This is a genomic window from Undibacterium sp. SXout20W, from assembly GCF_049340285.1.
Classification (GTDB): Bacteria; Pseudomonadota; Gammaproteobacteria; order Burkholderiales; family Burkholderiaceae_D; genus Undibacterium.
On the sequence record NZ_JBMPPH010000019.1, the window covers coordinates 1 to 57,671 of the forward strand.

53 protein-coding genes (1 of these 53 running past the window's edge) are annotated in these 57,671 nt (G+C 45.9%); 18 read left to right on the forward strand and 35 right to left on the reverse strand.

The window, feature by feature from the left end; genetic code table 11:
- Window positions 1–14: 14 nt before the first annotated feature.
- From ACO0K1_RS11290 to ACO0K1_RS11385, 20 genes are all read right to left on the reverse strand, one after another.
- The gene (locus ACO0K1_RS11290) at window positions 15–614 is read right to left on the reverse strand and encodes a LysE family translocator (protein ID WP_423025714.1); all 600 of its coding nucleotides are present in this window, start codon (window positions 612–614) and stop codon (window positions 15–17) included.
- Window positions 615–736: 122 nt separating this feature from the next.
- Window positions 737–2,797: a primosomal protein N' gene (locus tag ACO0K1_RS11295; RefSeq protein ID WP_423025716.1), complete on the reverse strand. Its 2,061-nt coding sequence runs from the start codon at window positions 2,795–2,797 to the stop codon at window positions 737–739.
- Between the two features lie 529 nt (window positions 2,798–3,326).
- On the reverse strand, window positions 3,327–4,412 hold the full coding sequence (hemE, locus tag ACO0K1_RS11300; RefSeq protein WP_423025718.1) for a uroporphyrinogen decarboxylase: 1,086 nt from the start codon (window positions 4,410–4,412) through the stop codon (window positions 3,327–3,329).
- A gap of 451 nt (window positions 4,413–4,863) precedes the next feature.
- On the reverse strand, window positions 4,864–5,688 hold the full coding sequence (locus tag ACO0K1_RS11305) for a PPK2 family polyphosphate kinase (RefSeq protein ID WP_423025720.1): 825 nt from the start codon (window positions 5,686–5,688) through the stop codon (window positions 4,864–4,866).
- Between the two features lie 6 nt (window positions 5,689–5,694).
- Complete coding sequence (locus ACO0K1_RS11310; protein ID WP_423025722.1) at window positions 5,695–6,159, reverse strand: CoA-binding protein; 465 nt, start codon at window positions 6,157–6,159, stop codon at window positions 5,695–5,697.
- Between the two features lie 84 nt (window positions 6,160–6,243).
- Window positions 6,244–6,666 (reverse strand): F0F1 ATP synthase subunit epsilon, encoded by a 423-nt coding sequence (locus ACO0K1_RS11315; RefSeq protein WP_423025724.1) that lies wholly within the window; start codon window positions 6,664–6,666, stop codon window positions 6,244–6,246.
- Between the two features lie 71 nt (window positions 6,667–6,737).
- Window positions 6,738–8,141, reverse strand: coding sequence for a F0F1 ATP synthase subunit beta (atpD, locus tag ACO0K1_RS11320; RefSeq protein ID WP_186911977.1), 1,404 nt, complete (start codon window positions 8,139–8,141; stop codon window positions 6,738–6,740).
- 30 nt (window positions 8,142–8,171) lie between these two features.
- Entirely contained in the window at window positions 8,172–9,041 is an 870-nt protein-coding gene (atpG, locus tag ACO0K1_RS11325) for a F0F1 ATP synthase subunit gamma (protein WP_423025726.1), read from the reverse strand.
- Between the two features lie 29 nt (window positions 9,042–9,070).
- Window positions 9,071–10,612, reverse strand: coding sequence for a F0F1 ATP synthase subunit alpha (gene atpA / locus ACO0K1_RS11330; RefSeq protein WP_186911979.1), 1,542 nt, complete (start codon window positions 10,610–10,612; stop codon window positions 9,071–9,073).
- Between the two features lie 26 nt (window positions 10,613–10,638).
- Window positions 10,639–11,172 carry a F0F1 ATP synthase subunit delta gene (locus ACO0K1_RS11335; RefSeq protein ID WP_423025728.1) on the reverse strand — a complete coding sequence of 178 codons (534 nt, stop codon included), beginning with the start codon at window positions 11,170–11,172 and terminating at the stop codon, window positions 10,639–10,641.
- Window positions 11,173–11,174: 2 nt separating this feature from the next.
- Window positions 11,175–11,645, reverse strand: coding sequence for a F0F1 ATP synthase subunit B (locus ACO0K1_RS11340; protein ID WP_423025730.1), 471 nt, complete (start codon window positions 11,643–11,645; stop codon window positions 11,175–11,177).
- Window positions 11,646–11,711: 66 nt separating this feature from the next.
- Window positions 11,712–11,954 (reverse strand): F0F1 ATP synthase subunit C, encoded by a 243-nt coding sequence (gene atpE, locus ACO0K1_RS11345; protein WP_186911982.1) that lies wholly within the window; start codon window positions 11,952–11,954, stop codon window positions 11,712–11,714.
- 100 nt (window positions 11,955–12,054) lie between these two features.
- Window positions 12,055–12,894: a F0F1 ATP synthase subunit A gene (gene atpB / locus ACO0K1_RS11350; RefSeq protein WP_423025732.1), complete on the reverse strand. Its 840-nt coding sequence runs from the start codon at window positions 12,892–12,894 to the stop codon at window positions 12,055–12,057.
- Entirely contained in the window at window positions 12,891–13,235 is a 345-nt protein-coding gene (locus tag ACO0K1_RS11355; protein ID WP_423025734.1) for an ATP synthase subunit I, read from the reverse strand. The genes atpB and ACO0K1_RS11355 overlap by 4 nt, the downstream gene beginning before the upstream one ends.
- Window positions 13,236–13,421: 186 nt before the next feature.
- Window positions 13,422–13,967 carry an RBBP9/YdeN family alpha/beta hydrolase gene (locus tag ACO0K1_RS11360; protein ID WP_423025736.1) on the reverse strand — a complete coding sequence of 182 codons (546 nt, stop codon included), beginning with the start codon at window positions 13,965–13,967 and terminating at the stop codon, window positions 13,422–13,424.
- Window positions 13,968–14,070: 103 nt separating this feature from the next.
- Window positions 14,071–14,964 (reverse strand): ParB/RepB/Spo0J family partition protein, encoded by an 894-nt coding sequence (locus ACO0K1_RS11365; RefSeq protein WP_423025738.1) that lies wholly within the window; start codon window positions 14,962–14,964, stop codon window positions 14,071–14,073.
- A 2-nt stretch (window positions 14,965–14,966) separates the two neighbouring features.
- The gene (locus ACO0K1_RS11370) at window positions 14,967–15,743 is read right to left on the reverse strand and encodes a ParA family protein (RefSeq protein ID WP_423025740.1); all 777 of its coding nucleotides are present in this window, start codon (window positions 15,741–15,743) and stop codon (window positions 14,967–14,969) included.
- 20 nt (window positions 15,744–15,763) lie between these two features.
- The gene (gene rsmG, locus ACO0K1_RS11375; protein WP_423025742.1) at window positions 15,764–16,414 is read right to left on the reverse strand and encodes a 16S rRNA (guanine(527)-N(7))-methyltransferase RsmG; all 651 of its coding nucleotides are present in this window, start codon (window positions 16,412–16,414) and stop codon (window positions 15,764–15,766) included.
- A complete protein-coding gene (gene mnmG, locus ACO0K1_RS11380; RefSeq protein WP_423025744.1) occupies window positions 16,414–18,369 on the reverse strand; it encodes a tRNA uridine-5-carboxymethylaminomethyl(34) synthesis enzyme MnmG in 1,956 nt (651 codons plus the stop codon). Before mnmG ends, rsmG begins: the two co-directional genes overlap by 1 nt.
- A 221-nt stretch (window positions 18,370–18,590) precedes the next feature.
- Window positions 18,591–19,352 (reverse strand): sulfite exporter TauE/SafE family protein, encoded by a 762-nt coding sequence (locus ACO0K1_RS11385; protein ID WP_423025746.1) that lies wholly within the window; start codon window positions 19,350–19,352, stop codon window positions 18,591–18,593.
- Between the two features lie 186 nt (window positions 19,353–19,538).
- Between ACO0K1_RS11385 and ACO0K1_RS11390 the strand changes: the two genes are divergently transcribed.
- A complete protein-coding gene (locus tag ACO0K1_RS11390; RefSeq protein WP_423025748.1) occupies window positions 19,539–20,696 on the forward strand; it encodes an iron-containing alcohol dehydrogenase in 1,158 nt (385 codons plus the stop codon).
- A 178-nt stretch (window positions 20,697–20,874) separates the two neighbouring features.
- On the forward strand, window positions 20,875–22,035 hold the full coding sequence (locus ACO0K1_RS11395; RefSeq protein WP_423025750.1) for a CsgG/HfaB family protein: 1,161 nt from the start codon (window positions 20,875–20,877) through the stop codon (window positions 22,033–22,035).
- 811 nt (window positions 22,036–22,846) lie between these two features.
- Here the strand turns inward: ACO0K1_RS11395 and ACO0K1_RS11400 are convergent.
- From ACO0K1_RS11400 to ACO0K1_RS11435, 8 genes are all read right to left on the reverse strand, one after another.
- Window positions 22,847–23,827: a branched-chain amino acid ABC transporter permease gene (locus ACO0K1_RS11400; RefSeq protein WP_423025752.1), complete on the reverse strand. Its 981-nt coding sequence runs from the start codon at window positions 23,825–23,827 to the stop codon at window positions 22,847–22,849.
- Between the two features lie 11 nt (window positions 23,828–23,838).
- A complete protein-coding gene (locus ACO0K1_RS11405) occupies window positions 23,839–24,723 on the reverse strand; it encodes a branched-chain amino acid ABC transporter permease (RefSeq protein WP_423025754.1) in 885 nt (294 codons plus the stop codon).
- 127 nt (window positions 24,724–24,850) lie between these two features.
- Window positions 24,851–26,062, reverse strand: coding sequence for an ABC transporter substrate-binding protein (locus ACO0K1_RS11410; protein ID WP_423025756.1), 1,212 nt, complete (start codon window positions 26,060–26,062; stop codon window positions 24,851–24,853).
- 81 nt (window positions 26,063–26,143) lie between these two features.
- Window positions 26,144–26,866 (reverse strand): ABC transporter ATP-binding protein, encoded by a 723-nt coding sequence (locus ACO0K1_RS11415; protein ID WP_423025758.1) that lies wholly within the window; start codon window positions 26,864–26,866, stop codon window positions 26,144–26,146.
- Entirely contained in the window at window positions 26,863–27,636 is a 774-nt protein-coding gene (locus ACO0K1_RS11420; RefSeq protein ID WP_423025760.1) for an ABC transporter ATP-binding protein, read from the reverse strand. Before ACO0K1_RS11420 ends, ACO0K1_RS11415 begins: the two co-directional genes overlap by 4 nt.
- A 173-nt stretch (window positions 27,637–27,809) precedes the next feature.
- Window positions 27,810–29,435, reverse strand: a complete 1,626-nt coding sequence (locus ACO0K1_RS11425) for a GMC family oxidoreductase (protein WP_423025762.1) — start codon at window positions 29,433–29,435, stop codon at window positions 27,810–27,812.
- 24 nt (window positions 29,436–29,459) lie between these two features.
- Complete coding sequence (locus ACO0K1_RS11430; protein ID WP_423025764.1) at window positions 29,460–30,506, reverse strand: NAD(P)H-dependent flavin oxidoreductase; 1,047 nt, start codon at window positions 30,504–30,506, stop codon at window positions 29,460–29,462.
- A 25-nt stretch (window positions 30,507–30,531) separates the two neighbouring features.
- Entirely contained in the window at window positions 30,532–32,028 is a 1,497-nt protein-coding gene (locus ACO0K1_RS11435) for a CoA-acylating methylmalonate-semialdehyde dehydrogenase (RefSeq protein ID WP_423025766.1), read from the reverse strand.
- A gap of 154 nt (window positions 32,029–32,182) precedes the next feature.
- On the opposite strand from ACO0K1_RS11435, the gene ACO0K1_RS11440 reads away from it, so the two are divergent.
- From ACO0K1_RS11440 to ACO0K1_RS11465, 6 genes are all read left to right on the forward strand, one after another.
- Complete coding sequence (locus tag ACO0K1_RS11440) at window positions 32,183–33,076, forward strand: LysR family transcriptional regulator (RefSeq protein ID WP_423025768.1); 894 nt, start codon at window positions 32,183–32,185, stop codon at window positions 33,074–33,076.
- A gap of 90 nt (window positions 33,077–33,166) precedes the next feature.
- Window positions 33,167–33,868, forward strand: a complete 702-nt coding sequence (locus ACO0K1_RS11445; RefSeq protein ID WP_423025770.1) for a substrate-binding periplasmic protein — start codon at window positions 33,167–33,169, stop codon at window positions 33,866–33,868.
- A complete protein-coding gene (locus ACO0K1_RS11450) occupies window positions 33,868–34,140 on the forward strand; it encodes a hypothetical protein (RefSeq protein ID WP_423025772.1) in 273 nt (90 codons plus the stop codon). The genes ACO0K1_RS11445 and ACO0K1_RS11450 overlap by 1 nt, the downstream gene beginning before the upstream one ends.
- A 67-nt stretch (window positions 34,141–34,207) precedes the next feature.
- A complete protein-coding gene (locus ACO0K1_RS11455) occupies window positions 34,208–34,606 on the forward strand; it encodes an FKBP-type peptidyl-prolyl cis-trans isomerase (RefSeq protein ID WP_423025845.1) in 399 nt (132 codons plus the stop codon).
- 11 nt (window positions 34,607–34,617) lie between these two features.
- Window positions 34,618–34,821: a hypothetical protein gene (locus ACO0K1_RS11460; RefSeq protein ID WP_423025774.1), complete on the forward strand. Its 204-nt coding sequence runs from the start codon at window positions 34,618–34,620 to the stop codon at window positions 34,819–34,821.
- Between the two features lie 466 nt (window positions 34,822–35,287).
- A complete protein-coding gene (locus ACO0K1_RS11465) occupies window positions 35,288–35,944 on the forward strand; it encodes a PEP-CTERM sorting domain-containing protein (protein ID WP_423025775.1) in 657 nt (218 codons plus the stop codon).
- Between the two features lie 608 nt (window positions 35,945–36,552).
- On the opposite strand, the gene ACO0K1_RS11470 is transcribed toward ACO0K1_RS11465, so the two are convergent.
- The gene (locus ACO0K1_RS11470; protein ID WP_423025777.1) at window positions 36,553–36,816 is read right to left on the reverse strand and encodes a hypothetical protein; all 264 of its coding nucleotides are present in this window, start codon (window positions 36,814–36,816) and stop codon (window positions 36,553–36,555) included.
- Between the two features lie 370 nt (window positions 36,817–37,186).
- Between ACO0K1_RS11470 and ACO0K1_RS11475 the strand changes: the two genes are divergently transcribed.
- The 6 genes from ACO0K1_RS11475 (at window position 37,187) to ACO0K1_RS11500 (ending at window position 44,335) form a co-directional block, all read left to right on the forward strand.
- Window positions 37,187–37,609 (forward strand): hypothetical protein, encoded by a 423-nt coding sequence (locus ACO0K1_RS11475; RefSeq protein WP_423025779.1) that lies wholly within the window; start codon window positions 37,187–37,189, stop codon window positions 37,607–37,609.
- Window positions 37,610–37,855: 246 nt separating this feature from the next.
- The gene (locus ACO0K1_RS11480; protein ID WP_423025781.1) at window positions 37,856–39,070 is read left to right on the forward strand and encodes a DUF3419 family protein; all 1,215 of its coding nucleotides are present in this window, start codon (window positions 37,856–37,858) and stop codon (window positions 39,068–39,070) included.
- Window positions 39,071–39,088: 18 nt separating this feature from the next.
- Window positions 39,089–40,213 (forward strand): hypothetical protein, encoded by a 1,125-nt coding sequence (locus tag ACO0K1_RS11485; RefSeq protein ID WP_423025783.1) that lies wholly within the window; start codon window positions 39,089–39,091, stop codon window positions 40,211–40,213.
- Between the two features lie 1,160 nt (window positions 40,214–41,373).
- A complete protein-coding gene (locus ACO0K1_RS11490; protein WP_423025785.1) occupies window positions 41,374–42,681 on the forward strand; it encodes an amidohydrolase family protein in 1,308 nt (435 codons plus the stop codon).
- A gap of 49 nt (window positions 42,682–42,730) precedes the next feature.
- Window positions 42,731–43,282, forward strand: coding sequence for an AraC family ligand binding domain-containing protein (locus tag ACO0K1_RS11495; protein WP_423025787.1), 552 nt, complete (start codon window positions 42,731–42,733; stop codon window positions 43,280–43,282).
- 201 nt (window positions 43,283–43,483) lie between these two features.
- The gene (locus tag ACO0K1_RS11500) at window positions 43,484–44,335 is read left to right on the forward strand and encodes a DMT family transporter (protein WP_423025789.1); all 852 of its coding nucleotides are present in this window, start codon (window positions 43,484–43,486) and stop codon (window positions 44,333–44,335) included.
- A gap of 112 nt (window positions 44,336–44,447) precedes the next feature.
- Here ACO0K1_RS11500 and ACO0K1_RS11505 read toward each other — a convergent pair whose 3' ends face one another.
- The 3 genes from ACO0K1_RS11505 to putA all read right to left on the reverse strand — a co-directional run bounded on the left by ACO0K1_RS11505 (window position 44,448) and on the right by putA (window position 50,893).
- Entirely contained in the window at window positions 44,448–45,122 is a 675-nt protein-coding gene (locus ACO0K1_RS11505; protein ID WP_423025791.1) for an OmpW/AlkL family protein, read from the reverse strand.
- Window positions 45,123–45,137: 15 nt separating this feature from the next.
- Window positions 45,138–46,697 carry an alpha/beta hydrolase family protein gene (locus tag ACO0K1_RS11510; RefSeq protein WP_423025793.1) on the reverse strand — a complete coding sequence of 520 codons (1,560 nt, stop codon included), beginning with the start codon at window positions 46,695–46,697 and terminating at the stop codon, window positions 45,138–45,140.
- A 536-nt stretch (window positions 46,698–47,233) separates the two neighbouring features.
- Window positions 47,234–50,893 (reverse strand): trifunctional transcriptional regulator/proline dehydrogenase/L-glutamate gamma-semialdehyde dehydrogenase, encoded by a 3,660-nt coding sequence (gene putA, locus ACO0K1_RS11515; protein WP_423025795.1) that lies wholly within the window; start codon window positions 50,891–50,893, stop codon window positions 47,234–47,236.
- Between the two features lie 150 nt (window positions 50,894–51,043).
- Between putA and ACO0K1_RS11520 the strand changes: the two genes are divergently transcribed.
- The gene (locus tag ACO0K1_RS11520) at window positions 51,044–51,502 is read left to right on the forward strand and encodes an Lrp/AsnC ligand binding domain-containing protein (protein ID WP_110254407.1); all 459 of its coding nucleotides are present in this window, start codon (window positions 51,044–51,046) and stop codon (window positions 51,500–51,502) included.
- 82 nt (window positions 51,503–51,584) lie between these two features.
- On the forward strand, window positions 51,585–53,546 hold the full coding sequence (locus ACO0K1_RS11525) for a GAF domain-containing sensor histidine kinase (protein WP_423025797.1): 1,962 nt from the start codon (window positions 51,585–51,587) through the stop codon (window positions 53,544–53,546).
- Between the two features lie 56 nt (window positions 53,547–53,602).
- Here ACO0K1_RS11525 and ACO0K1_RS11530 read toward each other — a convergent pair whose 3' ends face one another.
- The gene (locus tag ACO0K1_RS11530) at window positions 53,603–55,114 is read right to left on the reverse strand and encodes an HD domain-containing phosphohydrolase (protein ID WP_423025799.1); all 1,512 of its coding nucleotides are present in this window, start codon (window positions 55,112–55,114) and stop codon (window positions 53,603–53,605) included.
- A gap of 296 nt (window positions 55,115–55,410) precedes the next feature.
- On the opposite strand from ACO0K1_RS11530, the gene ACO0K1_RS11535 reads away from it, so the two are divergent.
- Both ACO0K1_RS11535 and ACO0K1_RS11540 read left to right on the forward strand, forming a co-directional pair.
- Entirely contained in the window at window positions 55,411–55,797 is a 387-nt protein-coding gene (locus tag ACO0K1_RS11535; RefSeq protein WP_423025801.1) for a carboxymuconolactone decarboxylase family protein, read from the forward strand.
- Window positions 55,798–55,855: 58 nt separating this feature from the next.
- The gene (locus tag ACO0K1_RS11540; protein WP_423025803.1) at window positions 55,856–56,356 is read left to right on the forward strand and encodes a cupin domain-containing protein; all 501 of its coding nucleotides are present in this window, start codon (window positions 55,856–55,858) and stop codon (window positions 56,354–56,356) included.
- Between the two features lie 42 nt (window positions 56,357–56,398).
- Here the strand turns inward: ACO0K1_RS11540 and ACO0K1_RS11545 are convergent, their stop codons facing one another.
- Both ACO0K1_RS11545 and ACO0K1_RS11550 read right to left on the reverse strand, forming a co-directional pair.
- A complete protein-coding gene (locus ACO0K1_RS11545) occupies window positions 56,399–56,725 on the reverse strand; it encodes a hypothetical protein (protein WP_423025805.1) in 327 nt (108 codons plus the stop codon).
- A gap of 486 nt (window positions 56,726–57,211) precedes the next feature.
- On the reverse strand, window positions 57,212–57,671 hold the 3' portion of the coding sequence (locus ACO0K1_RS11550) for a riboflavin synthase subunit alpha (RefSeq protein WP_423025807.1). Its footprint extends 251 nt past the window's final position; only the last 460 of its 711 coding nucleotides appear in the window; its start codon lies off the right edge, out of view; its stop codon occupies window positions 57,212–57,214.

Sequence of the window (57,671 nt, forward strand, 5' to 3'; positions counted from 1 at the left end):
GCGGCATCATCTGCTTAAGGATGGCCTCCTTGCGTTCTGCTGGATAACGATTCACTGCATGTCTTTACTCCGCCCCAATACGGTTGATGTGAATTAATTGACGCGACATCTATCCTGACATAGGGGGATACCGTCGCACCAATTGTCATGCATGTGATCAATAGAAATACATTGTCGGACCAGGTGCCATTCTCATTCGCAGCAAGGCTGGCAATTGCCAGCCAGGTAAATATCGCTTTAGGATTACTTAAATGCAGATGCAAGCCCCGTTGAATATGTTTGTTTAGCGGCATTGGCGCGGGCGTTTGGTGTGTCAATTCAGCACTGGCGGACAAACCGCTTCGCAAGGCCTTCGCTGCAAGCCAGAACAAATAAAGCGCGCCGAGCATTTTCAACGCCGTGAGTAACTGCGCATACGTCGTTAATAAACTCGCGAATCCTATCACTGCCATTACGCCCCAGAACATCGAGCCGCACATAATTCCCAACGCCATTGCTATGGCGGCCCGGCGTCCTTGGTTCATGGCGACTGCCATCAGTGCCATGTTGCTGGGGCCCGGGCTTGCTGTCGCAATCAGGTAGGTCAGGAGGGCGAGTACAAATTGGTGCGACATGGCCGATTCACTTTCTTAGTCAACGTCAGAAATCGATATTAAAGAGGAATCGATGCGTTGTTGGTGACACAGATATTGTCTATTTGAAGCAGAACAGTGGTTGATAGCCTATGCATAAATCGCTAAATATCCACAGGATCGATCTCCACCGACCACTTCACCTTGCTTTTCATGGTGCGCAATGTGCCTATCCATTCTTTGACGAAGGCTTGTAATGCCGGCCTTGACGCTGATTCGACCAATAGCTGCGCGCGGTCAACGTTGGCGATGCGGGTCATGGTCATCGGGATCGGGTCATTCATCGTGATCCCTACATGCGTTTGGCAAGCCGCTGCTTCGCGTAGAAAATCGATGGCTTGTTGCAGTTCTTTGGCTTCGGCGCGCAGCAATGCTTGATACATAAATGGTGGCAACTGCGCCTGTTGACGTTCTTGCAATAAATCTTTTGCAAAGGCTTCGTAATTGTGGGCCATCAACGCATGATACAAAGGGTGGTCAGGATAGCGGGTTTGTACTAATACTTCGGACATATTGCCGCCTTCTTTTTGTGCAGTTCGTCCCGCCCTTCCCGACACCTGCATCAGTTGGGCAAACAAGCGTTCGCTTGCGCGGTAATCTTGCGAAAATAAGGCGGCGTCAGGATTTAGGGCGGCGACCAGTGTCAGCCTTTTAAAATCATGTCCTTTGGCAACCATTTGCGTCCCAATCAAGATATCGACGTCACCATCATGTACACGTTCAAAAGCGGCAGCAGCGCTTCCTTTCAGGCGGGTGGAGTCGGCATCGATACGAAATACCTTGGCATCCGGGAAAATGGCAGCGAGACTTTCTTCCATTCTTTGCGTGCCGCGGCCTAAGGGTTGCAAGTCAATATTGCCGCACGTAGGACAGGAGCGAGGGATTCGTTGCTCCAGTCCGCAATGATGGCAACGCAGTCGATGATCGCCTTTATGTAAGACTAAGTTGGCCGTACAGCGGGTACATTGGCTGATCCAGCCACAGGCATCGCATGCCAGAACGGGGGCATAGCCGCGTCGATTGAGAAATAGAAGTGATTGCTCACTTGTTTCAAGACGTAGCTTGATTGCGGATATTAGTCTAGGCGTAAGTCCTTCACTAGGTTTTTCACGCTCCAGATTAATAATCTTAACTACCGGCAATACCGCGTTTTTCACGGCTCTTTCACGTAACACAGAAAGGCGATAACGGCTACTGAGGGCACCTTGCCAACTTTCTAAAGACGGTGTTGCCGAGCCCAAGACGACCGGAATATTCAATTGCCGGGCGCGCCATATCGCGAGGTCACGTGCTGAATAGCGCAAGCCTTCTTGTTGCTTATACGAGGGATCGTGTTCTTCATCCACAATGATTAATTTCAAATGCGGCATTGATGCGAGCATCGCCAATCGCGTGCCTAGAATGATGCGAGCACGCCCCAGGTGGGCTGCCAGCCAGTGCAACAAACGCTCCCCTTCTGCCATGCCGCTGTGCAAGGTTGAGAGCAGGATGCCCGGAAAACGGGCGCGGATGTGCGCTTCAAATTGTGGTGTCAGATTAATCTCGGGGACGAGTATCAACACCTGTGCCTGTTGGTCTTGCTGCAAAATCTTACTGACGGACTGTAGGTAAACTTCGGTTTTGCCACTTCCAGTCACACCGAAGAGCAGATGGGGTGTAAATCCCGTCGGTTCGGTAATGGCATTGACTGCGTTCTGCTGTTCAGTGTTGAGAAGAGGCTCGGCAGTAGCTTGTGCATCGTTGTGATCCCCAAGTTTGGCTAGCTTTTTTAATCCACGCTGCAAAGAGACGGTTTTTAGCGCTTTTAGATTTTTTGGTAAGGCGGGTAATGCCACTTCACCGAGAGGGCGTTGATAGTAATCGGCTGCAAACTGCGTAAGCGCCAGCCACTCATTCGACAGTGGCACAAGCTCAGATCGGACCGCAGTCACGTTCTTCATTTTGGCCAATGGGACCTTAGTCGTTGAGGCAATCTCAATGATGATACCAACAAGTTCTTGACGACCAAATGGCACCACAACGAGTTGACCTGGCTGCGGACTGATAACGGGTACAGACTCGTTGGCATCAGTATCGCCGACGACGCGCGTTGGTGGTTCCCAACGGTAATCAAACAAGCTATCGAGGGGAGTGTCGAGGGCGATACGCAAAAAAAGTTCGTTCACGGCCTGGCTTTATTTCCACAAACAACGGTATGGATGAATTTTACGGGTTGTTTTTTGTTTGTCCACAACATCTGTGGATAACTTTGTGGAGAAGGAACTATTGACATTGGTTTTTGCTTGTGTTTATGCTGGTCTTGAGACAGTGTTGGATTTTGAGCATAAAATTAATTACGTTTAAAATCAATGACTTAGAATTCTTTAATCGTTATAAAAAAATATTCTTTAAAACTTTTTTACAACGCCCTTTTTTTGTGCATAAGTTAGAAGAAAGATCTCAGGAAGTCGAATAAATTGGGCTATTATCCACCTGCTTCTCCACAGCTTTTGGGCTGGAAAGGCGCGTAAACGCTATGTTTTGCACAGCAACATGGTGTGGTGACGCGGCGATCCGGTGATTGTTCTTTTACCAGCACCTGAATTGCTTAAATTTCTAATCATTTTTTATAGAGAAAATGAAAACTATAGCCCCTAATTAGCGCAGACCTACGTCGTCTACGCACTAATTATGGGCTACGCCTGGATGCTAATGTTATCTATTGCGTTGCTGACGACTATATTCATGCACCGTGTCGACCAAGACGCTGACCGCCTCTGGGGGTGTAAATTGGGAAATCCCGTGACCCAGATTGAACACATGCCCATTACCTGCTGTAGGTGTACCGTAGGAATCCAAGGTATTGATGACTTGTTGACGTATCTGTTCTGGATCAGCGAATAAGATGGCAGGGTCTAAATTTCCTTGGAGGGCAACTTTGTCACCGACGCGAGCACGCGCCTGTCCGAGGTTAACGGTCCAATCCAAGCCTACGGCATCCGCACCAAGTGCCGCGATTTTTTCTAGCCATAAGCCGCCGCCTTTGGTAAACACGATTGCCGGAATCCGTTTGCCATCTTTTTCTTTTTGTAATTTTCCGACGATGTCTTGCATATACGAGAGCGAAAATTCCTGATACGCCGCATCGGCGAGCGCACCACCCCAGCTATCAAAAATCATCACTGCTTGCGCGCCAGCATCGATCTGAGAATTCAGATAACTGGCTACTGCGTCAGCATTTACGCGCAGAATGTGGTGCATTAAGTCAGGACGTTTGTAGAGTAAGGTTTTGACTTTATGGAATTCTTTCGACCCCTGACCTTCAACCATGTAACAAGCAAGCGTCCAAGGGCTGCCTGAGAAGCCAATTAAAGGTACACGACCGTCCAGCGCTGTACGGATCTGTGTGACAGCATCAAATACGTATTGCAAGCTGCCAGGTTCCGGTACTTTTAAAGCGAGAATATCTTTTTCATCTTTCAATGGGCGTTCAAATTTAGGCCCCTCACCTTCTTCGAAGTATAAGCCCAGACCCATCGCGTCCGGAACGGTCAAAATGTCTGAGAACAAAATGGCAGCATCTAGCGCGTAGCGGTCTATCGGTTGTAAAGTGACTTCTGTTGCGAATTGTGGATTTTTCGCCAGACTCATGAAAGAGCCTGCACCTTTACGTGTTGCACGGTATTCTGGTAAATAGCGGCCCGCCTGGCGCATCAGCCAAAGTGGTGTGTATTCAGTTTCCTCACGCAATAATGCTTTCAGAAAAGTGTCGTTCTTCAGTGGCGAAAAATGGTGGCTCATGTAGACTTTCAAAAACGGTCATTATTACGACGATGAAAAAATTATCGTAAATTCGGAATATCCGACATTATCGCTTAAGGCGCTGGGATCGGCATCTGATCTTGCGCAAGTTGTGGATGTTGTCGCAATTTTCCTTTTGGAAACTGTGGATAACTTTGTGGATAGATTTTAAAATTTCTGGGTTTACCTCGTATTTTTAAATTTTCACAGTAGCTTATCAACGTAAGTTATTGATTTAAATGTGTATTTATAGTTGTATTCTAAAGAACGCCTATTTTTATAAAAATAATCTACTTGACAGTTTGTGCATAAGTAATAAATTCAAAAATTTTTTATGCGAAATTTTATCTACGTATAGCGGCGAGATACCAGTTCACACCGTAGCTTGTAAATACAATGACTTGGTCAAATTTGTTATGACCACTTCGTAGATTCAACGGTGTTAGCAGGCTTATTCGACGACGAGTTTGCCATATTCAAGATTGCCTGGAGGAAATTTCAGTTTTAAGCTTTCAAGCTTTTCAAAAACAAGCGTGGCGATCGCTAAATTTCGTTGGGTTTTAGAATCTGCCGGGATAACGTACCAGGGAGCCAGCGGTGTATCCGTCGCTAACAAGGCGTTTTCATAAGCTTGTTGATAAGCTTCCCAATGAACGCGCTCTGCCAGGTCTTGCATATCAAACTTCCAATGCTTATCCTGATCTGCCAGTCGTTCTTCTAAGCGTTGTTTTTGTTCGTCCTTAGAAATGTGTAGGAAGAATTTAAGTACGATGGTGCCTGTCTCAATGAGCATTCGCTCGAAGTCTCGAATCTGCGCAAAACGGCGCTCACATTCTGCCTGATCAATCCAACCATGAACTTTGCTGATCAATACATCTTCATAATGGCTACGGTTAAAGATAACGATTTCACCTTTACCTGGCACTTCTTTATGGATCCGCCATAAAAAGTCATGGTCTCTCTCTGCGACGCTTGGCGCTTTGAAGGCGACCGTCCTCGCAGCCAAAGGGTGCAATTGTCCAAACACGCTTTTTACCGTCCCATCTTTTCCTGCTGTATCCATGCCTTGCAGAATGACGAGCAGCTTGGGCGCATGATTGGCTGCAAACACATCCTGTAATTTAGATATATTTTCAGCCAATTCTGCCGTCTTTAGCTTGTCTGACTGCTTGTCATCTGCGCGAACGCCGGTCGAGGCCCCTAATACTTTGCGGTTTGCATCTGCCTCATTCAACTTAAAATTAGGCACAACCCGAAACTGGTCAGCAATGCTCATGATTTATCAGCTTTCACTCTTGATATTACGATTGATCAAATAGCGATGGTGTTCGACTTTCAAGCATCGATCCATCACAACGAAGACGCCGGCATCTTCTGCAAGGAGGGCGGCAGCATCGTTCACGATGCCAGACTGCATCCAAAAACAACGGGCGGCAATTTGAATGGCTTCTTCGGCGATGGGGGGAATATCGTCCGTGTTTCTAAAACAATCAACGATATCAATTTGATGTTGCTTACTGGCCTCAAGCAAATTGACATAACATCTTTCTCCCAAAATCGTTTTTCCCGCCTCACGTGGATTGATAGGTACAATGCGATAGCCATGTGCTTGCATATAGGCGGCGACATCATAGCTGGCGCGGTGAGTTTTGGGCGATAAGCCTACGACGACAATCGTTTTGCTTTCATTCAATAGCGCTGGTATAGATATGCTTGGCTGCTGCTCTGGCGTAGGGCGTGGGTTCATTTGCTAGCGTTCCTGAAAAACAAAAAGACAGCCTGAGCTGCCTTTTTGTTGTACTGCTTTCGTCGCGTCAAGGACGACGACAAATTAACGCTTTTGACGCAATTTGTTAATCGCTGCCAATTGGGCGATCGCGGTTGCCAGTTCAACTTGTGCTTGCGCATAGTCAATCGTGGAATCGCGATTAACCAAAGCTTGTTCAGCCAATTTCTTGGCTTCAGTTGCTTTAGCTTCGTCCAGGTCGTGACCACGAATCGCGGTATCGGCCAAAACTGTCACTGCATTTGGTTGCACTTCAAGCAAACCGCCAGCAACGAAAACGAACACGTCTTCTGTCTGACCAGCTACTTTGATGCGCACCGCGCCCGGTTTGATACGGGTAATCAGTGGAGTATGTTTTGGATAAATACCCAATTCACCAGCCTCACCCGGCAACGCGACGAATTCAGCTTCACCAGAAAAAATTAATTCTTCTGCTGAAACTACGTCAACGTGAATAGTGTGTGCCATGTTGGACCCTTTGTGTTCGCTTGAAAAAGCTCTTGCTGCGACGTTGCCGTCGCAGCGCTAGTGCTTAAGAATTAAGCAGCCAGTTTTTTCGCTTTTTCGATTGCTTCGTCGATAGTACCTACCATGTAGAACGCTTGTTCTGGCAAGTGATCGAGTTCGCCGGAAGCGATCATTTTGAAGCCCTTGATCGTGTCTTTCAGCGAAACATATTTACCTGGAGAACCGGTAAATACTTCAGCAACGTGGAAAGGCTGAGACAAGAAACGTTGCATCTTACGTGCACGTGCAACCAGCAATTTGTCTTCAGGAGCCAATTCGTCCATACCCAGAATCGCGATAATGTCGCGCAATTCTTTGTAGCGTTGCAGAGTACCTTGAACAGCGCGTGCTGTTTCATAGTGCTCTTGACCCACAACTTGTGGATCCAACTGACGGGATGTCGAATCCAGTGGATCAACCGCTGGGTAGATACCCAGAGAAGCGATGTCACGGGACAGAACAACGGTAGAATCCAAGTGAGCAAACGTCGTTGCAGGAGATGGATCGGTCAAGTCATCGGCTGGAACATACACGGCCTGGATCGATGTGATCGAACCAGTTTTTGTGGATGTAATACGCTCTTGCAGACGGCCCATTTCTTCAGCCAGTGTCGGTTGGTAACCCACAGCGGAAGGCATACGACCCAGCAACGCGGAAACTTCAGTACCGGCCAGTGTATAACGGTAGATGTTATCCACAAAGAACAGAACGTCTTTACCTTCGTCGCGGAAACCTTCAGCAATAGTCAAACCAGTCAAAGCAACGCGCAGACGGTTACCCGGTGGTTCATTCATCTGACCGTACACCATCGCAACTTTGGAGTTTTCTGGGTTTTCCAGATCAACCACTTTTGCGTCAGCCATTTCGTGATAGAAGTCATTACCTTCACGAGTACGTTCACCAACACCAGCAAACACGGACAAGCCGCTGTGTGCTTTAGCGATGTTGTTGATCAGTTCCATCATGTTAACGGTTTTACCAACACCAGCACCACCGAACAGACCAACTTTACCACCCTTAGCGAATGGGCAAACCAGATCAATAACTTTGATACCGGTTTCCAGCAATTCCTGGGATGGTGACAGTTCGTCGTAAGCAGGCGCTTTACGGTGAATCGATGCTGTCTGCTCGTGGCTGACAGGACCGCATTCATCGATAGGGTTACCCAATACGTCCATAATACGACCCAGCGTTGCTTTGCCGGTTGGTACCATGATTGGATGACCTGTGTTGCTGATAATCATGCCACGACGCAGACCGTCAGAAGTACCCAGAGCAATGGTACGGACAATGCCGTCGCCCAATTGCTGCTGAACTTCCAAAGTCAACTCGGAGCCTTCCATTTTCAAGGCATCGTAAATCTTAGGCATCGCGTCACGTGGGAATTCAACGTCCACCACAGCGCCGATACACTGAACGATTTTGCCATTAGCCATGTTCGTTCCTTCAATAAATATTTATACAGTTTAGACCGCTGCCGCGCCGGCGACGATCTCGGAGAGCTCTTTGGTAATGGCAGCTTGACGGGTTTTGTTATAAACCAGTTTCAACTCACCAATGACGTTACCTGCGTTATCACTTGCTGATTTCATCGCCACCATACGGGCCGACTGTTCAGACGCCATGTTTTCAGCCACTGCTTGGAAAATCAGCGCTTCTACATAACGGATCAGCAATTCATCAATCACCGTATTTGCATCTGGTTCATAGATGTAATCCCAAGCATGGGAAGACTTATCTACCGCCAGGCGATCCGCTGTCAGAGGCAATAATTGCTCCATCACCGGTTCTTGCTTCATGGTGTTAATAAACTTGGTATAACTCAGGTAAACCGCGTCGAGTTTGCCTTCCTGATAGGCATCCAGCAAAACTTTGACTGGGCCAATCAACTTATCGAGATGCGGAGTGTCGCCCAATTGCACTGCATGGGAAACCACTTCAGCACCGATACGATTCAGGAAGCCTAAACCTTTATTACCAATTGCGACCGCTTCTACTTTTGAACCTTTACCTTCAAGTTCACGCAATTTGTTGGTGACCAAACGTAACACGTTGGTGTTCAAGCCACCGCACAAACCTTTATCTGTCGTCACAACGATCACTCCGACCTTCTTGGAGTGATCTTGTTGAACCATAAAAGGATGCGTGTACTCTGGGTTGGCTTGCGACAAGTTAGCAGCGATGTTACGAATCTTTTCACTGTACGGACGAGCCGCACGCATCCGGTCTTGCGCTTTACGCATTTTGGACGCAGCGACCATTTCCATCGCTTTCGTGATTTTCTTCGTATTTTCTACGCTTTTAATCTTGCCACGTATCTCTTTGCCTGCAGCCATGAGTATTGACTCCTTCTAGCTACAGTAAATTAATAGGCGCCGGATTTTTTGAAATCAGCAATTGCGGCAGCCATGGCAGCTTCGCCATCTTTGTCCAGTTGCTTGGTTTCTTCGATCTTTTGCAACAAAGCAGCGTGGCTGGTTTTCATGAAGTTGTGTACGCCAGCTTCAAAAGCCAATACTTGCTTAACAGGTACATCATCCAGGAAGCCTTTGTTCACGGAGAACAAAGTGACAGCCATCAAAGAGATAGACAATGGTGCGTACTGAGCTTGTTTCAGCAATTCAGTAACACGGGCACCACGGTCCAGCTGTTTGCGGGTAGCTTCATCAAGGTCAGATGCGAACTGAGCAAACGCTGCCAATTCACGATACTGCGCCAAGTCAGTACGAATACCACCGGACAAGTTTTTGATAACTTTAGTCTGCGCTGCACCACCAACACGGGAAACCGAGATACCAGCGTTAATCGCTGGACGGATACCGGCGTTAAACAGGGAAGTTTCCAAGAAGATCTGACCGTCGGTAATCGAAATTACGTTGGTTGGAACGAAAGCGGAAACGTCACCAGCTTGAGTTTCAATGATAGGCAATGCTGTCAGAGAACCTGTTTTACCTTTAACTTCACCTTTGGTGAATGCTTCAACGTAGTCTGGGTTCACGCGTGCTGCACGTTCCAACAAACGGGAGTGCAGGTAGAACACGTCACCTGGGTAAGCTTCGCGGCCTGGTGGGCGGCGCAGCAACAGGGAAACCTGACGGTAAGCCACAGCTTGTTTAGACAAATCATCATAGATGATCAGTGCATCTTCACCGCGGTCACGGAAGTATTCGCCCATCGCGCAACCGGAGTAAGCGGAAACGTATTGCATCGCTGCAGATTCAGCAGCAGTTGCAGCAACAACGATGGTGTATTCCATCGCGCCGTGAGCTTCAAGAGCGCGCACAACGTTTTTAACGGAAGAAGCTTTTTGACCGATCGCTACATAGATACATGTAACGTTTTGGCCTTTTTGGCTGATCACCGCATCAATCGCCACCGCTGTTTTACCAGTTTGACGATCGCCAATGATCAATTCACGCTGACCGCGGCCAACTGGTACCATCGCGTCGATAGACTTGATACCTGTTTGCAGTGGTTCAGACACGGATTGACGAGCAATAACGCCTGGCGCGATTTTTTCGATTGGCGCAGTCAATTTAGCATTGATTGGACCTTTGCCGTCGATAGGCTGACCCAGCGCGTTAACAACACGACCGCGCAGTTCAGGACCGATAGGCACTTCCAGAATACGACCAGTACATTTCACTGTGTCGCCTTCGGAGATGTGTTCGTAGTCACCGAGAATAACAGCGCCAACGGAATCACGTTCCAAGTTCAATGCCAGACCAAATGTGTTGCCTGGGAATTCCAGCATCTCACCTTGCATCGCGTCAGACAGACCGTGGATGCGGCAGATACCGTCGGTAACGGAAATAACCGTACCTTGATTACGAATCTCAGCTGTGTCGCCAAGGCCTTGAATCCGGCTCTTGATCAACTCGCTGATTTCAGATGGGTTGAGTTGCATACTAACTCCTAATATTTATTACGTTCTTACGCGGTCAGGGCTACGTGCATTTTTTGCAGCTTAGCGCGAACCGACGTGTCGAGCACCTGATCACCAACCACGATGCGCACACCGCCGATCAAAGCAGAATCTACTTTCACGGTAGGGTGCAGTTTGCGGCCAAATTTCTTTTCCAATGTCACTGCCAGGTCGCTTAACTGGTCTGCCGATAATTCAAATGCGCTGGTTACTTCAGCATCTGCAGCGCCTTCGAAGGCGTTTTTCAGAGCGTGAAATTGGAAAGCGATTTCAGGCAGCAAAGTCAGGCGATCATAGTCAGCGAGTGTCGCTACGAAGTTTTTGGCTTCAGCAGTGACTGGCGATTTGAGCGCAGACAGGAAAATCTCAGCTTTTTGAGAAGCCGAGACTTTTGGGTTGTGTGCAAGAGCTTGTACATCGGAATTCGCACCCACATGACCCATTTCAGTGACCAGTTCCGACCAAGCGGACAGGTTACCGGTTTGGGCAACGCGGAATAGCGCTTCTGCGTAAGGACGAGCGATCGTTGCGAGTTCGGCCATGATTACAGCTCGGTTTTCAGTTGAGTCAACAGATCTGCGTGAGCAGATGCGTTGATTTCACGTTTCAGAATTTGTTCTGCGCCTTTGACTGCTAAAGTAGCAACCTGGTCGCGCAATTCTTCGCGTGCTTTAGTAACTTGATTTTCTGCATCAGCTTGAGCAGCCGCAACAATACGACCCGCTTCTGCATAGGCAGTGTTCTTGGCTTCTTCGATGATCAATTGGGCGCGTTTTTCTGCGTCAATGATACGTTTTTGGCCTTCATCACGCGCACCAGCCAATTCAGCTTGTACACGCTTTTCAGCAGCTTGCATTTCAGCGCGGCCACGGTCGGCAGCTGCCAGTCCGTCAGCGATTTTCTTTGCGCGCTCATCGAGCGCGTTCATCAGTGGCGGCCACACAAATTTCATTGTGAACAATGCCAAGATGAAGAAAACCCCAAACTGAACAAACAAAGTTGAGTTAAGGTTCACGTTAATTCCTTATCTAGATGGATCAAGCCAGAAGTCGTCGACTTCCGGCGCGAAAAGGAAAGTCTATTAAGCGTGGAACGGGTTTGCGAACGCGAACAACATAGCGATACCAACACCGATCAGGAACGCAGCATCGATCAGACCAGCCAGCAAGAACATTTTAGTTTGCAATGTATTCATCAATTCTGGTTGACGTGCAGACGCTTCCAGGTACTTACCACCCATGATAGCGATACCGATACAAGCGCCGATCGCGCCCAAGCCGATGATCAAACCGCAAGCCAAAGCAACAAAAGATAAATCAGTCATGACATTTCCTTAAAAGTTAAAAATAATAAAAAGCTAAAACTAAAACCAAAAAACTAAACTAAAACTAAATCTAAAACGGTACTTATTACTTACTGCAATCTTAGTGATGTTCGTGTGCTTGACCGATATAAACCAAGGTCAGCATCATGAAAATAAATGCTTGCAAGAACACGATCAAAATATGGAAAATCGCCCAGATAGAACCTGCAATCAGGTGACCTGCAACACCAAATACTGTTGCCATTGAACCCAATAAAGCGATCAACAAGAACAATAATTCGCCTGCAAACATGTTACCGAACAGTCGCATACCCAGCGACACAGTTTTTGCCGCGAATTCGATCAATTGCAGAATCAGATTGAATGGCGCCATTTTGATACCAAATGGTGCGGAGATCAATTCGTGCAGGAAACCACCCAAGCCTTTGATTTTAACGCTGTAATACAGCATCAAAGCCAATACGCCTAAAGAGATACCGATGGTACCGTTCAAATCGGACGTTGGTACCACACGGTGGTGCATGTCGGCCAGGGATTCCGGAGCGACACCCAGACTAACTAATAAACGGAACAAGCCAGAGAACATATCGACTGGCAAGAAATCCAGTGAGTTCATCAAAGCAACCCAGATAAATACGGTCAGCGCCATCGGCGCGATAAACGTACGATCACCATGAACGGTGCCTTTGGATTGCTCTTCAACCATTTCAACCAGAATTTCTACTGCCGCCTGGAAACGACCTGGCACACCGGAAGTTGCCTTACGTGCGGCCAGCCACAGCACGAGGCTGCCGACGATACCGCACAGTACGGACCACAAAATGGTGTCGTAGTTTAAGATCGAAAAATCAACGATTTTATCTTGGTGATGTGTCGATAAATGCCCTAAGTGATGGACAATATATTCTGACGCTGTTGGTGCGTTCTCGGTTGCGCTCATGGTCGTTGTCTAAAGAGTAAAATGAAATAACTTTTCAGTACCACAATGAAGGCGATCAAAAAAGCCGGCCAGTTGACATCGTGGTACAAGGTAACAACCGCACCCATCAGGGCGATTGTTAGTCCAATCTTGATAAATTCACCGATGAAAAAACTCATCGGGTTTGCTCCTCCAGGCTTTCGGGCGCTCATTGTCAGGCGCAACGCGAAAAAAGCGTTTGGAATTGCACAGCATAAGCCGCCTAACAAAGCAGAAAATGCCAAAGAAATCGTCCCAAATACACCAGCAAGCAGTGCGACGACCAGAGCTGCCACCATTTGCAGCAGTACGATACGCGCCATGCTTTCCTCACTTAAATTACAGATCTTGCTAAGATTTTGCGCGTTAGCCTCTAAATAGTATCGGGCAGCGCATATCCTTGCCTATCAAAACCACGGAATTATACGTGGTAGTGCGTTACAACGTCAAACGATACCTTCGGTGCACCAGAATGAGACACTGCCTGTTTTTTTGGCAATTCTCATCTTTTACTTCACGCTCCGTACTAATTGCGCTAACCAAGTTTGGCCCTGCTCCCAATGACCTAACCCAGACTCGCCGTTAATATGTCCTTTTGCACCAAGCGAGTGAAATTCGCTGCCCCAGCATTGTGCCCAATGTTTGGCCAAAGGAAAATCACACCACGGATCGTTATCAGAGGCGATCAAGGTACTGGCTATAGGTAAGCGAACATCTGGCATAGGACTAAAACTGGGTGCTGGAAACGTATTTTGTCCTACATCTGGAGGAGCCGCTAAAAACAGGCCTTTTACCTGTTTCACGTGCAACACAGATGAGTGAGGCGAAGAAATCCAATGCACAGCTAAAGCACAGCCGAGACTATGTGCTACCAAAATGACGTCTTCCTTACATTGCTCAATTTCTTCGGATAATTTCGCCATCCACAAATCAAGTTCGGGCTGATCCCAATTATCTTGTTGTACTCGTGCGACATTTGGCATGCTTGTTTCCCACAGACTTTGCCAGTGTTGTGGGCCAGAGTTATATAAACCAGGGAGGATAAGAAGTTTCACGTGGAACGCATCAGTAAGTGATGGATAAAAGGGTCCGTTCAAAAAACGGGGACGAAAAAAAAGCTGCAAAACCAAATCGGTATTGCAGCTTAATTGAAAAGTATTATTGACCGCGTATTTTTAAAATGACGCCATCAAGGGAATCGAGGTCGGCAAAGTCGATTACCATTTGCCCCCTGCCCTTGCTACCCATTTTCAGAGTGACCTGGGTCGCCAGCAAGTCAGATAATTCTTCTTCAAGGCGGGTAATGTCACGTGACTTTTCAGCTTTGTCACGCGGCTTACCGGTAGCGCTCATTTCTGAGGTTGTCTTAGCAACTAACTTCTCAGCTTCACGTACCGACATGCGTTTTGCAACGATTTGATTTGCTAACTGTATCTGAGTCGCCGCATCGGTGACCAATAAGGAGCGGGCATGCCCCATGTCGATATCTCCAGCCATCAACATGGTTTGCACCGGCTTCGCCAGATTCAACAAACGCAGCAAATTGGACACCGCGCTACGTGACCGCCCAACGGCCGTAGCAGCTTGCTCGTGGGTGAATGAAAAATCGGTAATTAAGCGATGGATACCTTGTGCTTCTTCGAGTGGGTTGAGGTCTTCACGTTGAATATTCTCAATCAAGGCCATGGCCGCTGCGGCCTGGTCGTCCACATCTTTCACTAAGACAGGCACTTCCTCCAACCCCGCCATCTGAGAGGCACGGAAACGGCGCTCACCAGCAATAATCTCGTAACGCGTTATACCGTTGCTTTGTCCGATAGGACGTACCAGAATCGGTTGCATGAGACCTTGCGCTTTGATCGAAGCGGCCAATTCTGCCAAAGCGCCCTCATCCATCCGCGTACGGGGCTGATATTTACCTGCCTGCATATGCTGCACCGAAAGACTGGTTGGTGCACCACTGACCGTCGGTACGGCGTCCGTAAAGTCGCCGGCACCATCGAATAAAGCCTCAAGGCCGCGTCCCAAACCCTTTTGTTTTTTCGTAACCATGTTCATTTTTCCAACTGTTTAATTCTTTCGACCATTTCAGCACCAAAGGCAATGTATGCCTGCGCACCTTTTGATGAGGGATCAAAAACCACGCCCGGTATGCCATACGATGGCGCTTCTGCAAGGCGGACATTACGTGGAATCAGCGTTTTAAAAACTTTGTCACCAAAGTGCTGCTCCAATTGATCTGAAACTTGCTGCGACAAGGTCATGCGTGGATCAAACATCACTCGCAACAAACCAACGATTTTCAGATCCGGATTAAGGTTAGCGGATACCTTTTTGATGGTATTTGCCAAGTCAGACAAGCCTTCCAACGCATAGTATTCGCACTGCATTGGGATAATCACCCCATTAGCAGCACACAGACCGTTCAAGGTCAGCATTGATAAGGCTGGCGGACAGTCCACTAAGATAAAGTCATATTCGTTGCTTACCAGTGCCAGCGCATCGCGCAGACGCTTATCGCGATTTTCCAGTTCCACCATTTCAACTTCGGCACCGGCCAGTTCTCGATTCGCGGGTAAGACATCAAAGCGGCCAGATTCAGAACGTAAGCGGGCGGAGGCTACATCGGTTATACCGAGCAATACTTCGTAGACCGAGGACGTCAGTTTTGCCTTGTTAATGCCGGCACCCATAGTGGCGTTACCCTGAGGATCGAGATCGACCAGTAAAACGCGTTGATCCAACTTCGCCAGTCCGGCGGCAAGATTGACTGTGGTCGTGGTTTTGCCAACGCCACCTTTTTGGTTTGCTATACAAAAGATTTTTGCCATAGAGGTTTTCCGTTGGTAAGTCAGACTGGGGATTTTTTTACAAAAACGAGATGCCGCTCAGCGTGTAAACCAGGCACAGACAAAGCTTGCACACCCTTCACTTGCCAGCCCTCTGGTAAGCGCTCGATTTCCTGCGCTGGTGCGACACCCTTCATGGCGATAAATTGTCCACCATCGGCCAATAGATGTCCTGACCAATTAATAAAATTACATAGCTCAGAAAATGCACGTGAAGTAATCACGTCAAATTTCTGGCTGACTTGCAGCTCTTCTACGCGCCCTGTATGCACTGTGACATTACTTAGACCGAGTTCAGTTTTTGCCTGGCTTAGAAATGCGGTTTTTTTACTAACGGTGTCGATCATGGAAATCTTAATTTCCGGATAGGTAATCGCCAGTATCATTCCAGGAAGCCCACCGCCCGCACCCACATCGAGTACATTTTTCGCTTCAGTGAAAGCAGATGCAGCGGACAATGAATCCAGCAAATGCTGTTTGACCATTTCTTTAGGATCGCGGATTGCTGTTAAATTATAAACAGAGTTCCACTTCGATAACAGTAACAAATAAGCAATCATCTTATCGATTTGCACATCTGTTAAAGGTAAAGCTAATTCTTGCACACCATCAGCGAGCATTTTACGCAACAAACTCGTATCGTTGATACTCATCAAACCTCTCCTGCTTCGGGCGTTGTTTCTAAGACGACTTCTGGTGCAGCAGCAAATTCTTTAAAACCGCGCTTCTTCAAGTGCACCAGTAATAGAGAAATCGCGGCTGGCGTTACACCTGAAATACGACCGCACTGCCCTAAAGTTTCAGGCTGATGTTTATTTAGTTTTTGTCGGACTTCGATAGATAAGCCATTAACTTCCATATAGTCAAACTTAGCTGGCATTTTGAGATTTTCGAAATGCGCATGGCGCTCAACTTCTTTCGCCTGGCGGTCAATATAGCCGGCGTATTTAACTTGGATTTCGACCTGCTCACGCACGGCTTCGTCCGTAACACCAGGACCAGCTAACGCTTGCCCTTCAACACCAATCAAACCCATCAGACTGTTGTAAGTCACTTGTGGGCGGCGCAATAAATCCGCCAATGAATACTCACGTTCCAAGGCTTTACCGACCACTCGCTCGGCCTCTTCTGCGCCGAGAATGCGGGGATTGACCCACGTAGAACGCAGACGCTCCATTTCACGTGCAACACTTTCACGCTTTTGTTCAAACATCTGCCATTGTGCGTCGCTAACACATCCAAGCTGGCGACCGATTTCGGTCAGGCGCATATCGGCATTGTCTTCACGCAAACTCAGCCGGAATTCTGCACGGCTGGTAAACATTCGGTAAGGCTCTTGTACACCTTTGGTAATCAGGTCATCGACCAAAACACCAAGATAACCCTCGTCGCGGCGTGGTACCCACGCGTCTTTACCCTGAGTTTGCAATGCAGCGTTCAAACCTGCCAACATACCTTGCGCCGCCGCTTCTTCGTAGCCCGTGGTGCCGTTGATCTGTCCGGCAAAGAATAAACCGTCTATCTGGCGGGTTTCTAATGATGACTTCAACCCGCGCGGATCAAAATAATCGTATTCAATCGCATAGCCTGGCCGCAAGATATAAGCATTTTCCATACCGCGCATAGACCGCACCAATTCTAGCTGGACATCGAATGGCAAACTGGTAGAGATACCATTCGGGTAAAACTCGTTGGTGGTCAGACCTTCGGGTTCAAGGAATATCTGGTGCGATTCTTTACTCGCGAAGCGATGGATTTTATCTTCGATCGATGGGCAGTAGCGAGGCCCTACCCCTTCGATAACACCGGTGTACATTGGACTGCGATCGAGGCCTGCGCGAATAATATCGTGGGTTTTTTCGTTCGTATGAGTAATCCAGCAAGGAACCTGCTTAGGATGCATCGCTGTATTTCCCATATACGAGAATACTGGTACCGGATCAAGATCACCGGGTTGTTCTTGCATGACGGAGAAGTCGATACTGCGGCCATCAATCCGTGGTGGCGTGCCAGTTTTCAAGCGACCTTGTGGCAACGCCAACTCTTTTAGACGGGCGGACAGTGAAATTGCTGGGGGGTCACCTGCTCGTCCGGCGGAATAGTTATTCAAGCCGACGTGAATTTTTCCATCAAGGAAAGTACCCGCGGTCAAGACAACTGCCCGTGCTCGAAAGCGGATGCCGACCTGCGTCACTGCACCGACCACACGATTGCCTTCAACGAGTAAATCGTCAACAGCCTGCTGGAACAACCACAAGTTAGGCTGATTTTCGAGACGACTACGTATGGCTTGTTTGTACAAAATCCGATCGGCTTGCGCTCTTGTCGCACGCACCGCGGGTCCCTTGGATGAGTTGAGGATACGAAACTGAATACCAGCTTCATCCGTGGCGATCGCCATCGCACCGCCCATGGCATCAACCTCTTTCACCAGATGCCCCTTACCAATACCACCAATTGATGGATTACAGGACATCTGACCAAGGGTCTCGATATTGTGGGTCAATAACAATGTGGACTGTCCCATACGCGCAGCAGCGAGGGCAGCTTCTGTACCGGCATGACCACCGCCGACAACAATCACATCAAATTCTTTTGGATAAAACATGGCTATCTTCTGACAAACAAGGACTTAAGAGGCACGATTATAGTTTGTTTTCACGTTGAAGCCATTTTCAAATGTTGATTCTCACAAAAAATAAGTCCGGATGTTTCACGTGAAACATCCGGACGCACATTTCATTTTGTAAAATTACTGTATCTATCCGCTCAAATTTTAAGCAGGCCAACCAACTTCAGACTTCATTACGATTGTTTCACGTGAAACAATCACTTCAAAAAACCGTCATAGGTCGTTTTGCAAATCAGTGCGATCACTACAAACAAAAACATTTTGCGAACAAAACCAGTGCCATGTTTAATCGCCATATGTGATCCCGTCAAAGAACCACCCACCTGACACAATGCCATCATCGCGCCTAACATCCATAAAACATGACCACTAAACCCAAACCACGCTAACGCTGAAGCATTACAAGCGACATTCAATACCTTAGCGACAGCTGATGCACGTAAGAAATCATATCCAAAGAAGCGCACAAATAAGAACATAAAAAAACTACCCGTACCTGGGCCAAAGAAACCATCATAAAAACCAATCACCCCACCCACTAACATACCTAAGAAAACTTCTTTATGGCCAGAAAACACCGGCTTATCTAAAGCACCAAATTCTTTCTTCTTAAACGTATAAATTGCCACACCAACCAACACAAATGGCAATGCCTTTCGTAATTGTTCCGGAGACACATGGGTCACCAGATAAGCACCTGCGAAAGAAAATAGGAAAGCCGTCAGTGCCGCAGGTATCGCCATAGCCCAACGAATCTCCACTTTGCGCAAATAGTTCTTAGCCGCAACACTTGTCCCCCAAATACCCGCAAATTTATTGGTCCCCAACAAGGTCGCTGGTGCAGTACCAGGCATCATAGAAAATAATGCAGGTACTTGGACTAACCCTCCACCCCCGACTATCGCATCAACAAACCCCGCAAAAAAAGCAGCACACCCCAACAGCAACATATCCATCATGTCTTCAACCTTATTTTCATTTACATTTACATTTTAATTTTTATTAAACTTCACACACAGCAAGCAGCCAGACGACAACTTTGCTTTAGTATCAAAGTTCTGGCAAGCTATAAACAATAGCAAGCCTAAGTCCCGTCAGGCCACACAGTTTTCAGTATCTTTTACCAGAACAGGAAATATCGCCCCATGAACAACTTCGAATTCCAAACTGTACCGCATATCATTAGCCACGCGGGAGCTGCGAATCAGTTAGGTCACACGATTGCTATCCATTATCCAAACGTTAAACATGTTTTACTTGTCACCGATGCGGGTTTCTTTAAAACAGGCTTACTCCAACCCGCCATAGAGAATATTCGCGCACAACAACGCCACGTCAGTATTTTTTCCGAAGTCATCGCTGATCCACCAGAATCTATTGTGTTAAATGCGGTTTCACAAGCACGCCAAGCAGGCGTCGATCTGGTCGTTGGCTTTGGTGGTGGTAGTTCTATGGATGTCGCCAAATTGATCGCCATCCTCGCAGGTACAGAACAAAACTTGGAAAGCATGTATGGTATCGGCAAAGTACTTGGACAGCGCCTTCCTCTCATCCAGATACCAACAACCGCCGGCACAGGTTCAGAAGCAACACCTATAGCGATTGTTACCACTGGTGCGACAACCAAAATGGGCGTCGTCGCGCCTCAACTCTACGCCGACATTGCCATATTAGATGCGACCTTAACCTTAGGCTTACCTGCGGCCGTTAGTGCGGCAACTGGGATCGATGCCATGGTCCACGCCATTGAAGCGTACACTACCAAACATAAGAAAAATCCATTGTCTGACATGTTGGCCACACAGGCATTACGGCTGCTATGGGGAAATATCCGCACCGTTTGTCACGATCCACAAAATCTGGAAGCTCGTCAGTCCATGCTATTGGGCGCCTTGTTAGCGGGGCAATCATTTGCCAATGCACCATGCGCTGCCGTTCATGCCTTGGCCTACCCTATTGGTGGGATCTTCCACGTACCACATGGCTTATCCAATTCACTCGTATTACCGCCTGTCTTGCGCTTCAATACACCAGAGGCACACCTTCTGTATGCAGAACTTGCCGACATTATTGCACCGCAAGCGCAAGGTAGCAGTTCAGCAAAAAGTGCCGCTCTGATTACTGCTTTAGAAGAATTAGCCGCCGAGCTGGGCATTGCCACTCGATTACGACAAGTGGGAATCAGCGAACACGATTTGGATAGGCTCGCCACCGATGCCATGTTACAAACCCGCTTGCTTGGCAACAATCCACGTGAAGTGAACTGGCAACATGCGCGAGATATTTACGCCGAAGTACTTTAAAAAAACAAAATACTTCGTTCACCAAAGTAAAATTATTGGTAAGAAAGTGCAAACTCTCCTGGTAAAAATCCCAGTAAAGAAGACTAATCTCGGAAACAACTAGTAATAATTTCACATTTTTTCCTTGTCAATTTTTCGTTATATTTTTCAATTAATGAAAAATTAATAAGGAGAAAAAATGCATCACCAAACCCTCAATAAGACCCAGCAAACAAAACGAAAGTTGATCTTTCTTTTTTGCATCCCGGCTCTATTCGCGACAAGTGCGGCAATAGCAGGAAGTAGCATTGACCCTGGCGCCATCGAAAAATGTAACCGCAATTTTGGATCCCTCGCGGTAGCAGAACCACAAAGTCAAATACTGACTTATCTCGGGCGTTACAGTCTGGGTTCCCCATCCACCATGTTGCGCATGATCGTTCAAGAATCTGGCTGTTTCACCGTTCTCGAACGCGGTGTCGCCATGCAAAATTTACAGCAAGAGCGAGCATTAGCAGCAGGCGGTCAACTTCAAGAAGGGTCAAATATCGGTGCAGGACAGTTACAAGGCGCTGATTTCGTGATGACGCCAGCAATCCAGTTCTCAGATGATTCTGGTGGCGTCAGCGGTGCGATGGGAGGTCTGCTGCACAAGATGGGAGGCATGCTCGGTGCAATTGGCGGATTAGGCGCCGGCGTGCAATTCAAAGAAGCCGAAACGTCATTATTGATTGCAGACGTCCGTTCAGGAATCCAGGTCGCAAGCGCCGAGGGAGAAGCCAGCAAAATGAATTTCAGCCTAAATGGCTGGGGTTGGGGACGCATGGGTTGGGCAAGTGCTGGTGGATACAGCAAAACACCTGAAGGCAAATTGATTGCTGCCAGCCTACTTGATAACTTCAATAAAATTGTGCTTGCAGTGCGTGACAAGCCACAGCTGATACAAACTACGGTGCAAAGTTCTAAAATCAATGCCGCGCATTCAATCCAATCAACCAACGGTAACCGCCCTGTATTCAATAACAACGCGACACCGAACACCATGCCCGGCATCGTCATCCCCGCAACGCTCGTCGGCATGTACAACACCAAATACGATGGCGATGATCAAGGTACGGTAACGATCATGGTCAGCGGTAACGGCAAGGTCAGTGGAATGGGAAATTCAATCAAATTTAAAACTAATTTCGCCCTTGCCGGCGCCATCAACAGTAGCGGCGAAATCAACTTAGTAGGTCAAATAAAATCCGTCCCAACCAAATTCACCTGCAACATCGATCCGCAAAGCGGAACCATCATGGGTATCTGGCAAACCCAGGACAACGACAAGCAAGGGACGTTTAATGGGTCCAAGCAATAGTCCAAGCTAGTCTAACCAGCACAAACTAAGGAGAACGAAAGGAAAGCAATAGCACTGCTTTACTTTCGATCCCCAATCATTATCCCCAACCAACTCAAACACTGAAATTAATCGCAAAAACCGATGACCGCCGGCAACGGTCCAATTCCTGATCGTCTACGGCGCATTCTTACTTTCCGTTTCCTTACCTACTGCTTTTCACTTTGTGCTTTTTTTCCTTGTGCTTTTTTACCTCGTCCTTTAGTTCAGCAACGCAAAGAAAAAACCATATAAAACGATGGGCTGCTTCACGCATTTAAAATAAACCAGAACGATACAAGCAAGATTGTTTCACGTGTAACCCACGCGAGTTCCCTGCTCTACATTCTTATTATCCAAATACCGCTGACCATCGTGCCTATCATGCCTGTCATGCCTGTGGAAAAATATGAAGTTATTTACACCTGTCAGCACAAAAAATATGCTGTTTTGAAATGCCCTAATCACAAAAGCATAAAAATCTCCGTGGATAACTAAGCACTTTTCCACAAGCACTTGAACCTACAAAAAAATCAAATGAATAGCACCTGTGGACAATCTCCAACTTTCACACAGCCCCTACAAGAAGATGGACACTTCCGTTTCACGCTAAAACTCGTCCAGACGCCTTTTAAGGCGATATTTCATCCACCCTACAATGAACATATCAATTGAAGAAAAAAGCCCCAAAACACCTTTAAATGACCCCAGCACACCATCACGGAAAGACTGCAGCAAATAAAAAAGCCCCGCGAATACGAGCGGGGCCTTCTGTCTGACAATACACAACCATTCAATGCGAACCGGAGCCTTGCTTCGTGCCGAACAGACCGGCCAATTCTCCAACAATTCCTTTACGGAACAAAAGCACGCAAATAATAAAAATAAATCCAGTCACCATCGTCACGGAGTCGCCCAGTGTCCGAAACCAGTCCACGTGCGAAACATCGGCCAGCCAATTACCGATATCCCCCAACTTATCTTCGAGCGCGATAATAACTACTGCGCCGACCATAGGCCCAATCATGGTACCGAGACCACCAACCAACGTCATCAAGACCACCAGACCCGACATTGCCCAGTGCGCATCCGTCAACGTTTCGAACCCAATCACCACTGTCTTTGTAGCACCAGCAAGACCAGCAATCGCCGCAGACAAGACAAAAGCCAATAATTTATAGCGATCAACGTCATAACCCAACGATACAGCGCGGGCTTCATTTTCTTTAATCGCTTTCAATACCTGACCAAACGGTGAATGAATCGTGCGGACGATCAGCGCAAAGCCAGCAGTGCAAATCGCCAGTACAACGTAATACATCGCGAGATCAGAACTCAGCGCAAGAAAGCCAAATAAATTCCCGCGCGGAATACCTTGTAAGCCATCTTCGCCACCGGTAAATTTCGCCTGCAAAAAAACAAAATACAGCATTTGAGCAAGCGCCAAGGTGATCATCGTAAAATAAATACCCTGGCGTCGGATTGCCAGCAAACCCATCACCAAACCTATGCCAGCGGACACCAGCACGCCCGCGAAAATACCCGCTTCAAACGACCATCCAGCATCTCGTAACAACCACCCTGTCACGTAACCAGCAGCGCCAAAAAACGCAGCATGTCCAAACGACAGCAAACCAGTAAAACCAATCAGTAAGTTAAACGCACAAGCAAACAGCGCAAAACACAAAACCTTCATCAGAAATACCGGATAAGCAACCTGCGGTGCCAACAGCAACAACATCAGAGCAACAGCATAAGCAATTTTTTTATTCATCTCAGCTCCGATTATTTTTCTTTACCGAACAAACCGGCGGGACGGATCATCAACACGATAGCCATGATAATAAAAACGACCGTGGCAGAAAGCTCGGGATAAAACACACGCGTCAGCCCTTCGATCACACCTAAGCCCAGGCCCGTCAAAATCGAACCCAATATCGACCCCATACCACCAATTACAACCACCGCAAATACCGTAATAATGAGGTTAGAACCCATCAACGGTGAAACCTGGATAACAGGCGCAGCCAAAACCCCCGCAAAAGCCGCCAGTGCCACGCCAAAGCCATATGTGAGTGTCACCATCAGTGGCACATTGACACCAAATGCTTCCACCAATTTCGGATTTTCTGTCCCTGCTCGTAAATACGCGCCCAACTTAGTCTTCTCAATCACAAACCAGGTCGCAAAACAAACCACCAAAGAAGCCATCACCACCCAAGCACGATAGTTTGGCAAAATCATGAACCCTAAATTCGTCGCACCACTTAATGCTTCTGGCACAGAATAAGGTTGACCTGACACACCGTACACGGAACGGAAAATGCCTTCCAACATCAACGTGATTCCGAACGTCAGCAATAGTCCATAAAGGTGATCCAACTTATACAACCAGCGCAACATCGTTCGCTCAATCACGATACCGAACACAGCCACAATCAAAGGGGCAGCAATCAACATGCACCAATAATTAATGCCGAAGTATTCCATCCCCATCCACGCAAGGAAAGCACCCATCATGTACAAGGCGCCATGCGCAAAATTGATCACATTGAGTAAGCCAAAAATAACCGCCAACCCCAATGACAACATCGCATAAAACGAGCCGTTGACCAAGCCGAGCAACAATTGCCCCAGCATCGCTTGTAGCGGAATACCAAATATTTCCATGGCACTCTTCAAAAAAATTTCGTCAACAGACCGAGACGAAAGGAGACCTAAGAAAGTAAATGTCCAGGTCAATGAACCACTTCAACAACCCGGACACCTACCACGCAGCACTATGATCTATGCAGATTTATTTCCAAAGAGAGCACTTCGAATCAGCTTTGGTCGTAAATGCCTGTTCACCCGGAATAGTTTGAATCACTTTGTAGTAATCCCATGGCTCTTTCGAATCCGCTTGTGCCTTTACTTGCATCAGATACATGTCATGGATCATGCTGCCGTCAGCGCGTACATAACCGTTTTTGACATAGAAATCATTGAACTTTGCAGTGCGTAATTTCGCCATTACTTTGTCCGTATCATCGCTACCCGCCGCTTTAACTGCATTCAGATATTGCATCGTTGCAGAGTAATCAGCAGCCTGCAGACTAGACGGCATTTTCTTCATTTTTTCAAAATAACGTCGCGCCCACGCACGTGCTTCCGGCGATTGGTTCCAATACCAACTGTCGGTCAGATACATACCGTTGGTCAGATTCAGGCCAAGAGAGTGAATATCATTAATGAACATCAACAAACCGGCCAGTTTCATGGTCTTAGTAATGCCAAATTCGTTCGCCGCTTTAACAGCGTTAATCGTGTCGCCACCGGCATTCGCCAAGCCGAGAATTTGCGCTTTAGAAGATTGTGCCTGCAATAAAAACGAGGAAAAATCAGATGCTGACAATGGATGTCTGACTGAGCCAACGACGCTACCGCCGCTCGCTTTCACAACCTTAGTTGTATCGCCTTCTAATGCAGCACCAAACGCATAATCGGCCGTCAGAAAATACCAACTCTTGCCACCTTGTTTAACGACCGCTGAGCCAGTGCCTTTTGCCAGTGCCACAGTGTCATACGCATAGTGAATCGTGTACGGTGTGCATTCATCATTGGTCAACACAGCGGTACCTGCGCCGACAGAAATAAACGGCTTTTTCTTTTCTGCGGCGACTTTTGCCATCGATAAACCAGTGCCGGAATTGGTACCGCCAATGAGCATGTCAACGCCATCGCGATCAAACCACTCACGTGCTTTGCTCGCTGCAATATCCGCCTTATTCTGATGATCAGCAGTCACCAATTCAATTTTCTTTCCAAGTACCGTACCGCCGAAATCGGCAATCGCCATCTTGATAGCTTCGACACCGCCTTTACCATCAATATCGGAATAAACACCCGACAAATCGGAGATAAATCCGATTTTGACGACATCACCGGACACCTGCGCAGCGGCAGTACCCGCACCGCCCGCGCATATCATCGCTACCGCCAACGAAATAATTTTAGATTTTGCTTTCATGTGTCTTCTCCAAGAGATAAGGATCTTTACCTACAGTTACTAGACTGCAGACAATTTTTTTTCACTTCTGTTCATCCAACATCAGACGCCCAACAACTGATTCAACACCGGCATTTTTTCTTGCAACTGCACAGCAGAAAAACTCTCCACCATCTGTCCATGTTCCATCACATAAAACTGATCTGCCAACGGCGCAGCAAAACGGAAATTCTGTTCCACCATCACGATCGTATAACCCTTCGCTTTCAGGGTCAGAATCATACGTGCCAACGCTTGTACGATGACCGGCGCCAAGCCCTCCGAAATTTCATCAAGCAACAATAATCTGGCGCCAGTACGTAAAATCCTGGCTACCGCCAACATCTGCTGTTCACCACCCGATAAACGCGTCCCCTGACTATGCTTACGCTCTTCGAGATTAGGAAACATCGTGTAAATTTCTTCTACCGACATGCCTGCATCGTGACGAGACACCACTGGCGGCAGCAGCAGATTTTCTTCTGTGGATAAAGACGAAAAAATGCCACGCTCTTCAGGGCAATAACCGACGCCAAGATGGGCGATCTTGTGTGTTGGTAAGGCGATGGTCTCTACACCATTGACCTTGATCGAACCCTGGCGTCGACCAGTCAAACCCATAATGGCACGCATGGTTGTCGTACGTCCCGCGCCATTACGGCCCAATATGGTCACCACTTCACCTTGATTTACACGCAGATTAACGTCATGCAAAATATGCGATTCACCATACCAGGCTTGTAATCCTGAAATTTTCAGACTCGGTGTTTGCGCATTGGAATTCATGCGTGCGCTCCTTCCAGTTCAGCGTTCGTGCTACCCATGTAGGCTTCCATCACTTGGGGGTTTTCTGATACCTCAGCATAACTACCTTCAGCGAGTATCGCACCTCGCTGAAGTACGGAAATTCTGTCACAAATACCGGACACGACTTTCATATTGTGTTCAACCATGAGAATGGTGCGGCCAGCCGACACTTTTTTAATCAATTCCGTCACGCGATGCACATCTTCGTGCCCCATGCCTTGTGTCGGTTCGTCCAGCAACATCATTTCCGGCTCCATTGCCAGAGTGGTTGCAATTTCCAGTGCACGCTTACGTCCGTAAGGCAAATCGACCGTCATCGTATCGGCAAATTCAGCCAGATCGACTTGGATTAGCAATTCCATTGCCCTTTCGTTGAGCTGATTGAGCGAGGTCGCGCTTTTCCAAAAAGAAAACGACGTACCTAGTGCTCTTTGCAAACCGATACGCACATTTTCTAACACAGTCATGTGTGGAAACACCGCAGATATCTGAAAGGAACGAATGATCCCCTGACGAGCAATTTCAGCTGGCTTATTGGCCGTGATATCGCGGCCATTAAAGAGAATCTGACCAGAACTCGGGTTTAAAAATTTGGTCAGTAAATTGAAACACGTGGTCTTACCGGCACCGTTAGGGCCAATCAGGGCGTGGATATGTCCCCGCTGTACTTGCAGGTTAACATCATTGACCGCAGTAAAGCCTCTGAACTCCTTAGTCAGGTGCTTAGTCTCCAGGATGACTTGGGTCATCTCATCTCCTTTATTGTCTTGCCTAAAACATGACAAACCCGCTGTCATTGCAGCGGGCATTTTTTCTCTGTGAGATCAAACTCATCAAATGACTTTTTTTAGTTTGGCATTGATAGTAACGAGTATTTCCTCATCTGTGCAAGAGCCAAAACAACGAAAAACAAAAGAATTTTTTATTGCCTGTCTTCAAGAATATGCATCGCCGCTTTTTCTGCAATCATGATCGTTGGAGAATTGGTATTGCCCGAGGTAATCGTTGGCATCACCGAGGCATCTGCCACCCGCAAACCACGAATACCAAACACGCGCAACTGACTATCTACTACTGCGCTGACGTCATCCTTACGTCCCATTTTACAAGTGCCAACCGGATGAAATATCGTTGTGCCAATATCACCCGCCGCCCGTGCTAATTCTTCTTCTGTCCGGAACTGCGCGCCAGGCTTCATTTCTTCAGGATGATATTTTTGCAGGGCAGGTGCGGCAATAATTTTTCGCGTCAAGGTGAGCGAATCCGCGGCGATCTTTCGGTCGTCAGGTGTGCTCAGATAGTTAGGAACAATTTTCGGTGCGGCCAAGGGGTCTTGACTAACGATATTCACGTGACCACGCGAACTTGGACGCAGGTTACAAACACTCGCCGTAAAAGCAGGAAAATCATGTAAGGGATCACCAAATTTCTCCAGAGACAACGGTTGTACATGGTATTCAAGATTTGCGCTTAGTTGTTCGGGATCAGACCGCGTAAATGCACCCAACTGCGATGGTGCCATGGACATCGGTCCGCTCTGTTTAAACGCATATTCCAAGCCAATCGCCGCTTTTCCTAACCAGCTATTAGCCATAGTATTGAGTGTCTTAGCACCACTAATTTTAAATGCCGAACGAATTTGTAAATGATCTTGTAAATTCGACCCGACACCCATCAAATGATGGGCGACTGGGATCCCTAAATTGTGCAGGTACGCTGCATCGCCGACACCTGAGTGTTGCAAAATAGCAGGCGAACCAATCGCTCCCGCGGCCAACACGGTCTCATGAATAGATTCGGCGAACCATTCCTGCCCATTACCAACGAATTCCACACCAACACATCGCTTTCCCTGTTCGTCATCCTTGAAACGCAATCGCTTCACTTGACATCCGGTCATAATGGTCAGATTTTCGTGTTTCATTGCAGGACGCAAAAACGCCTTTGACGCATTCCAACGTATGCCACGTTTTTGATTGACGTCGAAGTAGCCACAACCTTCATTGTCACCACGATTAAAATCATCCGTCTTTGGAATGCCGACTTGTTCAGCGGCATCCCGGAATGCATCTAAAATTTCCCACGATAAACGTTGCTTTTCAACGCGCCACTCTCCTCCCTGGCGATGGAACTCACTATCACTACTGTAATGATCTTCACTCTTTTTAAACCAAGGTAAGACTTGATCCCAGCGCCAGCTATCATCGCCGGTCAGGGATGCCCATTCGTTGTAATCACGGGCTTGTCCACGCATGTATATCATGCCATTAATCGACGAGCAGCCACCTAAGACTTTGCCGCGTGGATAAATCAAACTACGGCCATTTAAGCCCGCTTCTGGTTCAGTGCGAAACATCCAATCGGTGCGTGGATTATTGATGCAATACAAATAGCCGACCGGAATATGTATCCACACATAATCATCTTTGCCGCCTGCTTCGACCAACAACACTCGGTTCGCTGGCGATGCGGACAAGCGGTTCGCTAACACACAGCCAGCGCTGCCACCACCCACCACGATATAATCAAATTGTCCTGCGGATTCCATGGATTTTTCCTTATTCTTTTTTTGTTACGCCATGTGCATCGTCAAATGACTGACCAAATTGTGCATCAATTCAGTCGCCCCCATTGGCCGTGCCCGCGCAATACCTTGTCCGCACCACATCGACATCAATTCTGTATTATTACTTTTTCCGGCCGCCGCTCTGATCGCAGCGGTTAACGCATTTTGCACAGGATAAGCAGGAACCTGATCAGCAACCGTTGCCATCAATTGCATAAATTGATTATCAAGTCCACGCGCATAACGTCCCGTAATCGCTCTTGTCTGGCGCGTCATATCAGACGTCGTTGTCAACAATTTCAGTTTGTAAGCAGGATGAATTCCAGATTCATGTGTGACTAAAAAAGCCGTTCCCATTTGCACCGCCTGTGCACCGGCAGAAAGAGCAACAACAACGTCCTCTCCGGTCACAATATTGCCTGCTGCAATGATGGGACTACGCAACACTGACGCCGCCTGCGCTAACAATTCCAGTGTCGTAAAATTGATTGCTTCTTGCTGACCAATAAAGGTTCCGCGATGACCACCCGCCTCAACACCAGATAAGCAAACCGCGTCGGCACCCAGTTCTTGCCACGCCTGCGCTTCGGCAAGATGGGTAGCAGTACCTATCACCACGATGCCAGCAGCATGTAGTTGCTGAATTTGCGCTTGATTCAAAATACCAAAAGTAAAACTGGCAACTGCCGGACTGACGTTTAATAAGGCTTCAAATTGCGCGTCAAAATCTTCGCACCACTTGGTCGGAACCGGTAAGTCGCTCATACCCAGCTGCGACCAGATCGGTTGCAATAATTCACATGCTTGTTGTATTTCTTGCGCCGATGGTGATGGTGTTTTCTGGACGAATAAATTCATGGCAAATGGCAAGCTACACGCTTGCCTTATCTCCCAGGCTTTCTCCAACATGCTTTCAGGCGACAACATGCCACACGCTAAAGACCCGAGTCCACCCGCATTTGACACCGCGGCGACCAAGGCGGGTGTTGAAGCGCCACCAGCCATCGGACCTTGAATAATAGGGTGAGGAAACAGTTCTTGTAGTCGCAGCATGCTTATTCCTTTTCGTAGAAGAAATTTATTTGGCTACTGGCATTGTGAACTCCGCCCCTTTGCCTATGCTATCTGGCCAGCGCTGCATAATCGATTTATAGCGCGTATAAAAGCGAATACCCTCTTCGCCATATGCATGCATATCACCAAACAATGAACGCTTCCAACCGCCAAAAGAATGCCAGGCCATTGGCACTGGAATCGGCACATTAATACCAACCATTCCTACTTGAATGCGACGAGAAAATTCACGTGCCGTATTGCCATCAGACGTAAATAAAGAAACCCCGTTCCCGAATTCATGGCGATTAATAAGCTCAACAGCAGACGCAAAATCAGGTACACGAACAATACATAATACCGGTCCAAAAATTTCTTCGCGATGAATTTTCATGCCTTCTTTAACGTGATCAAATAAAGTACCGCCAAGGAAAAATCCCGCTTCATGTCCTGGTACTTGAAGACCTCTGCCATCAACCAACAGCGTCGCACCTTCCGCTATTCCATCGGCAATGTAGCCTTCGATTTTTGCTTTATGTACTGCAGTAACAACGGGCCCCATTTCGGCATCACTTTCCATGCCATTTTTTATTTTTAATGATTGAACTCGCGGCACCATTGCATCCACTAATTGATCTGCAATATCACCCACTGCTACCGCCACTGAAATCGCCATACAACGTTCCCCGGCAGAGCCATACGCCGCGCCCATCAACGCATCAACTGCTTGTTCTAAATTGGCATCTGGCATCACCACCAAATGATTTTTCGCGCCGCCTAAGGCTTGTACACGCTTACCTAAACGTGTCCCTTCGCTGTAAATGTATTCAGCAATCGGCGTTGATCCGACAAAGGAAATCGCCGCCACATCCGGATGTTGCAGCAACGCGTCAACAGCCGTTTTATCACCTTGAACAACATTAAAAACACCGTCTGGCAAACCAGCCTGACGCAATAGGTCTGCGATCATTAATGCACAAGAAGGATCACGTTCGGAAGGCTTCAAAATGAACGTATTACCGGTTGCAATCGCAAGTGGTGCCATCCACATCGGTACCATGAATGGAAAATTGAATGGCGTAATTCCTGCTGTCACGCCAAGTGGTTGACGCAAATTGTAATTATCGATACCACCACCAATATTGTCGGAAAACTGTGATTTCAATAATTGCGGCATACCACAGGCAAACTCGACAATCTCAATACCTCGAGTGACTTCCCCCATCGCGTCCGACAATACTTTTCCATGTTCGCGGGTAATTAAAGTGGCAAGTGCACGATGATGTTGGTCGAGTAATTCCTTAAATTTAAACATCACCCGCGCGCGTTTCAATGGCGCCGTTTCCGCCCAGGCTGGAGCAGCCGCTTTCGCTGCAGCAACAACGGTATCGACTTCAGTAACGCTGGCTAACGCAACCTGCGCCACCACTTCACCGGTAGCCGGATTAAAGACGTCTTGTTGACGACCACTGGTTGATGGAAAAATCTGCCCATTCATGTAGTGTTGCAGTACGGATGTCATAAGAGAACCTTAATTAAAGAAAGATGTTTTTTTATGAGATTAATTCACTCGCCATTGCAAATCCAATGAGTTATTATCAGTAGCAATATAAAAATTACTTATAATGCTTACGACTTTCTTCCGTTGACCAGATCATTTTTCTTCTCTTCTTCACATGGACTTCATTCAGCTGCGCGCTTTTATCACCATCGCCCGCGAAGGTAATCTGACCCGTGCAGCCGAGCGACTGCATGTCACGCAGCCGGCTGTCAGTTTGCAACTTAAATCCTTGCAAGAACAACTCGGCTTGCAATTATTTACTCGTAATAGCATTGGGATGAGTCTGACCAATGATGGTGCCAAACTATTACCCTATGCAGAGCGGGTATTGGCAAGTAGCGCTGAATTCAGGCAAGCGGCGAACGCGCTCCACTCGACTTTATCCGGAGAACTGGCCATCGGTACCATTCTCGATCCGGAATTTACGCGTCTAGGGGTCTTTCTCAAGCGGTTAGTCGAAACGTATCCCCAGATCGCGACGCGGATGCAGCATGGCATGTCAGGGTGGGTGTTACAGCAAATACGAGCAGGGCAACTAGATATCGGCTTTTATCTAGGAGAATTGCCTGGCGACGGCAAAACGCCATTGCACCGATTAGTACTCACGGATTTTACTTATCGTGTTGTGGCGCCGGGTGGATGGAATAGTCGGGTGCTCGGTCAAAATTGGGAAAAATTGGCACAATTACCATGGATCTGGACGCCTCCAGAATCAGCACATCACCGGCTGTTAAGTAAAATTTTTTCCGCACACAATATCACTCCCAACAAAGTGGCCTTAGTTGACCAGGAGCAGTCAATGTTGGATCTGGTGAAATCGGGCGTTGGTTTAAGTTTAATTCGCGACTCAATCGCTATGCGTGAAGCCCACTTGCATGGGCTGGTCATCGCCGATGAAGTCAGTCTCAAAACAGAATTAAGCTTAATTTGTCAGGATAAGCGTAAAAATGAAGCCATGATATTGGAGAGTTTTCAACTAGTTAGCCAATGTTGGAAGTTAATCATCTAAAATCCTTTTTTTGATTTAGTTTTATCAATCGCCGTATTAATCTGACCGGACAAAAAGAAAGTGTTAAAGCGCTGCCTGATTAGCCTCACTATGAGTATTTTTCTGCTTCCTGGCATAGGAAAGGCCGAAAGTATTAAGCTGGTTATTCAAGAATTTCCACCATTCAGTTACACGGAGACAAAAAGTGCAGAAATTCACGGTTTTTTGGTCGATAAAGTCCTGGAAATAATGAAGCGAGCAGGGGAAACGCCTAGTCTGAGCAGCACATCCCTGGCGCGAGGTCTGAATGCAACACTGAGTGCAGAAAATACTTGTGTATTTGGTCTTCGGCGAACACCCGAGCGAGAAAATTTGTATAAGTGGGTGGGGCCTCTGACGACGGACACCTGGATTCTTTATGCACGAAAAGAGGGTCAGCGGGTATTAAAACGCTTCGATGATGCAAAACCTTTCGCTATTGGTTCTTACCGCAATGCCGCAACCGGCCTGCAGTTAGCCGAACAAGGCTATCACATCGTCTTTGCGGGTGAAGACGAAGAAAACCCTCGCTTACTGATCAACAAACGCTTGGATTATTGGATTGTTTCCGAACTGCACGGTATGTATATCGCCGAACAACAAGGTTTTGGCAAACAAATCGTACCCGCCATCAAATATAAAAATATTGAACTCAATATGCTTTGTAATCTCCATATGGATCAACAAAGAATCGACTTATTCAATAAAATCAACAAGATTCTGGATAATGATGGCACCATGGACAAAATTTTACGCAAAAACGGACTTAAATAATGGCACGCACAACGAAAGCGAGCAATGCAGTTCAACGCCTGAAAGAACGTAGCACACAAGGTATTTATTCGATGGTGACTATGGCTGATGGTCGTTTTTACCTGACCTTAAGTACGGCAGGTGGCGCGCCGATGCCAGTACACGAGCCTTTAGAAATTGATGCTTTTGTCAGTTTGGTCAATGGACTCGAGAAACAAGCACCCAAAAAAGCCAGCAAACTTGACGTTGCTTTTGAACAAAAACTGCAACGATCACGACAACAAGAAAATTAACCCTTTGAACAAGGATCACTGCTATATGAAATCTCGTTTACTCGCCGCCCTGCTGAGCTTATTCACTATGTTATCCACAGATTATAGTGTGGCACAGACGGCCAATGAAAACACAACTTTTGGCGAGAACTTACAAAAAATCGATATCAAAGTCGGTACTGGCAGAGAAGCCAAACTTGGTGATATCGCCGTCGTCCAATACACAGGATGGCTCTATGACCCGTTGCAAAACAAAGAGCACGGTACCAAGTTTGACTCTTCGACTGGCGGCGATCCCTTCAGCTTTCCAATCGGCATCGGCAAAGTGATTAAAGGCTGGGATAAAGGCGTCGTCGGAATGAAAGTCGGCGGAAAACGCACCTTAATCATACCGCCATCGTTGGCTTATGGTGCGCGGGGGGCTGGCAATATCATTCCTGGTAATGCAACCTTGATTTTTGATGTTGAATTAGTCGACGTAAAATAACGACTACATTAATGACTACATTTGAGCATGTGCAGGATAAAAATGCCAACTACGCGCAGAAAATTCTCAACAACCAACGTGCGAGCGAGAGTGGCGAATGCGAAGATTCAAAACCAGTTGGCATGCTCAACGGTTCTTATCAATCTTTAGCGTTACCTCTTATTTTTTCAGGTATGGTAGTCATTTACAAAGTGCAAAAAATTTTCGTTAGATGATGTGCAGTCGTTTTGCATGTTGGTCATAAGTTATTCGCTCAGCATCCGCCATAGCGTAAATTTCTTCTGTATCTTGCTCCTTTTCGATCGCAATTTAGATTCAGCAATTTGTTTAAAATTAACTTAACAGTGCCATCTGGCGATAGGTGCTAATCTACCTTAATCAGGAGCGGCCAAACCTCAATGGCAAGTCATTTACGAATTCGCCATAAAAAGACAAAAGCTTGAAAACCTGAGCAAGAGCAACGATCCTTTATTCCAAAACGATCATCAAGTAGATCGCTGTCGGCATCGCACATCAATTCATCAAGGCTTATCAATCTAGGTATGGCGGTGTCGGTAAAATTGACAGTTACGGTCTAGATGTTACGACGTTGTTATCTAACTTGTTGATATGCAACGAAAAGTTTAACATGGCTCGTTATTTGCTACTAGCTTACGTATCTACAAATCAAATGGAAAATCCATGAAAAACGTCATCTCTAAATTTTTGTCCGTTGCTGTAGTAGCACTGACAACTCTTGGTACTGCGAACGCCAATGTTGTTTATACGAACACCCCAAATGGGAGCTCTATTGGTAATATCTCTGGCGGAAATGGCGGCAACACCACGACCTACGGCGAGATTTTTACGGCACCGAGCGCCGCTACATCTTTGGATAGTATTAGCTTTTGGTTGCAAGGTACGGGTACCAATTATTACTATGGTGTCGCAACTTGGACAGGAGGCGGCGCAGGTTCCGCATTGTTCACATCCGCCGCCGTTTCTGGGGCCTACAGCTCATTTACTGAGGTTACCGTTGCCACAGGTGGTCTGAATTTAGTTGCAGGTCAAAAGTATGTGGCTTACCTCAGCTCTGCTGGATTGGCCGGTACTGGCTATGACACTGTTGAGCGTGGCACCAAGTCTTCAATCGACGGCGGCATGGCATGGGATAATTCAGGTGGCAAAAGCCCGAACAACAATGCAAACTGGAACGGAAACCACGGCACCTCATATGTAATGGCTGATGTATTGACCTTCAGCAGTTCCCAAAATGTCCCCGAGCCAGAGTCTATGGCTCTAGTTGGATTGGGATTGCTCGGCCTTTGTTTGAGTCGTCGCAAAGCGAAGCAAGCCTAAAACGGTTTGCCAAGAAAATAACGGGGGCTTAGGCCTCCGTTTTTACGTGGATTATCACTCCTAAGGATAAGCGCCAGGCCGCTCAACACGGGCACAACAATCTCAATTTGAGGTCAGTGCAAGGAATTGTTGATGAATTAAACATACCTTCTAGTTTAAGCCCAAGAGATTATAAACTAAGCAAGTAGCAATATGTATCAGCTTCTGATACTACACAATACATGAAACAGTGAAAGTTACCGTGGACATAGTCGAACCTACCCGCTTAAAAGGCCACTTGAGTGACGTTGTTGAACAAGTCAAAATAAGCTAAACCGACTTCGGATTTTGGCCATTTTTATATCCTTATAGGCACAAACATTCGCAGATTTGTTTTCTGTTTGATCCAGATGCACTGATCTATACCTCAGCTTATTACTAAGGCAATCCGCGTGCTTTCATGTTGTTGCCAAAAATATGCTTGTTCGGTAGCATGGCAAATCGACGAGAATCATGAAAAATTGCTTACATACCTAATGAAATTTCGATCTATTCAACAATGCCGTTCGAGTCGCTGTCGCGGTCTAAAGTTAATCAATCGATCACCAAACTCAGTTATTCAAGTCAATTTATTCAATATCTTCGATACGAATACACTCAAAATTATAGACTGAATAAAAAAAACAACAGGTCACGATCACTAATGCGAAGGTGCCAAAGAAGAAAAGTGGTTGTATTCCGGCAGGGAAAATGTATTCATACCAACCAACAAACCCGGATAACACCAAGGTTGCGAAAGCAAAATTCATTAACTTTCGCGACTGTCGCAAGCTTGCAGCTGAGATTAACAACATAACAAAAAGAGATAGCGCGAAATTGACGATTCCAGACATGTCCCCACCTAATTATTAGTAGAATAAATAACAAATTAGCATAAAAATTTGAATTACTAATAGCTAATTTATAATAAATAGATGCTTTGACATTTTTTGTAAAATTAAACACTGTGGTGAATAAGAATCACGCTACTTAGGTTGGAAAACTGAGGTAAAACCGCAGACGTCGATAATTCGGCTAATTCAATCAATGTTCTATAAAATAGCCAACTTGCGTCTCGACTATTTATTTAGACCGATTTGAAGCGCTATGAATCATATCGACCAACTTCTGTGATACCTGCCCCTCGATAAAATGCAGTGTCAACCACCGAGCAATTCAATCTAAATTCAATCGATTTACTAGCCCCTGACACCAATCAATATAATGAAAATCAAGCTCGCCCTGATCGTCGCATTGCACTTTTTTGCCCTCCCATGCTTCGCTGCGGATCAAACGACGTCAACCGCACCGACGAATGTACAAACGAATGTACAAACGAATGTACAAACGAATATACAAACGAAAGTACAACCAACACAATCAGTGATTGTTGTCGAACCAGGCGACAACACGACAAAAAACCAAGGCGTTCAGATTGATTTACCCAAAATGCCCGAAGAAAAGAAAAATCCTCATGCAAATGATCCCATACGAACCTGGTCAGGTGACGTTCCAGTCACCGGGCTCGTCTACATCTTAATTGCCTCGATGCCAGTGTTGGCGTCGCTCTATTTTGCTTATCAATTATATTTGTTTATTCAAGCCCGCCGCCGGCGTTTAACAATACGGCACCAACGAGAAAGATAACCCCTTTTTGCTGAGTCTGTTTCGACATACAAAAAAACCATAGTTAAAAATCAAATAAGCTTTTTCATTAAATATTCATCAAGCTGTCACTTGCTTGTCACCTCCGCGCCCTAAAGTCACTGCTACCGCTAAGTAAAAATAAGCGCAAGTAATCTTCATTCAGGACCTGCTATATAAATTCTATTTATGCACGTCTTGGATTCAGAAGTTTTTTGCGGAAATTACTCACTATCGCCGGAGACTAGTATGTCAAGCAAAGCATTGATCGACAGCGCCGTATTTAATTCCACAACTTCAGGCCGTAAAGGACTTGCCGATAAGCTATTCGCTCATTGGTTCAGCCGCTTGGTGTACGCGCAGATCTGGGAAGACCCGCAATCAGACCTTGATGCACTACAACTAAAGCCAGGCGCGAATATCCTGACGATTTCTTCTGGTGGCTGCAATGCACTCGCCTATTTATCTGCAAATCCTGCTGCTGTTCACGCTGTGGATCTCAATGCAGCGCATTTAGCTATGCTCAATATGAAGCAAATGGCGATCAAACATTTGCCTGATTACGAAGCAGTTCTGGCCTACCTTGGTGATGCCAATCATAGTGACAATATCAAACGATACAAACGCCATATTCGAGACAATTTATCCAACGACGCGAATAATTTCTGGGAAAGCCGGTCAATTTCAGGCCAACCACGTTATCACTACTTTGCAAAGCAAGCATACCAACACGGATTATTAGGAAATTTCATTGGCTTTGCTCATCACTTTGTCCGTTTCATGGGCGGCAACTTAAGTAAAATGCTCGAAGCACGGAATATCGATGAACAACGTGAGTTATTCAATCAATACGTTGCACCAGCCTTTGAAACAACACTATTTAAATTAATGGCGCAACAACCTCTGGCGCTTTATAGCCTGGGCATACCACCATCGCAATTTGACGCGCTCAAAGAAGATGCAAAAAATGGTTTGCATTTGCTGTTCAAAGAAAGAATGCGCCACCTTTGCTGCGATTTCCCTTTAGAAGAAAACTGCTTTGCCCAACAAGCATTAGGACGTCGCTACGACGTGAGCAAACAAAAAGCGTTACCGCTATATCTTCAAGAACATCATTTCAATACCCTGCGCGACAACATTGACCGCTTGCATCCACATCACACAACATTGACAAACTTTTTGCAACAGCAACCGCGCAATTCCATGGATGCCTATCTGTTTTTGGATGCACAGGATTGGATGGATCAACAACAACTCACCGAACTATGGACAGAAGTAACCCGTACTGCGGCACCTAATGCAAAAGTCGTATTTCGTACAGGTGGTGAGACTTCGCCATTAGAAAAAAAACTTCCCGCATCAATTCTCGCTCTCTGGCATACGGACACTGAAAAAAATCGCGCTTTATATGCTACCGACAGGTCTGCGATTTACGGTGGCATGCATCTGTACACCAAAATTTGATCAGAATTAAGCGCCCAATTGACTACGCCACTTCCGCCACGTTTAGTGGCCGATGCCTTATGGTTGCTAACCGCTCGTTCACGCGGTGGTAACCATTGGGTCAACAATGTTCATTCAGAGATCGACTCTGTTGATATTGCCGGCCACAGCTATCCCGTAACCCTGCTTGAGAATAGCGATTGGAAAGAGAGCTATGTCGCCAGCCCTCGCTCAACCTGGCTACGCTATGCTCGCCAAGAAGCCTTACGTCATTTATCCCCGATGCTAGCTCATGTTGCAAAAGCTGGCTCGTGCGTCGTTTTCGGGCCGTTGGCCGCTTTAATGCAAGCCAGTAAATTAGATCAGTCAGTGATCATCGCCAATTATCTGATATCGACAAATCTCTATTCAAATTGGCATAGGGACGACATTAGCCATATAACCGCAACCGTAAGCGAACAACATCCCGAGCGCCCATTGATGATACGAAATATTTGTTCTGAAGTGACTCCCTCACTCATGACAAACTTGTCTCAGCAAGGCTGGAAAATGCTTCCAACACGGATGATTTATCTCTGTGATCCTCAAAAAACTGAGGTCTGGAAACACAACCACGTTAAAAAAGACGCTAAATTATTGCTCGATAATACGGTTGAAATAGTGACTCAAGAATCATTAACCCCGAATGATCTCGATGCTTTACGTCTCTTGTTCCAACAACTATTTATCGACAAGCACTCGTATCTCAATCCTGATTTCAGTCCGGCTTTCTTTTCATTGTGTCTGGAAACCAGCTTTCTTGAACTGATAGGCTTACGCTGGCAAGGCCGTTGGGTTGGTGTTGTGGGACTCTACATGCACCCGGAAAGCGGTTGGCTAACAACGCCATTGATAGGATATGACACAACATTGCCACAAGAATTGGGTTTATACCGCCGCTTGATGGCCATCCTTTTACGCGAAGCAAAAAATCGGGACTATCGATTGCATTATAGTTCCGGCGCAAGTCAGTTCAAACGAGCGCGTGCTGGAACACCGGCGATGGAATATACAGCGATTTACAATCATCATCTGCCAAAACAGCAAAAATATTATTCAGATGTATTTATAAAACTCTTTCAACAATGCGCACCAAATTTGTTGAAACGCGCCGATGGTCTCTAAAAATACAGTATTTTGAATATGTTTGAGTCAATATTTTGTCACAGTGAACTGACCGAAATGCACACTTGACTAAGCACTATACGCAGCCAAAAAGGCTATTTCGTGATAATTTTCTTATCAAATAGCCTGTGGATAAAGACCCTTATATCCCCAGCATAGATTGGGGAAAACTAGATTTAAATTGTCGCTGCAATTTCTTATCCCAAATCTATCATCAAAACATACATAACTTATCCGAACATCTATACAGCGAATAAGTCTTTGTTTATGTGTATAAATATAGAGTTATCCACAAAAAATCGCGACGTTAACCATTACTACTATGTATATATAAACTAAGTTATATAAGTAAACCTGTTTTAAACGTTTTTAAAATAAAAGCCTAAAATCATCAGCAACTTAAAAAATTTCTTTTTCTTTTTTTTCTTCTTTTCTTTTTTTTTCAAAGACAATTTTCAAAAAAATAAAAATAATTTTTTTTCCAAATTGAATTACTAAAAACAATGCATTTCTTCAAATAAACATTGTTAGTAAAAAATATGGTTTTTGCTATCGCTCAGGTTTATTAACGATATAAATTCACCTTCATCCCAATCAAAACGCTGATTTGCCTTGGTACTTAAGACGTTTTTTTAAAATTTTCCTTAAAAAACGACAAATTTAAAAATATTTCTGTGGATAAGTAGAATGATATCCACTGTATGCATTGTGAGTAACTCCACTTTATATAAAAACTGATTTTTTTATACAAAAACTATCCTGTGGATATACATCTCTTTTTCACTGGGTTATAAATTACTTAAACAATTGATTCTGTGGATGTAAACCGACTTATCCACAGCTAGGTACCACCGTTAACAATAACTACTATTTATATATAAAGTTATTAAATTAAATGTTCTCAACAAGCAAAAAGAGCCGTTAACTCTTTTCCAAAAATATCCTTTAGAATCCGTTACTTAGATCGATAGACATCGCTAAGGAAGGAGAGATGACTGTCTTGCTTACTGTCTCGCCTGCTGTTTTAATCACCAACAACAAAAATGAAAAAAATCGTACTGAACTTTAAGAAAAAATAAATCCAACCTTGCTATACAAGATCGCATACGGATTCGATCGCTTAAACTGGCTCACCATTTCAATAAAAACAGGACAGCGTTATGCAGAAATTACGTTTAATAACTTGGTGTTTAACAGCGAATATCATTCTATTAACGTTACATTCAGGGGCAAAGGCCGCGAATAAAGAAGAACCAATAACGGTTGTGGTGACCGCCGACAAAATGCTCGACGTAGCCAAAGGCACCTTCCTCAATCATCCACAAATAACAATCCGTAATGGTCGGATCGTTGCCGTAGAGCAAGTTGGTGCAACCATTCCAGCCGGTGCTCGAAAAATCGAACTTCCGGGAATCACGATCATGCCGGGGTTCATTGATATGCATGTGCATCTGACCAGCGATCCGCACTATGGAGGCTATCGTGGCTTGGAATTTACCGATAACTTCTGGACCGCTGTCGGCGTGGCAAATGCAAAAAAAACCTTGGATGCTGGATTTACCACCGTACGTAATGTTGGCTCATCAAATTATGATGATGTCGCTATAAAACAAGCGATCGAAGAACGCCAAATTCCGGGCCCGCGAATTATCCCTGCAACTTATGCCATCGGTGCAACAGGTGGTCATTGTGATACGACAGAATTTCCGCCGTCTTTAACGGTTCCCACACCTGGCGTCGCGAACGGCCCTGATGAAATTCGTGCAACAGTACGCAAACTCAGAAAATATGGTGCTGAAGTCATCAAGTTCTGCGCAACGGGTGGTGTGTTTTCAAAAACTGATTCTGTTAGTGGTCAACAATATTCATTACTAGAAATGAAAGCATTAGTTGATGAGTCACACATGCTAGGTCTTAAAGTTGCGGTACATGCGCATGGTGCAAGTGGCATTAAAGACGCGATTCGTGCCGGCGCAGACACCATTGAACATGCTAGTTTGGCCGACGATGAAGCCTACACACTAGCAAAACAACACGGTACCTGGTTTTCAATGGATATTTATAATGATGATTACATTCTTGCTGAAGGCGAAAAGAATGGCACTTTTCCTGAATCACTGGAAAAAGAACGCATGATTGGTCTAAAACAACGCCAAAGTTTCAAAAACGCCTTAAAAGCAGGTGTAAAAATGGTGTTCGGTACCGACGCCGGTATTTATCCACATGGCGATAATGCCCGGCAGTTTAAAACAATGATTGATTGGGGGATGACGCCTATCCAGGCGATACAGGCAGCCACCGTCAATGCAGCTAATGCGTTGGGACGTACCGCTGATGTTGGCGAGATTGAAGTAGGTCGTTATGCAGACATCATCGGTGTAAAGGGAGATCCATTAAACGACGTTACCTTATTACAGTCTATTAAATTTGTGATGAAAAGCGGTGAAGTCATTAAAGAGATCAAATAAGTAGACTCAGGCTAAGGCTAAATATAAAGCAAAATATAAAGCGAAATACATGGGTAAAACATTCATTCCTGAGATGTCAATTATGAATTATGGACCTTCGCCAGGTAGCCATTATCATGACCATTTTCAAGTGCTGTGGAGCCTGCAAGGCAATCTGGAACTTGAAATCGAGGGAAAAGGAGTAAATTTAAGTGCGGGAACAGGCATCATCATTGCTCCCGATGAACGACATAATTTCGAATCACACAACGCTAATCGTTGTCTCGTGCTGAATACAAAGGATGCTGGCTGGGCAGCACGGCCACGAGTGCCATGTTCCATCGACGCGATTGATCATCTTGCACGTTATATTCAGGTAGCGTTATCTTCCAACCTACCGATATCCTATGAATTGAGTAGTTTGCTTTTAGCGCAAACATGGGGAAACTCAACAGCACGACGCCGTTTTCGTCGTCCGATTGATTGGGGGCAACTAACCAACTGGGTCAAAAGCCAACTTTCTAGGCGATTAACAGCCATGCATTTGGCTGAGCAAGTGAATCTAAGCGAAAGCCAGTTCCGGGCGCGTTGTTATGCTGAGCTGGGATACAGTCCCATGTAATGGCTACGGCGACTGCGATATGATCAGGCGCGCGTATTAAGGGCAAAGGGAATGAGCGTTGCTGATGCTGCCCGACACGTAGGTTACGACTCCCCTTCTGCTCTAACGGCCGGCATTCGCCGCGATCAGTAAAAGAACACAAGCGAAATGCGACGATAGATCAGCGTCGTGATGGTGAGTATTTCGGTACACTAATGAACTATGAAATCTGACCTACTCGCCCTCTCCGCTATTGCCCTCTGGGCGATTCTTGCTGCACTTAGCGTAACATTGACGCATGTGCCACCTTTCTTGCTGACAGGCTTAGGTCTGATTATTGGAAGCTTGATTGCACTTCCTCTTTCTGGGTTCAAATTGTCTGCATGGAAAATACCGTTTCCTACGATGCTGTTAGGTATTTACGGCTTGTTTGGATTTCACCTGCTTTTCTTTATCGCATTGCGGACAGCACCTGCTGTTGAAGCGAATCTCATTAATTATTTATGGCCTCTTGGTATGGTCGTACTGGCACCTTTGGTCATTCCAGGAACCAAGCTGCAAGCTACACACATTGGTGCTGCTTTGCTTGGTTTCGCTGGCGCCGCTGTGGCTATCCTCGGACGCAAATATGGCGCTGAAGAGCTGAGCGGTGGGTTTCATTGGGGTTATTTGTTTGCCTTTTTTTCTGCACTTATTTGGGCAACGTATTCATTGGGTACAAGACGGGTACCGCATTTTGATACTGCAGCAGTGGGTAGTTTTGCTGCGGTGTCAGGTGTACTATCATTGGGGTGCCATTTTATATTTGAACCAGCGGTAACCTTATCTTCTGCAGATGTAGTAAAAATATCGATTCTTGGAATTGGCCCTCTTGGTGGTGCGTTTTTTCTGTGGGATGCCGCAATTAAGCACGGAGATCCAAGACGTATAGGTGTTTTTGCTTTCCTCACGCCTTTACTTTCGACGATTGTCGTTGTGATTTCAACTGGACAGCCGTTCCGTACCAATATTATCGTATCAGCGTTGATGATCATTGTTGCCGCTGAATGGGGACGTCGGGCGACCAAGCAGTAAGTGTCCCAACCTAGTCCAACGAAAAAAAAGTCCTCCGTTTTATCTAAAACGGAGGACTTTTTTTGGTTGTTATCTTTCGATAACGATATTAAAAATTATTTTAAAAACTGCATTAAAAACTATATGCCAATCCTGCTGAATACAAAATAGGATTCAGTTTGACGTGGGTCGTACGTTGAATACTACCAGTCGTCGCAACCATATCAGTACTTACATTCGCTGCCGCGATATTGGCATTCAAATACAGATGATCAGCGATTTTGTAGTTCATACCCACAGTCGCAGCCAAACCAGTGTAGGAAGACAACGAGATCGATGTAGGACCGCCTGATGCAAGGTTACCTGAAGGCTGTGACGTAACATCATAAAACTTCGTGTAGTTAATACCCAAGCCAACGAAAGGACGGAATTTAGATCCGCTTTCATTAAAATGGTAATTAGCAAACACGGTTGGTGCTAATTGCTTGACTGTCGTAATCACGCCAAATGGTGCCAGCGTACCAGTACCGGAAATATTATGCTTTGGTGGAATACCACCGGCGAATGCGACAGCCCAGTGGTCATTCAACATATGTGAAAAACCAAACAACAGCGTAGAAGCACTACCAACAGTTAAACCTGCAGGTTGCGGTGTTAAGAAAGCTGGACCATTTGAAGAAAGATTTGGTGAACTGGAATGAACACTGATGTAACCAAATCCTGCAGCGACCAGATTCTGATCTTCAGCCATTGCTACCGACGAAGTTAAACCAAACAATGCACACAATGCGATTTGTATTTTTTTCATGATTGCGTCTCCTAATTACTTCGCAAGTTGTTGGAAGAAACCTGCAGCCGCAGCATTGCAGAACGGTGGTACCAATGTACCGTGGTAAGCACTCGCAACAGCGACTGCCGGTGACTGACCTGCCGCAACAGCAGCGGCGATAACTTGTGATTTTGCTGTTGCAAATCCCACTTTTGCTGCAGCAAACGGATCAGAAGCACTTGTCGGAGCAGAGTCAACGTCGAGTACGCTCAGATACGGAGCACCAAAACCATTACCATTTAAGAACGCTTGTTCAGCTACAGTACTTTTGAAAAATACCGTAGGATCGGCATTACCACCACACAACAGAACTGGCACATTTGGCACAGGCAAAGTACGTAAATCGTTTGCTACCGCTGCTTGTCGAACTGTGTTTGCAGGTTTGCAGGTCAAAGGTGCTGCAGGATTTTGGTTACAAGGATTTGCCCCAATATCTTGCAAGAAGCCAATCGCGAACTGATCGCTGACCAAGTTAGTAGAACCGAAGAATGGCGCTAAAGCCGCTGGTAATTGACCGCCATATGTTGTATTTGCAACAATTGCACCATAAGTTGATGAGAACATCGTTGTTGCTGGCAAAACTCCAGTTGCATACATTGCACCAATACTGTCGTAATTTCCAGGCACTGCAGTTAACACGTTAGCAGCGTAAGGTGACGCATAAATATTAGATGGGCTACCGTTAGTATAAATGTTGCCATAGTGTGCCTGCCATGCATTGGTAATCAATGGCAAGAACGCTGTTCCACCTAAATTTGGTGATACAGCAAAAATAGCATCAGCCAGCAATTCAGTAGCATATGGACCAGAACCACCAGCCAATGCAGTGACTTTAAATTCACTCGGGTAGTTGTTTTGCATCGATTTTTGCGTCGCCAAAGCAACGAAACCACCTTGTGAATAACCTGTCAGGAATAATTTACCTGAATCTTGCGCGCCAATAGTAGGGAACGCTTGACGGGCAGCGCGGACACTATCAATCACGTCGTTAGACTGTTGAGCAGCATCGAGATAGCCAGTGTATGGTAAAGAAGACAAGTCATAACCCGCGTAGTTTGGTGCAACAACGATGAATCCTTGCGCAGCGAACGTTGCAGCAACTAAAACAGCTTCCTGGTTAGATTGCAGATTAGCCATATTGAATGACTGCGTCACAGTTGTACCATGTGCATAAGCAACAACCGGACGTGGACCAGAACATTGTGCAGCGCTACCTGATGGGACAAAAATTGCACCAGTCGCGGTTGTCGGCTCGCCTTTGCTACCGACCGTATTGTATTTCATGTAATACGTAGAAATCGAGCAAACTGGTGTACCAACAATTTGTGTCAGACCAGGCTGCGCCGCGTTTAACATTGCTGCGAAAGTAACTGGGTCAAGTTGTGGAACTGCCGTGCCATTTGCTTGTGGAATTGGTACCAGATTTGGTGGATTAGCGACCAAAACACCGCGTGCAGTGCTCGTGTTGATAGTGGGGCCGGCAGATCCGCCGCCGCCGCAAGCGCTCAATAGAGCAGCCGCGATCAAGCCCAAGGTCAAATTGATTTGACGCATTTTTGTCTCCTTAATAGAATTATTTGCAAGTAATGGAACGGTCGTCCTAAAACTCAACGCTTAGTATCTCACCCAGCTCTCATAGTGAATAGCTAATAGAGCAATTCTAGAGTAAATACTCTTGAAAAAAACAACGTACAACCCGCTTTTTAGCACGGGCAGTGCTAGATCAAAAGCATTGTTAATAATATTTACAAAATTACCTTTTTAAATTAAAGCTGGCTTTATAACGCAGTTTCGGGAGGTTTCCGAAACAGTTCTTGCAACAGCATATTTATCCAGTCTGCTACTGATTATGATAAACATGTTGTTATACATGTTGACAAGCATGTTGATATGTCTGTTGATAAGCCTGTGAATAAGACTATAAATAATTATCGCAGAACGAGGCCTATCGCCGCTTTTAGCTAATGCACCTGACTATTATCTTTCACCAGGACCATTTCGAAAGGCCATTAATCAAAAATATTAAATAAAAAACCCCGCAACAGCGGGGTCTTCAGTGTAGGCGATATATCACAACCTGCAATAAAAGCTTAACTCGCCATACTCATTAAACTTGCATTACCACCAGCCGCTGTCGTATTTACACATAATGCACGTTCAGCGACCAACCGCCATAACGGAATCTCGACGTTATCACGAGTTTCTATCACAGAGACGATGGCGCCATCTTGCTCAGCAAATGTTGCTTTCAAAGTATTCAGCAAACTTCCCTCGACCAGCGCAATTTGCGCATTGCTCTCCTGCGCTTCCTTAATTTGAATTAACGGCCGCAATTCAGCAGGGAAATCAGCGGGCAACAAACTCGCTGATTGCGCTGAAACGCATGCTGTGTTTCCCGTAGCGAAGGTTGCTGCCAACTGATTGAATAAACAGTTGCTGCTAGTCGCTGCGCAGAAAATTGATCCTCGTGGCGCAAAGGATAAAGTATTTCTTTCGCCCGTTGGTCCTGGCAATACCTGCGTGACTTTGTAAGGATTTTGATGAATATATTGTTCACCTAAAACCAATAAATGCTGCAGATTTTTTGTTTTTCCCCAAACCAGCAAGGCATCCAACGGACTTGGTGCCTGACGTTCGTAGACGGTATGACCACCAAGTCCGATTTGCGGTGTCCGTTGTAGACGTTTCAGATACAACGGACCGCCAGCTTTAGGTCCGGTACCAGATTTGCCTTCGCCACCAAATGGTTGGACGCCGACCACAGCACCGACGATATTACGATTGACATAAATATTGCCAACATGGGCGCGACTGGTGATGAAATTGATGGTCTCGTCAATTCTTGAATGAACACCCAAAGTCAAGCCAAACCCAGTGCCATTAATCTGATCAATCAAATCAGGCAATTGATCTCGCTTGAATCGCAAAATGTGTAACACAGGACCGAATACTTCTTTTTTCAAATCTGCCAGATTGGCAATTTCCATCACTGTTGGTGGAACAAATGTTCCTTGGCGACAGGCCGTTGCTAAGTCCAATGCATAAAATGATTTTGCTTTATCACGCATATATTCAATGTGCTTGAGCAAATTGTTTTGCGCTTCGGCGTCAATGACGGGACCAATATCGGTCACCAGACGGTCAGGTTGTCCGACGCGTAATTCTTGCATTGCACCGTGTAGCATTTCGATCGTTTTATCAGCAATATCTTCTTGCAAACACAAAATACGCAATGCTGAGCAACGTTGACCAGCGCTATCGAATGCGGAAGACAATACATCATTAACGACTTGTTCAGGCAGTGCACTGCTGTCGACGATCATTGCATTTTGTCCACCGGTTTCAGCGATCAACGGAATATCGATGCCTTCAGCAATGGCACGTTTTGTCAGCGTGCGGTTGATAATCTGTGCCACCTCGGTCGAGCCTGTAAATATAACGCCTTTGACACGCGCATCAGCAACGAGCTGTGCACCAACAATTTCACCTGTGCCAGGCAAGAATTGCACCGCTGCACGTGGCACACCCGCTTCATGCAATAACTGAATTGCTTTGAAGGCAATTAATGGTGTTTGCTCCGCAGGTTTTGCTAACACCACATTACCCGCTGCTAATGCGGCACTCACTTCACCGATAAAAATTGCCAATGGGAAATTCCATGGACTAATACAAACTACCGGTCCTAATGCATGCGTAGTCACTTGCCCCTCAACTTGCGCTGCGTAATAGCGCAAGAAATCAACCGCCTCGCGTACTTCAGCAAGCGCATTTGGTAAAGATTTACCGGCTTCGCGAATTGCTAAGGCCATGAAATCCATCGTTTGAGCTTCAAGTAAATCAGCCGCTTTATTGAGGTAACGTGCTCGGGTCACTGGTGCGGTAGCCTGCCATTCCAATGCAAATTGCTGCGCGAAATGTAAGGCGTTTTGTACATCTTGGGCGTTGGCTTCCATGACATCACCAACGACGTCAGATTGGTCAGCAGGATTAATAACCGGCCGGCTGTCACCAACGCTGATTTCGCCTGCTAACAGTGATGTAGCAGCTAATTTCTTTTGTGCAGATTGCGCAAAATGAGCAGCAATCTCTTGCAGTGTTATTTCATTCGAAAAATCAAGACCAGCGGAATTTTTGCGTTCGCTTCCAAATAAATCTGCAGGTAAAGCAATCCCAGCGTGAGGTTTGCCACCAAGCTCACGCGATACGGCGATCGGATCGGCAATTAATGTATCAATCGACACATTTTCGTCGACAATTTGATTGACGAAGGAAGAGTTAGCACCATTTTCTAATAATCGTCTTACCAGATAAGCTAGCAGAGTCTGATGTGAACCGACGGGCGCATAAATGCGGCATGGCTTATTCAGTTTATCTTTACCAACTACCTGATCGTACAAAGTCTCGCCCATGCCATGCAGGCATTGGAATTCATAATCAGTCACGCCAGCCTGGTTTGCCCATGTATAGATGGTCGACAAAGTCAGTGCATTATGCGTGGCAAATTGTGGATAAATAACGTCCGTAGCACCTAACAATTTTTGGGCGCAGGTCAGGTATGACAAATCGGTGTACACCTTACGGGTATAGACCGGGAAGTCACTCATACCATCGACTTGAGCGCGTTTGATCTCGGCATCCCAATAAGCACCTTTGACCAGACGCACCATGAATTTGCTACCGCTTCGACGTGCCAGATCGATGAGGTAATCGATCACAAACGGGCAACGTTTTTGATAGCCTTGAACCACAAAGCCCAGACCTTCAAAACCTTTTAACTCTGGATCAAACGCCAATGCTTCCATCAAATCAAGAGACAATTCCAGGCGGTCTGTTTCTTCAGCATCGATATTGAGACCGATGTCGTATTGCTTGGCCAGCAGCAGTAAATTTTTTAATAAGGGCAATAACTCAGACATCGTACGATCACGCTGTGCGCGTGAATAGCGTGGGTGTAATGCTGACAATTTGACCGAAATACCGGGACCGTCTTTGATGCCACGGCCGTTTGAGGCTTTGCCAATCGCGTGAATCGCTGTTTCATATGACTTGTAATAAAACGCTGCGTCTTTCGCCGTCAAGGCGGCCTCGCCCAACATGTCGTACGAATAGCGATAACCACGTTTTTCGTTATCCTGGCTATTTTTAATTGCTTCTTCGATTGTTTGTCCGGTGACGAACTGGTTACCAAGCATACGCATTGCAAGATCCACGCCCTTGCGTATCAGAGGTTCTCCACCTTTTGCAATGAGACGGGTCAATGCAGCACCGAGGCCAGTCTCGCTATTAGTGCTGACCAATTTACCTGTGACTAACAGTCCCCAGGTTGCCGCATTTACAAATAAGGATGGTGATTCACCCAGATGTTTTGCCCAATCTCCTTTACTAATTTTGTCGGCAATCAAGCGATCTGCTGTCTGATGATCTGGAATCCGTAGCAACGCCTCGGCCAGACACATAAGGGCGACGCCTTCTTCAGATGACAATGAAAATTCATGCATTAATGCATCAACACCAGATGCTCTGGTACGCTGTTCCCGCACTGCACTCACCAATTTATGTGCAAGTTGTGCAACATCCTGTTGTAAATTCACATGGGGGTTTACTTGTGAAAGTAACCATTGCACAGCATCAACTTCGTTTCGGCGGTAAACTTGCGTAATCGCTGCTCTCAGAGGGCTGGCAGGAGGCAAAAGCTCAGATTGAAGGACAGAAAAAGGGGCAGAAGTAGTAGGCACAGTGGTCACAATCATATAAAAATAATGAAAACAAATATGATTTCATTGTATAGATGCTCTTCGAGGATTAATTCTGGTATTGAGAACATATATCGAAATTTTCTTTTTTGTGAGAAAATATTACCGAATATTATTAACCACTCACTTGACGATTTTTGACTTCTTATGCTCGACAAAATCAGTAAAAGAATTCTGGCCGAATTACAAAATGATGGCCGCATCAGCAATGTAGAACTGGCGACCAGGGTAAACCTGTCGCCAGCAGCCTGTCTTGAACGCGTACGTAAGCTTCAAGAGTCAGGTTACATTCTTGGTTACACCGCCCAGCTTAATCCACATTTACTTGATGTGGCATTGTTGGTTTTCATCGAAGTTGTGTTGGATCGAACGACGCCAGATGTGTTTGACGCATTCCGACGCGGTGTCCAGGCCATCCCAGAAGTATTGGAATGTCATATGGTTGCTGGCGGATTTGATTACCTGGTGAAAGCCCGGGTCAAAGACATGAATGCTTATCGCGATTTTTTAGGTAAGTCGTTGTTGCAACTCAATGGTGTCCGTGAGACGCATACGTACGCAGTCATGGAAGAAGTTAAAAATACCAGCTGTTTGCCGATCAAGTAAGCACTAATAGCCGCAAAGAACAGCGTCGCAGGCAGCAAGATCGGCAGCAAATTCGTCTGTAAATTCAGATAGGAATGCTCCTATGGAAACGCGCCTGAAGCGACTCGAAGCCGTACAAGATGTGGTGTTAGAAATCAGCCGGATATCCACAACCTGCAACGATATTTCTGAGTTTTTGAGCTCTGTTCATCAAACGATTAGTCGCATCATGTATGCGGCTAATTTTTTTGTGGCTATTTACGATGAAGAACAGCATCGCCTTCGTTTTGCATACGGTGTTGATGAGGCTGATACTTTGCCAGATCCGACTGAAAGTTTTGTGTTGGAGAGTGCCGAAAAGTCGCCGACTGCGTGGGTTATTCAAAATCGTCAGCCATTATTTATGACTGCCGCTGATGATGAACGACGGGGATTGCAAAACCCTGTCTGGGGTGGCGGCCAGCGTGCAGAATATTGGATGGGACATCCTTTACTAGATCAGCAGCGTGGTGTGTTTGGCGCAATGGTCATTCAAATTTACGATAGCGATCATAGTTATAGTCAAGAGGATCAGCATTTATTTGGTCTCATTGCTGGACACGTTTCGACTGCGCTGCAAAGCATGATGAGTGTTGATCGGTTAGAGCAAGCAGTGCAGCAACGTACGGTGATGTTAGAACATCAAGTTGAAGAGCGCCGTAAAGCGGAAGCACTGCAACGCGCTTTATATCAAATCGCAGAACTGTCAGTGTTCGCCTCTGCCGAAGACAGGAAATTTTCTCGCTTACACAAAATTATTGCCGAGCTGATGCAAGTGCCCAACTTTATGGTCGCTGTGTATCATGAAGACGCGCAGGAATTTAGCATCGAATATTTTGTCGATGAAATTGATAAAGATATGACGGGCAGTCGATTCCCGTTGGGGGCAGGATTGACCTCCTTTGTCGTTCGTCAGAAGCAAGCGCAGTTGATTGATCGATTCAGAATGGATTCCCTGATAAAGCAAGGTGAAATTCACGTCTTGGGTAATTTATCGACCTATAGCTGGATAGGTGCGCCTCTTTACGCCGATGATCGTTTATATGGCGTCATTATCATTCAAAGTTATCAGCCAACCTTGGTTTATACCGTAGCCGACTTAGAGCTAATCGCATTTGTGGCGAATCATGTGGCGGCAGCTTTTGCGCGGATTCGCGCCGACGAAGATGTTCGTAATGCGAAAAAAGAATTGGAAGAAAAAAATAATAGCCTCAATGAAGCATTAGAAACCTTGAAAGCAGCACAGGCTGAATTGATAGGTCAAGAGAAGTTGGCTTCTTTGGGAGGGCTTGTTGCCGGGGTAGCACATGAAATTAATACGCCTTTAGGTATTTGCGTCACTGCTACCAGCCATATTGTTGAAGAACTCAGTCTCGTCAAAAAAGAGTTGGCCGATGGTACCTTAAGTAAGGCAGATTTATCGGCGTTTTTTGACATGTTGGATCAAGCATTACGTATTACCACCACCAATATTCAGCGCGGCGCTGAGCTCGTAAAAAGCTTTAAACAGGTGGCAGTTGATCAATCATCGGAAAGTATTCGTGACTTCGATTTGAAATCATATTTGGAAGAAGTTTTATTCTCATTAAAACCAAAATTAAAAGCAAAAAAATTTGACGTCATCCTCGAGTGTCCACCGGCTATTGCGATGAAAACGTATCCAGGTGCGATTTCCCAAATTATCACAAATTTGATCACCAATTCGTTACTCCATGGATTTGAAGGTATGGAGAAAGGAACCATACAGATTCTGCTCAACAGAGATCCTCAACAAGAAGACGCCATCGTGATGACGTATATTGATGATGGCAAAGGGATGAGTAGTCGCGAATTGGAAAAACTATTTGAGCCCTTTTACACGACAAAGCGAGGGCAGGGTGGTAGCGGACTTGGCGCGCATATTATCTACAATTTAGTGACAGGTTCACTTGCCGGCCAGATTAAAGTTAGCAGTGAACCAGGTCGAGGTTTGCAATATCAAATCCGCTTTCCGCGAATCAAAGTTGCACAGAAATCGGTGATTTAAATTACCCCTAACCTCAGGCTGAACCAGGTTGAATGTTGTTTCGAATTATTCTGAAATCAACCTGGATATTGTTCATTAAATGCCAGCGCAACTTCAACATTGTTGATAAGAACCTCGACATATTGAGGGTCAAGATGCGTCCCCGCAACTTGTTGTAAATGTTTGAGAACTTCGTCAATTGGCCATGCTGGTTTATAGCAGCGTTTCTGAATGAGTGCATCAAAGACATCGGCGACGGCCACAATACGTGCAAACGGATGAATTTCAGTGCCTTTTAATCCTTGTGGATAACCACTGCCATCAAATTTCTCGTGATGTTGATGCGCGATAATAGATGAAGCGCGTAAGATTGGACGCTGCGAACCGTTGAGTATGGACATACCTACATGAGGATGTTGTTTCATTACCTCCCATTCGGCTTCATCCAATTTTCCGGGTTTAAGTAAAACGGCGTCGGGCGTAGCAATTTTGCCGATATCATGCATGGGCGCCGCTTGTTTCAGTGTCATCGCCTCAGCTTTATCCATGCCGGATTCGATGGCAATTAAATAGCAGATCTCTGCCATACGGCGCACATGATTTCCGGCTTCGTGAGAGCGCGATTCTACGACATCGCCTAAGCGCATGATCAATTCGCTTTGGGTATCCGTAATTTCTTGATTGAGCAAAATATTATCGAACGCAATGGCAACGCCATTTGAAAAAACTTCTAATAATTTGATGTCAATATCAGAAATATTGGCGATTCCCTGCAAGACAAATAATGAGGTTTTTCCACTGACATTTGGAAAATAGCCGACGTAGGTATCATCGACAAGATGCGTAATGCGGTTAGCGTAGCTCGCGTCTAATTTATCTAATAATTCCGCTGAAAAAATTTGTTGTTCATTTTTAAGATCGCCAATTTTCGCCAGTACTTCGTATTCGTTTTCACCAGAAATAGCAGAAGCGCCGCACAAGCGAATTAACATGCTGTTTTCTAGTTGCAATAAGGCGACGACTTGTTGCAACAAGCCGTTTGCAAAATCAGTTAAATTTCGCTTTCTGTAAATTTGACTCGACGCTTCAATCACCCTCTCAAGGCCAGCACGATAACTGGCTTGAAAACGTCGTGCGTCCTCCACCAGCATAATGTCGCGATAGCCACGTAATGCGGCAAAAGTTGTGGTGAATAATTTTTTTCGATCGAGCTCGGTCTTTTCTTTGTAATCATTAATGTCGTAATTAACAATGACACTTTCTTCTGGGGCTTGGCCCGGCTGGCCTGTGCGTAAGACGATGCGAGAAAACTGGTTACCACAATCTTGCCGAAGCCAGCGCGCGACTTCAAGACCCGCGTCTTCTGTCTCCATGACCACATCGAGGAATACCAAGGCAATATCGGTTTCCGTACTAAGAACTTGCTTGGCTTCACTACCGCTATAGGCGTGCAAAAATTCCAACTTCCGCTTATCGAGACTGAAACGGCTCAACGTTAGTTTAGTGACGTCGTGAATATCAGGTTCATCATCAACAATTAACACTTTCCAAGGTGCTAATCTCACTTCGTCCGATGAAAGAAAAGACATATACAGTTTCCTTATATGAGAAACATCCGATAGCCACACGGAAAATTTTAATTTTAGTCGGTCAGCCGATATGTGGAAAAGTAAGGTTCAATAGTTACTTAATATATCTTTATGTAACTCAATGTGTCAATATTTTGTCGTATTGATTAAATGAGTTTCTTACAATATGTCTCAATATCGTCATAAAAAAAGGAACATGTTCCGGTTAAAAACATGTTTAGAGATGAATAACTCTGCAAACAATGGTAAGTTGGAGTCACTTAGATTGTAATAACTTTTATAGAGCAAGATAACAAATGGATAAGCAATTTAACGATGGTTTGCAAATACGCAAACAGGTGATGGGTGATGCCTTTGTCGAAAAGGCTTTTAGCAATGTGGATGCATTTACCGCGCCGTTACAGGAGTTTGTGACACGTAACGCCTGGGGCACCGTATGGTGTCGTGGGGAATTGGAATTAAAGACGCGCAGTCTAATTACAATTTCTATGCTCACCGCACTTGGCCGCGCGCATGAAATTAAAGGTCATGTCCGCGGCGCCATCAACAATGGTGCAACCATGAAAGAGATTCAAGAAGTGTTACTACACGCGAGCGTCTACTGTGGCATGCCATTAGCAATCGATGCATTCCGATCCGCGCATGAAGTATTAATTGATATGGAAAAAGTAGATCCAATCTAGCATTTATTGCCACATCGAAGGCAAGCCGGCTTTTGCTATTTCAGGCGCAGGGACAAGAATGAGCACAGACAAGAAAACGTCTTCCATCAACGAAGCCGGGATTTACGAACCATTTTCTATTGACGATATTGAGTGGGAAAGTTATAGCCACGGTAAGCGCTTTGGTAGCCGCTTTGTGCAACTTGCACAATTTGGCGGGGCCCAACATATCGGCGTATCGATGGAGGAATTGGCTCCCGGAAAGCAAGCTTGCCCGCATCATTATCATCATCTTGAAGAAGAGCAATTAATGATGCTTGATGGAAGTTGCACCTTACGCCTGGGCGATAAAACATACCTGTTGAATAAAGGTAGCTACGTGGTGTTTCCTGCAGGCCAAAAAGCCGGGCACAGCCTTTTTAATCACACCAATGAAACCTGTCGTTATCTCATTATCGGCGAGCGCAATCCTCACGATGTGATTGTCTATCCAGACAGCAACCGCGTCAGTGTGAGATTAACGGGTGAAGGTTATAACAAAACCGCTACGATGGATTATTGGGATGGCGAAGGCCAATAAAAAATGCCCCCTAACAATGTGCTAAGGGGAATCGATTAAACATTATTTTTTAGGTGGTGGAGTATCCTCGCCATGCCCATCAGCACGAGGTGGCCGTTCTGGTCGTGCAAAGAGACCTTTATCAGATGCCGTGCAGGTGGCAGAGAGTTTGTCTTTGTGGGGCGTTACGATTTGAACAATGTCACCTTCTTTTTTACCGTTACAATCTTCATAGGCTTGAGGCGGTGGTTCACGTCGCGGACCGCGCTCACCGTCTTGTGAAGGCGGTGGCTTATTATCGCTGGATTGGGCAATTGCGGTGCTTTGTATGGATAGGCCAAAAAAGCAGCTCGCGAGCATTACCAGAAAACTATTTTTGCTATTCATCATTTTTCCTCATTGATGCATTTGTTTCGAAATTTAAAAACTTAAAAACTTAAAAACTTAAAAACAAAGTACAAATCATGCGTAATAAATTTACGTCATTAAATATTGCATGACAAATATGAAGAAATAATGAAGCGCAATAGACTTCTTTTATGAGTTGTAATGTCCTTGTCCTTAAGATTCATAGCGATTGCTATTCAAAGCAAGTTTCTCTATTGCTCCTCCTTAGGAATGACGGAATGCGTAGGGTAGAAGCCACGCGGTCATCACGAATACACGCTTTTTGGCGGGTCGCATCCGCGCCGGAGAATAGGTACGGGTACGTCTACACCCTTCTCCCTCTTGCGAGAGAAGGGTGAGGATGAGAGGGGGTGATGAACGGCAAAGACGATTTAGGGTCACGATATCCCACTAAACCAACTGAGAGTTAAAGTCCGTGCGGTTTGCGCCCGCCTTCCTTATCTTCGCTTGAATATTGAAAAAAAGAGTTTATTTCTTAATCGTTGAATTCACATTCTGCAGCAAACTATCTGTCGATAATCCTTGTTGTTTGAGCAGTGTTTCCAGTGCTGGTAGTAGCGGACCCAGCGTTTCGCTCATCATATGACGTACCGTATCAACGATCACTTGTGTGCTCCGTTCAATCTCAATATTCAGCGCGGAACCTACCACTTTTTCTGCAAATACAGTCATACGTAATGTTTCAGGAATCAGCCACACTTCAAACCAGCTTTCATCGCGATTGACCTCAGCAATGGTCAGACTGGCACCATTAATTGCGATATAACCTTTCGCAAAAATATAGCGTAACCATTCTGGCGGCACCATAATCCGGATCACATAATTATTCTCTAATTCACGTATGGCGCCGATATGTGCCGTGAAATCAACGTGTCCGGACAACGGATGGCCGCCGATTTCTGCCCCATCCTTGGCAGCGCGTTCGACA

Bases quoted from the DNA above. Each gene is read 5' to 3' on its own strand.
- ACO0K1_RS11290 (WP_423025714.1), bottom strand. From the start codon at position 614: ATGTCGCACCAATTTGTACTCGCCCTCCTGACCTACCTGATTGCGACA.
- hemE (WP_423025718.1), bottom strand. From the start codon at position 4,412: ATGAGCCACCATTTTTCGCCACTGAAGAACGACACTTTTCTGAAAGCA.
- ACO0K1_RS11305 (WP_423025720.1), bottom strand. From the start codon at position 5,688: ATGAGCATTGCTGACCAGTTTCGGGTTGTGCCTAATTTTAAGTTGAAT.
- ACO0K1_RS11310 (WP_423025722.1), bottom strand. From the start codon at position 6,159: ATGAACCCACGCCCTACGCCAGAGCAGCAGCCAAGCATATCTATACCA.
- ACO0K1_RS11315 (WP_423025724.1), bottom strand. From the start codon at position 6,666: ATGGCACACACTATTCACGTTGACGTAGTTTCAGCAGAAGAATTAATT.
- atpD (WP_186911977.1), bottom strand. From the start codon at position 8,141: ATGGCTAATGGCAAAATCGTTCAGTGTATCGGCGCTGTGGTGGACGTT.
- atpG (WP_423025726.1), bottom strand. From the start codon at position 9,041: ATGGCTGCAGGCAAAGAGATACGTGGCAAGATTAAAAGCGTAGAAAAT.
- atpA (WP_186911979.1), bottom strand. From the start codon at position 10,612: ATGCAACTCAACCCATCTGAAATCAGCGAGTTGATCAAGAGCCGGATT.
- ACO0K1_RS11335 (WP_423025728.1), bottom strand. From the start codon at position 11,172: ATGGCCGAACTCGCAACGATCGCTCGTCCTTACGCAGAAGCGCTATTC.
- atpE (WP_186911982.1), bottom strand. From the start codon at position 11,954: ATGACTGATTTATCTTTTGTTGCTTTGGCTTGCGGTTTGATCATCGGC.
- atpB (WP_423025732.1), bottom strand. From the start codon at position 12,894: ATGAGCGCAACCGAGAACGCACCAACAGCGTCAGAATATATTGTCCAT.
- ACO0K1_RS11355 (WP_423025734.1), bottom strand. From the start codon at position 13,235: ATGGCGCGTATCGTACTGCTGCAAATGGTGGCAGCTCTGGTCGTCGCA.
- ACO0K1_RS11365 (WP_423025738.1), bottom strand. From the start codon at position 14,964: ATGGTTACGAAAAAACAAAAGGGTTTGGGACGCGGCCTTGAGGCTTTA.
- ACO0K1_RS11370 (WP_423025740.1), bottom strand. From the start codon at position 15,743: ATGGCAAAAATCTTTTGTATAGCAAACCAAAAAGGTGGCGTTGGCAAA.
- rsmG (WP_423025742.1), bottom strand. From the start codon at position 16,414: ATGAGTATCAACGATACGAGTTTGTTGCGTAAAATGCTCGCTGATGGT.
- mnmG (WP_423025744.1), bottom strand. From the start codon at position 18,369: ATGTTTTATCCAAAAGAATTTGATGTGATTGTTGTCGGCGGTGGTCAT.
- ACO0K1_RS11385 (WP_423025746.1), bottom strand. From the start codon at position 19,352: ATGATGGATATGTTGCTGTTGGGGTGTGCTGCTTTTTTTGCGGGGTTT.
- ACO0K1_RS11390 (WP_423025748.1), top strand. From the start codon at position 19,539: ATGAACAACTTCGAATTCCAAACTGTACCGCATATCATTAGCCACGCG.
- ACO0K1_RS11395 (WP_423025750.1), top strand. From the start codon at position 20,875: ATGCATCACCAAACCCTCAATAAGACCCAGCAAACAAAACGAAAGTTG.
- ACO0K1_RS11400 (WP_423025752.1), bottom strand. From the start codon at position 23,827: ATGAATAAAAAAATTGCTTATGCTGTTGCTCTGATGTTGTTGCTGTTG.
- ACO0K1_RS11405 (WP_423025754.1), bottom strand. From the start codon at position 24,723: ATGGAAATATTTGGTATTCCGCTACAAGCGATGCTGGGGCAATTGTTG.
- ACO0K1_RS11410 (WP_423025756.1), bottom strand. From the start codon at position 26,062: ATGAAAGCAAAATCTAAAATTATTTCGTTGGCGGTAGCGATGATATGC.
- ACO0K1_RS11415 (WP_423025758.1), bottom strand. From the start codon at position 26,866: ATGAATTCCAATGCGCAAACACCGAGTCTGAAAATTTCAGGATTACAA.
- ACO0K1_RS11420 (WP_423025760.1), bottom strand. From the start codon at position 27,636: ATGACCCAAGTCATCCTGGAGACTAAGCACCTGACTAAGGAGTTCAGA.
- ACO0K1_RS11425 (WP_423025762.1), bottom strand. From the start codon at position 29,435: ATGGAATCCGCAGGACAATTTGATTATATCGTGGTGGGTGGTGGCAGC.
- ACO0K1_RS11430 (WP_423025764.1), bottom strand. From the start codon at position 30,506: ATGCTGCGACTACAAGAACTGTTTCCTCACCCTATTATTCAAGGTCCG.
- ACO0K1_RS11435 (WP_423025766.1), bottom strand. From the start codon at position 32,028: ATGACATCCGTACTGCAACACTACATGAATGGGCAGATTTTTCCATCA.
- ACO0K1_RS11440 (WP_423025768.1), top strand. From the start codon at position 32,183: ATGGACTTCATTCAGCTGCGCGCTTTTATCACCATCGCCCGCGAAGGT.
- ACO0K1_RS11445 (WP_423025770.1), top strand. From the start codon at position 33,167: ATGAGTATTTTTCTGCTTCCTGGCATAGGAAAGGCCGAAAGTATTAAG.
- ACO0K1_RS11450 (WP_423025772.1), top strand. From the start codon at position 33,868: ATGGCACGCACAACGAAAGCGAGCAATGCAGTTCAACGCCTGAAAGAA.
- ACO0K1_RS11455 (WP_423025845.1), top strand. From the start codon at position 34,208: ATGTTATCCACAGATTATAGTGTGGCACAGACGGCCAATGAAAACACA.
- ACO0K1_RS11460 (WP_423025774.1), top strand. From the start codon at position 34,618: ATGACTACATTTGAGCATGTGCAGGATAAAAATGCCAACTACGCGCAG.
- ACO0K1_RS11465 (WP_423025775.1), top strand. From the start codon at position 35,288: ATGAAAAACGTCATCTCTAAATTTTTGTCCGTTGCTGTAGTAGCACTG.
- ACO0K1_RS11470 (WP_423025777.1), bottom strand. From the start codon at position 36,816: ATGTCTGGAATCGTCAATTTCGCGCTATCTCTTTTTGTTATGTTGTTA.
- ACO0K1_RS11475 (WP_423025779.1), top strand. From the start codon at position 37,187: ATGAAAATCAAGCTCGCCCTGATCGTCGCATTGCACTTTTTTGCCCTC.
- ACO0K1_RS11480 (WP_423025781.1), top strand. From the start codon at position 37,856: ATGTCAAGCAAAGCATTGATCGACAGCGCCGTATTTAATTCCACAACT.
- ACO0K1_RS11490 (WP_423025785.1), top strand. From the start codon at position 41,374: ATGCAGAAATTACGTTTAATAACTTGGTGTTTAACAGCGAATATCATT.
- ACO0K1_RS11495 (WP_423025787.1), top strand. From the start codon at position 42,731: ATGGGTAAAACATTCATTCCTGAGATGTCAATTATGAATTATGGACCT.
- ACO0K1_RS11500 (WP_423025789.1), top strand. From the start codon at position 43,484: ATGAAATCTGACCTACTCGCCCTCTCCGCTATTGCCCTCTGGGCGATT.
- ACO0K1_RS11505 (WP_423025791.1), bottom strand. From the start codon at position 45,122: ATGAAAAAAATACAAATCGCATTGTGTGCATTGTTTGGTTTAACTTCG.
- ACO0K1_RS11510 (WP_423025793.1), bottom strand. From the start codon at position 46,697: ATGCGTCAAATCAATTTGACCTTGGGCTTGATCGCGGCTGCTCTATTG.
- putA (WP_423025795.1), bottom strand. From the start codon at position 50,893: ATGATTGTGACCACTGTGCCTACTACTTCTGCCCCTTTTTCTGTCCTT.
- ACO0K1_RS11520 (WP_110254407.1), top strand. From the start codon at position 51,044: ATGCTCGACAAAATCAGTAAAAGAATTCTGGCCGAATTACAAAATGAT.
- ACO0K1_RS11525 (WP_423025797.1), top strand. From the start codon at position 51,585: ATGGAAACGCGCCTGAAGCGACTCGAAGCCGTACAAGATGTGGTGTTA.
- ACO0K1_RS11530 (WP_423025799.1), bottom strand. From the start codon at position 55,114: ATGTCTTTTCTTTCATCGGACGAAGTGAGATTAGCACCTTGGAAAGTG.
- ACO0K1_RS11535 (WP_423025801.1), top strand. From the start codon at position 55,411: ATGGATAAGCAATTTAACGATGGTTTGCAAATACGCAAACAGGTGATG.
- ACO0K1_RS11540 (WP_423025803.1), top strand. From the start codon at position 55,856: ATGAGCACAGACAAGAAAACGTCTTCCATCAACGAAGCCGGGATTTAC.
- ACO0K1_RS11545 (WP_423025805.1), bottom strand. From the start codon at position 56,725: ATGATGAATAGCAAAAATAGTTTTCTGGTAATGCTCGCGAGCTGCTTT.